This is a genomic window from Paraburkholderia sp. J67, from assembly GCF_905220265.1.
In the GTDB taxonomy this organism is placed as follows: domain Bacteria; phylum Pseudomonadota; class Gammaproteobacteria; order Burkholderiales; family Burkholderiaceae; genus Paraburkholderia.
In genome coordinates this window covers 56,938-99,461 of record NZ_CAJMZK010000034.1, presented here as the reverse complement: position 1 = coordinate 99,461, position 42,524 = coordinate 56,938, and the positions used below count along the sequence as shown (strand labels likewise).

Annotated in this window: 35 protein-coding genes; 18 read left to right on the top strand and 17 right to left on the bottom strand. The window is 60.3% G+C overall.

Going from position 1 to position 42,524, the window contains the following annotated elements; genetic code table 11:
- The first annotated feature begins 846 nt into the window (after window positions 1-846).
- The 3 genes from U5782_RS36450 to U5782_RS36440 are packed head-to-tail and all read left to right on the top strand — an operon-like array spanning window position 847 to window position 3,799.
- A complete protein-coding gene (locus tag U5782_RS36450; protein WP_322048707.1) occupies window positions 847-1,524 on the top strand; it encodes a ParA family protein in 678 nt (225 codons plus the stop codon).
- An 11-nt stretch (window positions 1,525-1,535) separates the two neighbouring features.
- Window positions 1,536-2,654, top strand: a complete 1,119-nt coding sequence (locus tag U5782_RS36445) for a ParB/RepB/Spo0J family partition protein (protein ID WP_322048706.1) — start codon at window positions 1,536-1,538, stop codon at window positions 2,652-2,654.
- Window positions 2,651-3,799: a hypothetical protein gene (locus U5782_RS36440; protein ID WP_322048705.1), complete on the top strand. Its 1,149-nt coding sequence runs from the start codon at window positions 2,651-2,653 to the stop codon at window positions 3,797-3,799. The genes U5782_RS36445 and U5782_RS36440 overlap by 4 nt, the downstream gene beginning before the upstream one ends.
- A 96-nt stretch (window positions 3,800-3,895) precedes the next feature.
- On the opposite strand, the gene U5782_RS36435 is transcribed toward U5782_RS36440, so the two are convergent.
- Together U5782_RS36435 and U5782_RS36430 are read right to left on the bottom strand one after the other, a co-directional pair.
- The gene (locus U5782_RS36435; protein ID WP_322048704.1) at window positions 3,896-5,200 is read right to left on the bottom strand and encodes a replication initiation protein; all 1,305 of its coding nucleotides are present in this window, start codon (window positions 5,198-5,200) and stop codon (window positions 3,896-3,898) included.
- 2,044 nt (window positions 5,201-7,244) lie between these two features.
- Window positions 7,245-7,583, bottom strand: coding sequence for an H-NS family nucleoid-associated regulatory protein (locus U5782_RS36430; RefSeq protein WP_415914471.1), 339 nt, complete (start codon window positions 7,581-7,583; stop codon window positions 7,245-7,247).
- A gap of 382 nt (window positions 7,584-7,965) precedes the next feature.
- Between U5782_RS36430 and U5782_RS36425 the strand changes: the two genes are divergently transcribed.
- Window positions 7,966-8,856, top strand: coding sequence for an H-NS family nucleoid-associated regulatory protein (locus tag U5782_RS36425; RefSeq protein ID WP_322048703.1), 891 nt, complete (start codon window positions 7,966-7,968; stop codon window positions 8,854-8,856).
- A gap of 148 nt (window positions 8,857-9,004) precedes the next feature.
- On the opposite strand, the gene U5782_RS36420 is transcribed toward U5782_RS36425, so the two are convergent.
- Window positions 9,005-9,694 carry a type 1 glutamine amidotransferase domain-containing protein gene (locus U5782_RS36420; RefSeq protein ID WP_322048702.1) on the bottom strand — a complete coding sequence of 230 codons (690 nt, stop codon included), beginning with the start codon at window positions 9,692-9,694 and terminating at the stop codon, window positions 9,005-9,007.
- A 78-nt stretch (window positions 9,695-9,772) separates the two neighbouring features.
- Window positions 9,773-10,417, bottom strand: coding sequence for a TetR/AcrR family transcriptional regulator (locus U5782_RS36415; protein ID WP_322048701.1), 645 nt, complete (start codon window positions 10,415-10,417; stop codon window positions 9,773-9,775).
- Window positions 10,418-10,515: 98 nt separating this feature from the next.
- On the opposite strand from U5782_RS36415, the gene U5782_RS36410 reads away from it, so the two are divergent.
- Entirely contained in the window at window positions 10,516-11,955 is a 1,440-nt protein-coding gene (locus U5782_RS36410) for a coniferyl aldehyde dehydrogenase (RefSeq protein WP_322048700.1), read from the top strand.
- Between the two features lie 185 nt (window positions 11,956-12,140).
- Here U5782_RS36410 and U5782_RS36405 read toward each other — a convergent pair whose 3' ends face one another.
- From U5782_RS36405 to U5782_RS36360, 10 genes are all read right to left on the bottom strand, one after another.
- Entirely contained in the window at window positions 12,141-13,520 is a 1,380-nt protein-coding gene (locus tag U5782_RS36405) for a serine hydrolase (protein WP_322048699.1), read from the bottom strand.
- 107 nt (window positions 13,521-13,627) lie between these two features.
- A complete protein-coding gene (locus tag U5782_RS36400; protein ID WP_322048698.1) occupies window positions 13,628-15,733 on the bottom strand; it encodes a putative bifunctional diguanylate cyclase/phosphodiesterase in 2,106 nt (701 codons plus the stop codon).
- 429 nt (window positions 15,734-16,162) lie between these two features.
- Window positions 16,163-17,260, bottom strand: a complete 1,098-nt coding sequence (locus U5782_RS36395) for a porin (protein WP_322048697.1) — start codon at window positions 17,258-17,260, stop codon at window positions 16,163-16,165.
- A 137-nt stretch (window positions 17,261-17,397) separates the two neighbouring features.
- Complete coding sequence (gene dmpG, locus U5782_RS36390) at window positions 17,398-18,411, bottom strand: 4-hydroxy-2-oxovalerate aldolase (RefSeq protein ID WP_322048696.1); 1,014 nt, start codon at window positions 18,409-18,411, stop codon at window positions 17,398-17,400.
- Window positions 18,412-18,428: 17 nt separating this feature from the next.
- Window positions 18,429-19,379, bottom strand: a complete 951-nt coding sequence (locus tag U5782_RS36385) for an acetaldehyde dehydrogenase (acetylating) (protein ID WP_322048695.1) — start codon at window positions 19,377-19,379, stop codon at window positions 18,429-18,431.
- A gap of 63 nt (window positions 19,380-19,442) precedes the next feature.
- Window positions 19,443-20,300 (bottom strand): alpha/beta fold hydrolase, encoded by an 858-nt coding sequence (locus tag U5782_RS36380; RefSeq protein ID WP_322048694.1) that lies wholly within the window; start codon window positions 20,298-20,300, stop codon window positions 19,443-19,445.
- 72 nt (window positions 20,301-20,372) lie between these two features.
- The gene (dmpE, locus tag U5782_RS36375; protein ID WP_322048693.1) at window positions 20,373-21,161 is read right to left on the bottom strand and encodes a 2-oxopent-4-enoate hydratase; all 789 of its coding nucleotides are present in this window, start codon (window positions 21,159-21,161) and stop codon (window positions 20,373-20,375) included.
- A complete protein-coding gene (locus tag U5782_RS36370) occupies window positions 21,158-22,384 on the bottom strand; it encodes an acyl-CoA dehydrogenase family protein (RefSeq protein WP_322048692.1) in 1,227 nt (408 codons plus the stop codon). Before U5782_RS36370 ends, dmpE begins: the two co-directional genes overlap by 4 nt.
- A 17-nt stretch (window positions 22,385-22,401) precedes the next feature.
- Entirely contained in the window at window positions 22,402-22,938 is a 537-nt protein-coding gene (locus U5782_RS36365; RefSeq protein ID WP_322048691.1) for a flavin reductase family protein, read from the bottom strand.
- 54 nt (window positions 22,939-22,992) lie between these two features.
- Window positions 22,993-23,892 carry a VOC family protein gene (locus tag U5782_RS36360; RefSeq protein ID WP_322048690.1) on the bottom strand — a complete coding sequence of 300 codons (900 nt, stop codon included), beginning with the start codon at window positions 23,890-23,892 and terminating at the stop codon, window positions 22,993-22,995.
- A gap of 299 nt (window positions 23,893-24,191) precedes the next feature.
- Between U5782_RS36360 and U5782_RS36355 the strand changes: the two genes are divergently transcribed.
- Entirely contained in the window at window positions 24,192-25,925 is a 1,734-nt protein-coding gene (locus U5782_RS36355; protein WP_322048689.1) for a sigma 54-interacting transcriptional regulator, read from the top strand.
- Window positions 25,926-26,016: 91 nt separating this feature from the next.
- Here U5782_RS36355 and U5782_RS36350 read toward each other — a convergent pair whose 3' ends face one another.
- On the bottom strand, window positions 26,017-26,967 hold the full coding sequence (locus U5782_RS36350; RefSeq protein ID WP_322048688.1) for an amidohydrolase family protein: 951 nt from the start codon (window positions 26,965-26,967) through the stop codon (window positions 26,017-26,019).
- A gap of 122 nt (window positions 26,968-27,089) precedes the next feature.
- On the opposite strand from U5782_RS36350, the gene U5782_RS36345 reads away from it, so the two are divergent.
- Together U5782_RS36345 and U5782_RS36340 are read left to right on the top strand one after the other, a co-directional pair.
- Window positions 27,090-27,962 carry a LysR substrate-binding domain-containing protein gene (locus U5782_RS36345; protein WP_322048687.1) on the top strand — a complete coding sequence of 291 codons (873 nt, stop codon included), beginning with the start codon at window positions 27,090-27,092 and terminating at the stop codon, window positions 27,960-27,962.
- Between the two features lie 110 nt (window positions 27,963-28,072).
- On the top strand, window positions 28,073-28,729 hold the full coding sequence (locus tag U5782_RS36340; RefSeq protein WP_322048686.1) for a TetR/AcrR family transcriptional regulator: 657 nt from the start codon (window positions 28,073-28,075) through the stop codon (window positions 28,727-28,729).
- On the opposite strand, the gene U5782_RS36335 is transcribed toward U5782_RS36340, so the two are convergent.
- Window positions 28,686-29,777, bottom strand: a complete 1,092-nt coding sequence (locus U5782_RS36335; protein WP_322048709.1) for a LysR family transcriptional regulator — start codon at window positions 29,775-29,777, stop codon at window positions 28,686-28,688. The two genes, U5782_RS36340 and U5782_RS36335, sit on opposite strands and share 44 nt — an antisense overlap.
- A 382-nt stretch (window positions 29,778-30,159) precedes the next feature.
- Between U5782_RS36335 and U5782_RS36330 the strand changes: the two genes are divergently transcribed.
- The 10 genes from U5782_RS36330 (at window position 30,160) to U5782_RS36285 (ending at window position 41,601) form a co-directional block, all read left to right on the top strand.
- Window positions 30,160-31,266: an efflux RND transporter periplasmic adaptor subunit gene (locus tag U5782_RS36330; protein WP_322048685.1), complete on the top strand. Its 1,107-nt coding sequence runs from the start codon at window positions 30,160-30,162 to the stop codon at window positions 31,264-31,266.
- Window positions 31,267-31,277: 11 nt separating this feature from the next.
- Window positions 31,278-34,427, top strand: a complete 3,150-nt coding sequence (locus U5782_RS36325) for an efflux RND transporter permease subunit (protein WP_322048684.1) — start codon at window positions 31,278-31,280, stop codon at window positions 34,425-34,427.
- Window positions 34,424-35,872 (top strand): efflux transporter outer membrane subunit, encoded by a 1,449-nt coding sequence (locus U5782_RS36320; RefSeq protein ID WP_322048683.1) that lies wholly within the window; start codon window positions 34,424-34,426, stop codon window positions 35,870-35,872. Before U5782_RS36325 ends, U5782_RS36320 begins: the two co-directional genes overlap by 4 nt.
- A 63-nt stretch (window positions 35,873-35,935) precedes the next feature.
- The gene (locus tag U5782_RS36315) at window positions 35,936-36,535 is read left to right on the top strand and encodes a TetR/AcrR family transcriptional regulator (RefSeq protein ID WP_322048682.1); all 600 of its coding nucleotides are present in this window, start codon (window positions 35,936-35,938) and stop codon (window positions 36,533-36,535) included.
- 302 nt (window positions 36,536-36,837) lie between these two features.
- Window positions 36,838-37,104 carry a hypothetical protein gene (locus tag U5782_RS36310; protein ID WP_322048681.1) on the top strand — a complete coding sequence of 89 codons (267 nt, stop codon included), beginning with the start codon at window positions 36,838-36,840 and terminating at the stop codon, window positions 37,102-37,104.
- A gap of 513 nt (window positions 37,105-37,617) precedes the next feature.
- The gene (locus U5782_RS36305; RefSeq protein WP_322048680.1) at window positions 37,618-38,187 is read left to right on the top strand and encodes a CsgE family curli-type amyloid fiber assembly protein; all 570 of its coding nucleotides are present in this window, start codon (window positions 37,618-37,620) and stop codon (window positions 38,185-38,187) included.
- A 32-nt stretch (window positions 38,188-38,219) separates the two neighbouring features.
- Window positions 38,220-38,654: a curli assembly protein CsgF gene (locus U5782_RS36300; protein WP_322048679.1), complete on the top strand. Its 435-nt coding sequence runs from the start codon at window positions 38,220-38,222 to the stop codon at window positions 38,652-38,654.
- 20 nt (window positions 38,655-38,674) lie between these two features.
- Window positions 38,675-39,616, top strand: coding sequence for a CsgG/HfaB family protein (locus U5782_RS36295; protein ID WP_322048678.1), 942 nt, complete (start codon window positions 38,675-38,677; stop codon window positions 39,614-39,616).
- 26 nt (window positions 39,617-39,642) lie between these two features.
- The gene (locus tag U5782_RS36290; RefSeq protein ID WP_322048677.1) at window positions 39,643-40,122 is read left to right on the top strand and encodes a hypothetical protein; all 480 of its coding nucleotides are present in this window, start codon (window positions 39,643-39,645) and stop codon (window positions 40,120-40,122) included.
- Between the two features lie 102 nt (window positions 40,123-40,224).
- On the top strand, window positions 40,225-41,601 hold the full coding sequence (locus tag U5782_RS36285; RefSeq protein WP_322048676.1) for a hypothetical protein: 1,377 nt from the start codon (window positions 40,225-40,227) through the stop codon (window positions 41,599-41,601).
- 113 nt (window positions 41,602-41,714) lie between these two features.
- Here the strand turns inward: U5782_RS36285 and U5782_RS36280 are convergent, their stop codons facing one another.
- Window positions 41,715-41,876 (bottom strand): hypothetical protein, encoded by a 162-nt coding sequence (locus U5782_RS36280; protein ID WP_322048675.1) that lies wholly within the window; start codon window positions 41,874-41,876, stop codon window positions 41,715-41,717.
- Between the last annotated feature and the right edge of the window lie 648 nt (window positions 41,877-42,524).

The window sequence follows — 42,524 nt, the reverse complement described above, 5'->3', positions numbered from 1 at the left end:
GTTGCCGGTTGCCGGTGACGACTAACAAGGTGATAGCTCGCGGGCGTACACGAATTATTGTCAGCGTAGAGTAGCCAGATCTCTTTACACGTAACGGGTACTCCGCCCTTCTCCGCCTGTAAGTGGCATGCAGTTTAGTGAAGAATCGCCGCAAGCTCCGGAACGGGCGAGTCCGGTTATAGGGCGCAAATCCGCGTTGCGACGGGTCGGCTCGATTTGCCTCCTGACAAGGTACTGCCCCACTGCCAGCAATCAAGGAGACTCAGCGGCGCGGCCCTGATGCCATGAAAACAGCGCTGTGACTCGCCCAATAAATTGAAGCGCGTTCCCGGAAATTCACGTCGCAATACGAACCCCGATCACGTGCAAGGCTGCTCAATACCGTGTGCACATCCAAAAGTTGTGCACGTGCAAAGTTTTTCCTTCGCCCTTAGCGCTCCAAAGAATTCCCGCACGTCTGTCCTGCCAGGTCAATAAAGCAAGATCCTGACATTCCTCATCACGCGCAATCAAAATGGCCGCGTAGCGGCATGAAGCCTCCGGTCGCTGGGCCACTACAACGTACGCGCGCCACCGGGTTGGCTTGCGCTAGAGATGCAGATTCGTCTGTCGTCATCACCCACAAAAGCATCAAACTGTGCGCACCGGCAAGTTTTCAGCATTGAAATGCGCTATGAGGGGCAAAACAATTCGCAATCATCGAATGTTCTGCTAGGATTCGACCGAATGATCGCGTTGTAGATATCGCGATCCGCTTGAACCCAAGAACTTTGCACGTGCACAGTTTTTCGCGGGCACAAAACTGTGCACGTGCAAAGTTCTTACTGACTACTTTAGGGGCAGCTTATGGCGTCGAAAAAGAATCCAACCCCGGCTGTTATCGTGCTGGTGACAAACCAAAAGGGCGGAAGCGGGAAGACCACAACCGCTATGAGCCTCGCGGCCGCTTTCCACGATGCCGGAAAGCGCGTCCTTCTGGTCGACTACGATCCGCAAAACACGCTGTTGGGTTGGTATGGGCAAGCCGACGAGGCTAGCCCGATCGAAGTCCCCTATCTGAATCTCGCGCAGCCTGGCATCGATATCAGCGACGAATTGGAGCGCCGCCAGTTTGATTTCGACTTTATCGTGATCGATGGCCGTCCAACCCTCGAAATCAGCATGAGCGCACTGCTACTGCTCAGCGATCTTGTGTTGGTGCCTCTTCAAGCGTCGCTGGCTGATCTTCACTCCACGCAGGGCATCGTCAAGGAAATTCGCGTCGCTCAGGACGAGCGCCCCGAGTTGAAGTTCTCCCTCTTACTCACGATGGTGTCGAACAAGCGCCTGCAATTGCAATTCACGAAGGACGCGATCAAGGAACTGGGCTATCCGCTCTGCAAGACGATGATCGCGCGCCGTGAACTGCATACGCACGCCTATGCTTTGGGCCAGACAATCTTCGCCAGTAAATCCGTTGGCTATCGCGCTGCGGCGGACGAAGCGCGCAAGCTTGCTGCCGAAGTTGAGAAACTCGCATCGTAAAGGAGGCGTTGATGGCATCGAACAAACTCAAACAGGCCTTCGGTCGGCAGCGTACGGTCGAAACCGTCAGCGAGCAGACCTCCGGATTGGCGCAGCTTCGGGATACTCCGTCCAAATTCGACCACGCACGCCGCGCTTTGGCTCACGCCTCGGTCGGCCCGGCTCCCGCTCCGGCCATCGAGTCATCGTTGCAAGTATCGGTTGGCGATTTAAGCGCCGCGAGTCCTGAATATCGGGAATGGTGCGGTGTTAATGCTTATCGCCCTGGTACGAACATTGAAATATCGCTGGGAAAGCTCAAGGCATCCCGCTACAACGCGCGACATTTCTATCTTTCCTCGCAACTTCAGGAATTGATCGCGAACATTGCGGAACATAAGCAACAACAGCCCATTCATGTAACCCCGGACTACGACAATCCCGGTTACTACTTCGTCACGGATGGTGGACGTCGCTGGCGCGCTCTGGAAGCACTGAAGAGTCAACACGTGATTGCGCTGGTAGTCGATGTGCCGCTGGGCGTACAGAGCTACAAGTTGTCGTACGACCTCAACGTCACGAAGCAGGATCAGACGCCGTTCGACGACGCGATCAAGTGGAAAGGCATGCTGGCAGACGGGACGTTCAAGAACGCGCGGGAGTTGGGGGAGGTTTTGGGCATCGCCGAGGGGCAGATTTCCAAGACGTTGTCCCTCGCCGAACTTCCCGAAGTCCTGCTTGAACTCATGGTTGCCATCCCCACCGAAGAGATGGGGCTGCGCAAAGCCTATGAGGTGGGTCGCTACTGGGACGTCAGCGGCCACGACGAGGCAGCCACCACGAAGCTGATCCAGAACATTGCGAGCGGTGACTACGCCATCAAACGTGTTCAGGCCGCGATTTCAGGCCTGAAGGCCACGTCGGCGGGGGGCAAGGCAAATTCACGCCCTGTCTTTAATCGTCGCGTGGATTTTCGCCTGCCGAATGGCAAGGATATCGGGAACCTCAAAACCTACGGGGAAGATCGACTCGATCTGCGTGTGTCCGGCCTCCCGATCGATGTTCGCGACAAACTTCAGGAGGCGATCCAGCAAGCGTTGCAGCGCTATGTTGCAGTGAAGCCGGGCGTCGACGAGCCGGAAGCGCAATGAGTTCAAACTCCAGCGTTTCACCTGGTGCCCGCAAACTCGCGCTGGGTCTGGCAACGATTGCTACCGGGGCCTCCATCGCGATTACCTGGCTTGCGGGCCAGGAGCGAGGCGGCACGCTCGCCGAGCAGCTAATCTGGGTGGCCGTAGGACTGTCGCTGCTGTTGGGCGCGCATTTGATCCCGGCGATGGCTCGCGGCGCGCGGCGCGGGACTCGCGTTGTCGCTTTCTTCTTGTGGGCTGCCGCGATGGCGTCGACGGGCTACACGCACGGCACGTTCTTCCTGTCGGCACAGCAGCATGCCGGTGACCTGAGGGCAGGGCAGGTGAGCGTCCCGGGCGCCGCGCCCGCAGACCCGGCTACCAGCGATGCCGTCACGACACTTCTGCGTCAGCAGGCGAGAGTCGAGGGCGCATTGAACCAGTCGACACTGGCCAGGTGTCACGATGATTGCCGCGCGTTGGAGGTGCGTCGCCGAACGCTGCGCAGTCAGCTCGATTCCATCAAAGGGCAACTCGACGAAGCGCGACGCGTTGAGAAAAATTACGATCGAACCGTCGCCGAGCGCGCGCACGCAATGGCTCGTCAGGACTCTCAACGCGACGATCCGGTCTCGACGAAGCTGTCGAACTGGCTGAGCGTACCCACGGCGACGATCAATCTCGCCATCGCGATCTTTTTCGGCTGGCTTCTCGAAAGCATTGCCTGCTTTTCGTGGTACGTCGCCCTGTCGCGACCGAAACGTGATCAGGTCACGGCGGAAAGTCGCGATCCTGAGACGCAACGCGATTCCATCGAAGCAGAACGTCCAGCGCCAACGACCTTCGCCATGATCCGCGACGTGTCCCAACCGGCAGCCAACGACCCGGAAGCATGCGCGAAAGTGTCGGCAGTCGACGCTGCTCACGGCGTGACGCCATCGGCGCCAGCAACCAGCAGCAGCAGCGAAGCGCGAACCGTGTGGACCGAAAAGGAACAGGAAGATCTGCTCAGGGATGCCCTGGAGTCCGGCACTGCAACGAACTCGATTTCGGAGATTGTGAGGCTGCTTGGTTGCAGCGAGGGCAGGGCGCTTACCCTGCGTCGTCAAATCGCCGCGACGAACCCGCAGCTCTTGCTGGCAAATCGCCAGGTCGTGGGTCAATAAAGCGCTTACGGGAAGCCGGCTCGAAGAGGCCGACGCGCGACGCAGTGACGAATGGCCGACACCCTCTCGGCCGATTCATCACGCCCGTCGCAAGAACTACTTCACGCCGGACGCGGCGCTGGTCAGGAGGAAATTCAACAGATCGCGATCCGTTGGCTTTCCCCACACCTGTTCGGCAAGCCAGGTGAAGAATGCCGCTTCGGCAGCTTTCTTCGGCTTCTTGGCGGTCGATAGCTTCAACGGCGCGGCCGGCTGTTGCTCGTTGTAACGGGCGACATAGGCAGTTTGCTCGTCCGCGTCGAGCTCATTGAAATAGCCCTTCGCCTCGCCGGCCCGATATGCCTGCAATTTCGCGAGCAATTGGTCTTCGGCCTGCTCCTGGCGCGTTTCGGTGGCCACCACCTTGCGCGTTGCTGCGCCTTTGGGCTCCTCGATCTGCCAGCCGCCCAACAAGGCCTTCCTGAAGTACGCCCCCACATTCTCAACCGGTTGCGCATTCTTTTTACCTAACCGTTGTTCGGTGTAGGTGAGCGCTTTCTGGATTGCGTCTGCTCCGTGATCGGCAAGCAGCTTGCGCGCTTCGGTGAGCGGAACGTCGAACCTGGTCACCGCACCAAGCAAATCCAGATCGTCTTCCTGAAGCACCTCCGGCTTGGCCTTCCCGCTAATTGTGAACTGCACTTCGGCGATGGTTCGGCCGACCTTGAACTCTTGCAGTTCAACCTCGTGATCGGCAATGCGGTTGATTTCCTCAAGGGCAGGCAGCAACACGCGACTCTTGAAGGTTTTGTACTGCGCATACGAGCCACGCTTCCAGTCCATGCCTAACAGCAGGTCCCGCAGCGTATCGACGCCCAGCCGGGGCGTGCGACCGACCCCTTCGTACCGCACGACGTTCTCCCAGAGGGTGAGCGAGTGACCCCGCTTGAACTCGCGGGCAATACGCATATCGATACTGGCGTAGATCCGCGGGTTCATAAGAATCTCGCGGATGTTCTCGGAAAACTGATATTTCAGGATTGACCCGGACAGCTTGGCGCCGGCCACCAGACCGCTGGCGTTCCATTCGGGTTTGCCGGAAAGATGGTCCCAGTTGACGACGAAGCCGACCAGCGAGTTGATCGTCGCCTTCACATAGTCGCGGTTCTTGGTGTTCAAGCCGACGTCAGAGATGAGGTCCCCGACCGTGTACTCGAACCATACGCGTTCACCTTCCTTGTTCTGCTCGATCGCGTTTTTGATGAGCGCATTGAACATCTTCGCCTGCTGCAACGAAATCGGACCGGCCTGCGGTGCGATATGGACAGCGGGGACAGCCTTCCGGAAAGGCTCCGGTAACTCGGGGATCTGAAACAGGGCGATCTGAGTCGGGTCGGTTTTTGTCTCGTTCTTCTTCGGCACAGTAGCGTCAGGTCGGAAGGGCAATTTAGGGTAACGATACACTGTACCGCGTTCACCTTCAAGCCTGCTTCCACGCGCTCACAGGTACCGTATGGATCGAACCATACGCGTTCACCTAAGGCACCAGAAGCGTTCACCTGAAAAATATCTTATAAAAATCATGCATTTATTTGTGAGTGAGTGCACACACCACAAGCGATATCGAACCATAGACATTCACCCTCAGGTCGAATCTCCCCCAGGAATTGGGTGAATTTGAGCAGGCAGAGAACCATAGCCGTTCACCTAAGCCTCAATTGACCATCGTTTGCGCAAAAACGGCCGGGAGAGAACCATAGGTGTTTACCATTCGCCTCGGCAACGCCTCAAACGAACCATACGCATTCACCTGTTGAACCATAGGCGTTACCCTTTCGCTCATCTCCGGAGCCTTCTTCATCACGTATGTCTATAAATTTATTATTTATAGTCAGTAGCTTGCACGAGATATCGAAGGTAAATTCCAGGTGTATCCACGAGAAACCCGGAACCATAGGCTTTCACCATAAAACGGTCGGGCCGCGCGCCTGGTGCGATGCCAGGCTTGGTAAGAAGGCCCGCCGAACCATAGCGATTCGCCTTTGACCCATGTGCGTTGACGTGTCGAACCATAGTTGTTCCCCATGAAAACCATGTTCGTTAACCTATCGAACCATCAACATTCACCTGACGAACCATAGGCGTTGACCTGTATCCGCTGTAACCCATACCTGGTAAGGGATTCATCTGCGTAAACTATTAAAGGGTGTAAACGTGTTAACTGAAAACACGTAAACTGTCCCCAGTTTCGAGAGAGCTAACACGGCCTGAAAACCATAGACGTTCACCTTGGCCGCTGTTCATCTGGATTCTTCTGTCCCGAACCATAGCCATTCCCCTTTGATCGGGAATGGAAGCGCCGGGGCAACTCAACTGGCGCAGCGATCCACCGACCGCGACCAGACCTTCTGATCCTCTCCGTGCCCACCAGGCTCGCGAAGATCGGTTTCCCCACCGACGAGAAGCGGACCTTCGATCAGCCAACGGCGAATTGCGTCCTGTGGGCGGTCTACACCGACACGAGACTATAGGCGCACATGCCCTTGCCCGTTAGCGGGCCTTGAACCCGGTTCGTGCATCTTCGCCAGATAGACCCGTCCAAGGCAGACGCGCGATCGGCAATGCCGTAGACCGCCGCGCGATACTTGTAGCGTCCTTGATGCATCGCCCCGAAGTGCCAGGCACGTCGGGTGCCGTTCTCATGGTCCAGGGTCCACGATCCCCAGGAGTCTTCCGACTGTCCGCGCTCAACGGTGATGCAGATCTTTTCCAGGCAGATCAAATCCCGCCGTGATCCATCTAAAGGCACCAGGACTGTGCGCTGCCCGGACACCTGGCGGGCGCCCTCCGCAATCTGTCGTATTGAGGAAATAGGGAAGCGGGGAGTTGGGGAGTCCGCGTGATAAGGATAGAAGCCGTTCGCGCAGCTGTCGGCAGACGCGCCCAACACGAATTACCCGGCAGTTGGGCCGGGAGTGTGTACGGCGTTGGGTCGCTCGCGCGACTCAGGCGCAGTAACGCCAGACAACACCCATGCCGGAGCATACGATGATCAAGCTATCGCGCTTTGGTCGGATGGTACTAAGGCGGCATCAGTGGCGATTACCCACGGGTAACCAGCAGGCGGTCAACGCGGAAGCAGCCGCATGAGGTGAGCGGCGAAGAGCACAAGCATGCGCAGGGATTGGGTCCGCGTAGCACATCAACAAGGCATCGCAACGGAAAGAACACGGCAGCAATACAGAACGGGAGAACGGTCGTGCGTGGCCACGGGTTCACACCCACGGTATCGGAAGCGCTGATTCGTCTACTTGCCGACCACGTATCGAACGTGCACGGCTAAACGCGTATCGGCGACCCTCGGTGCCTGAATAGGCAAGCCGTTGCCGACATCGAGAATTGTGCTGCTTGATTTACCTTCTAATACGCCCGCGTTTTGAACCGCGCTTCAAGATTCCGTGGGCAACTACGCGCCAACTTTCGCCAATCTTGTTCCGGCAAACGGATCATTACGCCAGTCGACGCCTGAACGGACCTCCGGCGCTTGCGGGACCGCGTCAATCGCGAAGTGTTCAATCGACTGACCAGCGCTGGTGGCCTGAAGCACCCATTGAGGTGGTGCGCCTTTGCCGTCCCACGTGTTGCCGAAAGCATCCCGAAATCGCACTGAACGCAAGCGGGACTGGTCGGCCGCAATGGAAGCGGCGACATCTTCCGGCTTGATGCCGAATTCGGCCATACGCCTGCGCAGATAGGCCACGATGCTTTCGCGTTTTCTTTCGTCCATACGAATGTACTCGCTCATCAAATGATTAGTGAGCTGGTGTTTGCAAAGTGCGTGTCGCCAGGATAACACGTTGGCCGATGCCCTTTACGTTGTATGCCTACGATAGAGCATAAGTCGGTCGAACTTTGCGCGGTTCATAACAAGAGCAAGTCTGGAATTCTGGTGCTTAGTGGGCTTCAGGTCGTGGCGCCGGCATCCGGCAAACGCGCATCGGATAAAGAAGTTTTGCAAAATATTTCGACGATCGCCATCCGGGCAGACGAGCATCGCTAACGAATACCGGCTTTGGAAAAAAGAATAGTGAATGCATTCGGAGTATTTGCACTCCGGCTTTTAGCATCCGGTACGCGCAGTGTGGCATAGTGCGAGCATTCGATGTCCGTTCACAAAAGGGAAGGCAATGGCGACGCTACAAAACATTCAAGCCAAAATCGCAAAGCTCGAAGCGCAAGCAAAGGCAGTGACGCAAAAACAATCTTCAGGCGCACTCGAAAAGATTCGTAATCTGATGCAAAAGCATGGTGTGAGCATCGCCGATATCGAATCGTTCGTCGCGCACGGAACGCGTGGACGCAAGGTCGGCAGCACTGTCGCGACGAAGTCGCAAGCGGGCGCTGCAAAATACCGCGATCCGAAGTCAGGCGCTACCTGGACGGGGCATGGACGTGCGCCGGCCTGGATTGCGAAAGCGAAGGACCGTAACCGTTTCCTGATTGATGCTGCGACTGCAATCGCAGCTGTTGCGCCCGTCAAGGCTGCTGCAAAAGCCGGTAATTACGTACGCGGCCCGCAGCCGGCAAAATACCAGGACCCGAAGTCGGGTGCCACCTGGAGCGGTCGGGGTCGTGCGCCGGCCTGGATCGCTGGCGCGAAGGATCTGACGAAGTTCCTTATTGGCGAAGCCGGTGCGGCGGCAGAGGCGAAGCCCAAAGCGGCATCGAAGTCGGTGGCGGGCCGTAAAGCGACGTCCGCGAAAGCCGCTTCGTTGAAATCAACGGCTGCCAAGGGCGCCACGAAGACGGCGGCGTCAAAGACGGTCGAAGTCGAAAAGAAAACGACGGTAAAGAAAGTCACGGCGAAAAAAGCAGTCGCCAAAAAAGCGGCGGCGAAGAAGCCCGCTGCCAAGGCTGAGCAAGCCGTGAAGAAGGTTACTGCGACCAAGGGTCCGGCTCCGCGGAAGGTGGCAAAGAAGGCGCCCGCGAAGGCCGCGTTGCCCGTAGTCGCTGATCAGGTCGTCGATACCCAGACCGCAACCGCAGAAGTCGCAGAACAAACCGCTGTGACCGCCTGAGGTCGTTCAAGAGCGCAAACTGATGTCGCGCTTCAAAAGCCCACTGTGCTGATAAGGCCAGTGGGCTTTTTCGTTGGCGCAAGGAAGGCAACACAGCGGGCCGCCCAAAAGGCAGCCCGCTGTGAGCCTCGCCAGCCTCCGTTCGCTTTTAGTTTCCGAGTATGGCGGCGACCTGCGTAGCCGTCGCTTTGGCCGACTGCGGATTTTGCCCTGTCACGAGTCGTCCATCGGTCACGACTTTGGACACAAACGGGATGAGTGCCTTTTCGTAGCGCGCGCCGCGGCGGATCATCTCTTCCTCTGCGTTATACGGCACCTTTTTGGCGACGCCAGCCAGCACCTCCTCAACCCACGAATAACCCGTCAAGCGACGTCCTGCTACGAGGAGGTTGCCGTCCGATAACTTTGTATTGAGCAATCCGCAGTAGCCGTGACAAACCGACGAGACGATCCCGTCACGCTCGTAAATGTCGCGCGTAATCCGCTGCAAGGCGACATCGTTGGGAAAGTCCCACATCACCGCGTGGCCACCGGTGTAGTAGATGGCGTCGAAGTCGGCCGGGTCGATTTCGTCAGGCGCGGCGGTGTGCGCCAGTAACTGCTGGCGAGCGCTGTCCTCTAGCCATTCCTTGACCGATGCATCGGCAAGCGGCCATTTGAGCGAGCGGGGCTCAAGTGGTGACAAACCGCCCTTCGGACTCACGAGCTGCTGCTCGTATCCCTTCTGCGCAAAGATATGCCACGCATGCGTCAGCTCGGACAGCCACAGACCCGTCGGTTCCGACTGATCGGCGTAATGGGCGACATTGCTGACGACAAGGAGTATCCGTCTGGTCATGGTGAGTCATCTCCCGGTATCCACCGCGGGCAGATTCACGGTGCAGACTGCACGATAACTTTCAAGCTAACTCGAGGGTCAAGGTTTTTCTGACGAGGGGCGAGTGACGCCGGCTTCGGTCTGCACGAGCCCGTCGAGCAGGGTTGTCAACGCATCTTCTATTGCGTTGTCGCCAACCTTTTCCGGCACCAGGCGACCGTCAATCGACAGCATCGTCAGCCCGTGCAGATGCGCCCAGCAAGCGGTCGCCTGCCCAAGCGCGGGTCGCGAGCGGATGGTGCCATCGCGCTGGCCCAGCTCGAGGACGCTCACCACGAGCAGAAAAGGCGCCTGCGTGCGCGGATCGGTATGGATGTCGGTGGGTTCACCGGCGTCCGTATTGAACATCAGCCTGTAGAGACTGGGATTGCGTTCTCCGAATCCGAGGTAGGCATACGCCAGCGAGCGCAATTGCGCGGGCACGCTGTTGCTTGCGTCAACCTCGGCATCCAGGACGTCCCGCAAACGGTCGAAGCCAAGCAGCGCGAGTTCATGCAGCAACGAAGCCTTGTCCGGGAAGTGACGGTAGGGCGCGGAATGGCTCACCTCCGCACGCCGGGCGATCTCGCGCAACGTGAATTGCCAGCCGCGCTGCTGCTCCAGCATGAGCAACGCTGTGTCGATGATCGCGCGCCGCAGATCGCCGTGGTGATATTGCCTCTGTTGATCGTCGTCGGTCGGCATCGGAAACTGATTCAATGTTGACAGGGAACACATTATCGAACTATCCTCGATCGCCATCAAGTTGACAGTGTCCACATTGAATCGTCTGGAGAATTTCGATGAATGCGATTGCGGAACCGATCCTTACCCGCCGTCTGGAAGCGTTGCTCGATCAACAGCGAACGGCGTTCCTCAGCCAGCCCGCGCCGGATCTCGCGAAACGCAGGCGGCAACTGGCGCGACTGCGCAGCGCCGTGCTCGCGTATCGCGACGAAATAGAGACGGCGATCAGCGCCGATTTCGGGAACCGTTCACGACACGAAACCGGCATCATGGAACTGGCCGGGATCATCCAGGCGATCGACTATCTGTCGCGCAGGCTGCCGCGTTACATGAAGCGTGAGCGCCGTCACGTGGGCCTGGTCTATCGAACCGGCCAGGCGTACGTGGAATATCAGCCGAAGGGCGTCATCGGCGTCATGGCGCCCTGGAACTATCCTGTCTCCCTGACCATGATTCCGCTCGCGACGGCTATTGCAGCCGGGAACCGGGTGTTGCTGAAGCCGTCGGAACTGACGCCGCGAACCAGCGACGTGATCAGCCGCCTGGTGACCGAGATCTTTGCGGCTGAAGAGGTCGCGGTCGTGCTCGGCGGCCCGGAGATCGGCGCCGAATTCAGTCGCCTTCCTTTTGACCATCTGCTGTTCACCGGCAGCACGCAGGTCGGCAGGAAGGTCATGAAAGCGGCGAGCGATCATCTCGTCCCCTTGACGCTGGAGCTGGGCGGAAAGAGCCCGGTGATCGTCTCCCGAGGTCAGGTCAACGAGCAGACCTTGAACAGCATCGTGTTCGGCAAGCTGTCCAACGGCGGCCAGACCTGCGTGGCGCCCGACTACGCGCTGGTACACGAGGACGACCGCGACCGATTCGTTCAGGCCTGGCTGGAAACGGTGGCCCGCTTTTATCCCGATGGACCGACGAGCGACGATTACACATCAATCGTGAGCGACGGACATCACGCGCGGCTGCTGGCGCTCGTCGACGATGCCAGACAGAAGGGCGCAACGGTGATTGAGGCGGGTTTGAATCCTGAACGGTCAACCACCCGCGTCCGGACGATGCCGCCGACGCTTCTCACCGACGTGAGCGACCAGATGACGGTCATGCAGGAGGAAATTTTCGGGCCGATTCTCCCGGTGCGCACCTATCGCACGATCGATGAAGTCATCGGCTACGTGAACGCCCGGGCGCGCCCGCTCGCGCTGTACTACTTCGGCTCGGATACCAACGAGCGTGACGCCCTGTTGCAGCGGACCACGTCGGGCAATGTCGGCGTGAACAACACGATCCTGCACGTCGCCCAGGACGATCTTCCGTTCGGCGGGATCGGTCCAAGCGGAATGGGCGCCTATCATGGCATCGAGGGATTTCGGGCGATGAGCCACGCTAAAGGCGTGTTTATCCAGGGGCGCTGGAGCCTGGCACGGTTGCTCCACGCACCGTTCGGAAAGCTGGCTGACTTTGCACTCAGGATGACCTTGGGAAGGCCGCGCAAGTAACCCTAAGGCAGACCGGTCAAGTTGGGGTTTTAGGCGCGGCGAGGGTTTCGGGTGGGCAGGTGAGCAAATGCATCGTCGAAAAAACTGCAGTGCGATCCCGAATGTTTGTGCAGGCTACCCACGGTTCACCCGGATGCAATGGGTTAGCAGGGGTAGCCATTGATCGGCTGGACGTGGCGACTGGTTCACGAAGATGGACCCGGGAGAGCGCCAATAACCTGCTTGACGAGCCGGTCCGCGCCATCGATGTCGAAGTGCGGGGTTTGCGCATTGCCGAGTCGCACGATGACCAATTGCTTCGATGGCACGACGATGATGTACTGGCCAAGATTGCCGAGCGCATAAAACGTATCGGCGGGGGCATCGGGCATCAGCGGCATGCCATCCGGGTGCCCGTCGCCAGTGCCGCTGTGGCGATTTGTCCACCAACCCGCGCCATAGTTGGTCGCAAGCGTTGGTGTCGTCGACCAGCGGACCCAGTCCTCAGGCAGGATTCGCTGACCGTTGGGCGTAACACCGTCGTTCAAATACAGCTCGCCAAAGCGTCCCCAGTCGCGGGCTGACGCGAGCATATAGTGCGCGCCGATCGGCGTACCGGTCGCATCCATTTCCATCGTCGCATGCCGCATGCCAAGAGGCGCGAACAACGCGTCGTGGGCAAAGCGTTGCACATCGACCGCATCGCCGCCAACGGCGTCGCGCACCATGCGTGCGACGAGATGAACGCTCGCGCTGCTATAAGCCCAGCGCTGACCCGGCGCGGCGATGACGCGCGCACGTCGCGCGGCCGCGGCCATGTCGCGCGTCTGCACATACATCACCCTGTTCGACGGATCGAATCCACTGCCGGTCTCGTCAATATCAAGGCCACTCGTCATCCGCATGAAGTCCGAGAGCGGGATTGCCTCGTTCGAACCGTTGTCGAGTTGTACGGGGGTATCGACACTCAGCTTGCCTTCGCGGACGAGCACGCCAACGAGGGCGTTCGTGACGGACTTGCTGATTGAGAAACCGAGTATTGGCGTATCGGGACCGTAACCAGGCGCGTATCGCTCCGCGATCAGGCTGCCTTTGTACAAAACGACAACCGCCTTCGTCCGGCGCGGCGCCGTGGAAGGTTCTTCGGCAAACTCATCGTCAAGCGCACGGGACAGCGTGGAGGATGTATCGAGTGCGAGTGGCAGAGAAACCCGAGGAATGGGAGGCAGGAGTTGCGGCGACTCGAGCGAGGCCGCGTCGTCATCGTCGATGATGGTGCAGCCCCACGTCCCGCGATAGACCGCGCGGCTGGTAAACGCGCCCGCGAGGCTCGCGCTGACTTCCCGCTGGGAGCGATCCACCTTATAGCGAATTAGCGGCGCCACCAGGTCGAGGCCCGGGCGCGAAGCGATCGTCTCGGCAAAAATCGTGTCGGGCGCTTGCCCGCTCACAAACGTTTCCGAGCAGAGGTCGTGCGCGGTAGTCCCCGTCGCGACACGAGCCGCATAGTCCGGACGTACCGCCGTGCAGCCACCGAACGACAGTGCGAGCAGAACGGAGAAGAACCATAGACGTTGTCGTTTCATGGCTGGTTCACCACAGGCTGACGGAATTGGCGAGGCGTCAAGTATTCACTAACCTGATGACCGTCGTGCGGATGACGGGCGTCGCCCGGGGGCGCCTGACCGATGGCTCAACCCGCCTGCACCGCCTCCGCGTCGGCCGGCGACGCGGTGAGGACCGTCGACACCGTTTCGATGAACCGGTCGGCCGACACGGGCCGACCCAACAAGAACCCCTGCAAAGTATCGCAACCCAGGCGGGTCAGGAAATTCTGCTGGTCCGACGTTTCCACCCCTTCGGCGACAATGCTCAGGTTGAGTGTCTGGCCCAACGCCACAATCGCCGACACGATCGCGGCATCTTCCGTATCGTTCGCCAGGTCGCGAACGAAGCCACGGTCGATCTTGAGTTCGGTGGCCGGCAGCCGTTTCAGATAAAGCAGGCTCGAATAGCCGGTGCCGAAATCATCGATCGCGATCCTGACGCCCATCTCGTGGAGCTGCAGCAGGATCGCGAGACTCGCCTCGACATCGCGCATCGCGGTCGACTCGGTGATTTCCAGCGTCAGGCAGCGCGGCTCCAGGTCGTGGCGCGCAAGCGTGTCCCGCACCGTCTGGATCAGGTTCGCATGGCTGAACTGGAGCGGCGAAAGGTTAACGGCTATGGTCCAGCTGGTGTGTCCGGCATCGCGCCACTCGCGCATCTGCCGGCACGCCTCGTCCAATACCCACTCGCCGATCGGGACGATGAGCCCGGTCTTTTCCGCTATCGGAATGAACTGGTCCGGCGAAATCAGGCCGCGCACCGGATGTTGCCAGCGAAGCAGAGCTTCGGCCCCGACGACGGGCCCAGCCGGCGCATCGAATTTCGGCTGGTAATGCAGAATCAGTTGCCGCTGCGCGATCGCCGAATGCAGATCCTGCACGAGCTGCAACTGCTCGTGCACATTGGCGTTCATCGGTGTTTCGAAGAAGCAGTAGGTGTCGCGCCCCATCGCCTTGGCGTGATACATCGCGACATCGGCGTTGGTCAACAATTCGTGTTGATGCGCGCCATTGCCGGGATAAATGGCAATGCCGATGCTGGTCGAAACACGCAGCTCATGACCCGCGACCGTGACGGGCTGCTGGATCAAGCCCAGCAGTTTGTCGGCGAGTGTGGCCGCATCCGCGGGGTCGCCGATGCCGGCCAGCAGGACGAATTCGTCGCCGCCGACGCGCGCGATCGTGTCCTCGCCGCGCACATTGGAGCGGATACGCTCGGCCACTTCGGTCAGCAACATATCGCCAATGTGATGGCCGAATGCGTCATTCACCGCCTTGAAGCCGTCCAGGTCGAGGAACATCAGCGCGAACCGGCTGTTGTTGCGATCGGCGGCCTGCATCGCCTGCCCGAGCCGGTCTTTCAGCAGGGCGCGGTTCGGCAGTTTGGTGAGGCTATCGTGCAGCGCCAGATAGGTCAGCTCCTCGTTGGCCTCGGCGAGCGAGCTCGCCAGCACCGACGTGCGCGCCTCCATGCGCAGGTCCAGCACGGAGATGATCAGCGCGATCGCGAGCACGGCCAGCGTGACGATGATGATCACCACGGCCAGCCAGTCGGCGTTCACGCCAGTGCGGGCCGCGCCGCAAATGCTGCCCAGCGGGAATTGCGCCGCGGCCATCCCCGTGTAGTGCATGCCGACGATCGCCGCGCCCATCACCACCGCTGCGCCCGCCCGGAAAAGCCGCACGTGGGCCGACTGTCGGCGCAGGTGAAAGGCGATCCACAATGCTGCCCCCGAGGCGACCACCGCAATGGCCAGCGACAAGTCAAAGAGGCGCGGCTCGTACTGAATCCCGGGCGTCATGCGCATCGCGGCCATGCCGGTGTAGTGCATGCCCGCGATGGCCGGTCCCATGAGTAGCGCCCCGATAGCCAGGCGTGACCACGGCAGCGTCTGCTGGCTGACCAGCCAGAGCGCAAACGCCGACGAAGCGATCGCGATCAGCAGCGACAGAGCGGTGATCGTCGGGTCATAGCCGACCGGCACGGGCAGGCTGAATGCCAGCATACCGATGAAGTGCATCGACCAGATTCCGAGCCCCATCGCACAGGCGCCGCCGGCAAGCCACCAGTGGGCGGCACGCCCTTGTGCCGTGGAGATGCGCCCGGCCATGTCGAGCGCGGTGTACGAAGCCAGTATGGCAACCAGGAACGAGCACAGAACGAGTGACAGATTGTAGGTGCTGGTCAGCATCGACTATTCCTTGTTTGGTTCCTCCGATTGCCCCTGATGTTGATGGACCGGCGGACTTACGAGTCTGGAAGGGCGACTATTGGATTAGCCGCAGAATTAGCTATCGTGATAACGGCATCATTGCGCATAACTTGATGCCTGGAGAAGGCAGAACGGCAAGTCGCCGATCAATCAGGGCGCGTGAAGTTATCGCCCCGGTCTGCCGTTATCACGTAAAGGGAATCCACCTCCCGTTTCGCCCGAGCTTGTGCGCTGACCGTCCGCAGCCGGGCAGTCGAAACGTTTTCGCAACTCGATTCCGCCACGCAGTACAACGCCGCGTTAGTGGAGGAAAGCGCCGCCGCCGGTAGCGTTGCCGATCAGGCCGACCGGCTGCACCGGGTCGTGCGGCATTTCTCGCTGGAAGAGAGTCAGGCTCCGGTCGGGCGATCAGAACATATGGCGAATGCCGACGTTGCCTCCCACGGTGGTGCCGCGCGTGCCGTAGAGCGCGCTATTCGCGGACGCGCCGTCGACGTCGAGCCCCGTCGTCATCGCGCCGTGATTGTTGACCACGCCGACCTGCGCGTAGAGCGTGGTTCGGCGCGAGAGCAGATAGCTCGCACCGACGGCCGCGAGAATCGAATGATTGCCGGTATCGTGGCGATCGCTTGTCAGCCACGCGCCGCCGTTCACATCGAGTTGCGGTAGCACGAAGTAGTCGAGGCCACCGCCATAGACGTTGTTGCTGAAACCGCCGGCGACCTTGTAGCTCGCGAACGAAGCCTTTGCGGTGAGCGAGCCGATCTTGTACGACGCGCCCAGAGTGCGGCCTGTGAACGGCACGGTGGTAGGCAGCGGCGTGGTCACCGTACCTGAACCGTTGCCGTCGTAAAAAGCGCCCTCAACGGCCAGCGTGCCGTTGTCGTAGCGCAGGCTGAGCGAATACTGGCGGCCAGCCTGAAAATTCCCGGCTTCTCCCCCCAATGCGATCATCGCCCGCCCCTGAAAGCCAGCGAGAACCGGCGATGTCCAACTGAGCGCGTTGGCATTGAAAACTCCGGTACCCACCACATTGTCCAGATACGTCACGAGGCTGCTGCCGAATTGCGAGCAGCCGCGCGGATCGAGATCGTAGAGGGCGAGAAAGAAGGGGGAATACTGAAGACCCGCTTTCACTTCGCCGAAACTACCGTGCAGCGCCAGCCAGGCCTGACGTCCAAACAGATTGCCGTTGGAATTGTTGTAGCCGCCGTTGGCAATGTTCACGCCATTTTCCAGCTTGAATTCGGCGACGAGGCCGCCGCCCAGATCCTCTTTGCCGGTCAATCCGAACATCGAGGGCGACAGGCCACTGTCGGTGAGCGAAACTCGCGTACCGTCATTTGCGCCGCTGGCGCTGTCGCGCGTGCGGCTTGTCACGAGCACGCTGGCATCGACGATGCCGTAGAGCGTGACACTGCTCTGCGCATGGGCGAGACCTGCGGCACAAAAGAGCGCGCAACCACCCACGGCGGCGCGCACTGAACGATATCCTGCATGCAGCATATTTTCGTCTCCTGGCCGGGTGCACGAACGTTGGCGTTTCAGACACCCGGCTAAAAATCTCCAGATAGTTTTATATTTCGGACTGCGATGAATTTGAGTAGTCGAATCTCCTCGCTAATCTCTGTTGACGGTGTGAATTAGCGCTTGAGCAGGTCGAGCGCGACGTCGACGATCATGTCTTCCTGACCGCCCACCATGCGGCGGCGGCCCAGTTCGACCAGCACATCCACGGTACGCAGGCCATACTTGTGCGCCGCCGCCTCGCTGTGCCTCAGGAAGCTCGAATAAACACCCGCATAGCCCAGCGCGAGCGTTTCGCGGTCGACGCGCACCGGCCGGTCCTGAAGCGGGCGCACGAGGTCGTCGGCGGCATCCATCAGCGCATAGAGATCGCAGCCGTGGGTCCAGCCCATCCGCTCGGCCGCCGCAACGAATACCTCCAGCGGCGCATTGCCGGCGCCTGCGCCCATGCCCGCGAGGCTGGCATCGATGCGGTCGCAACCTTCCTCGACAGCGGCGATGCTATTGGCGACACCAAGGCTCAGATTGTGGTGCGCGTGCATGCCCGTCTGCGTTGCCGGATCGAGCACGTCCTTGAAGGCGCGAAAGCGCTCGCGCACGTCGCTCATCGTGAGCGCGCCGCCCGAATCGACCACATAGCAGCAGGTCGCGCCGTTTTTTTCCATCAGTTTGGCCTGCTCCGCCAGTTTCTGCGGCGTGGTCATGTGGCTCATCATCAGGAAGCCGACCGCTTCCATGCCGAGCGTGCGCGCGTAGTCGATGTGTTGCAGGGCGATGTCGGCTTCGGTGCAATGCGTCGCGACTCGCACGATGCGCGCACCGGCCTCGTAGGCGGCCTTGAGATCATGCATGGTGCCGATACCGGGGATCAGCAGCGTCGCGATCTTCGCGCGGCGAACCACGCTCGCGACGGCTTCGATCCATTCGACGTCCGAGTGAGCGCCGAAACCGTAGTTGAAGCTGCCGCCCTGCAAGCCGTCGCCGTGGGCCACTTCGATGGAGTCCACGCCTGCGGCATCGAGCGCGGCGGCGATATTCCTCGCCTGTTCGACGGTGTATTGATGGCGGATGGCGTGGCTGCCATCGCGCAGCGTCACATCGGAGAGATAGAGTGGGGTCTCGCGTTTCATGCTTGTGCCTTTCGTCGTCATTCGCCTGCTGCGACGCCGGCTAGCGTTGCGGCCAGCCGGTCTGCCGTCGCGAGCGCGGCGCTCGTCATGATGTCCAGATTGCCCGCATAAGCGGGAAGGTAGTGTGCAGCCCCTTCGACTTCGAGAAACACCGAGGTCTTCAAGCCGCTGACCTTTCCCACACCGGGTATGCGTAGCGGCGTGCTGGCTGGAATGCGGTCGAACTGCACCTTCTGTTTCAGCCGATAACCCGGCACATAGCGCTGCACGTCGGTGGTCATCGCCTCGATCGAATTCGCAATCGCGGCTTCGTCCGCGGCGTCGCTCAGGCAGTACACCGTGTCGCGCATCAGAAGCGGGGGATCGGCGGGGTTAAGGATGATGATGGCCTTGCCTTTGTGCGCGCCGCCCACGGCTTCCAGCGCGCGCGAGGTCGTTTCCGTGAACTCGTCGATATTGGCGCGCGTGCCCGGGCCCGCGCTCTTGCTGGAGATGCTGGCGACGATTTCCGCGTAATGGACCGTCGCGACGCGCGATACGGCCGCCACGATGGGGATCGTGGCCTGACCGCCGCACGTGACCATGTTGACGTTGCGCGCCTCCAGATGCGCCGCGCCATTGACCACCGGCACGCAGTAAGGGCCAATGGCCGCGGGCGTGAGATCGATCATGCGAAGGTCGGGCTTCAGTGCGCGCAGCCTCGCGTCGTTGTGGACATGCGCGCCCGCGCTGGTGGCGTCGAAGACGATGTCGATATCGGCAAAGACCGGATGCCGCACGAGGCCATCCACGCCGTCGCTGATCGCGACCACACCCAGACGCTCTGCGCGCGCGAGCCCGTACGAAGTGGGATCGATGCCGACCATCGCGGCGACTTCAATATGCTTGCCGTGCCGCAGGATCTTGATCATCAGGTCGCTGCCGATGTTGCCTGAGCCGATGATCGCGGCTTTGATTCGTGTAGTCATACTAATTAACTCCTTGAGTGATGCGGACGCGCCTGCGCGCATCCGCACGTCATGCCATGCGTGCTATTGCGCGAGGAAATCCAGAACGAGACGGTTGAACTTATCCGCATGCTCCCACTGCGCCCAGTGACCGCAGCGGCTGAACACATGCAGCTCGGCGTTCTGCAAGCCCCACAACAGACGCAGGCCACTGTCGAGCGGCACGAAGCGATCGTCGCGTCCCCAGGTGACGAGCGTGGGCGCCTTGATCTCCTTGAGGCGACCGCTCAGGTCAGGCAGCCAGTCGGGATTGGCTTCGACGCTTTTCACGAAGTTCGCCAGATGCTCCTGATGCTCCATCATGCTGTCGTAGCGCTGGCGCACGAGCTCGTCGGTCAGCGCGGACGGATCGAACACGAACACGTTGAGCATCCTGCGCAGGTTCTCCATCGTCGGCGCCTTGTAGAGGCCGTAGAGCAGCTTGATGCCTTCGAGCGGCATGGGCTGGAACAGGCTGGGTCCCACGCCGCCGCCGCCCATGATGATCAGCTTGCTCAGGCGCTCTGGCGCGGCCAGCGCAAAGGCGAGCGCGTTGGCGCCGCCCATCGAGTTGCCGATCACATGCGCGCGGTCGATATCGAGCACGTCGAGCAGGCCCTTCAATGAAGTGGCGTTGAGCACGGCGCGCGAGCCCTTGTCGCAAACGATCGGGTCGCTCTTGTTCCAGCCGGGGCAGTCCGGCAGGATCACGCGATAGCCCGCGTCGACAAACGCATCGACGTTGCGATGGAAATTACTCCAGCCCGATGCGCCCGCGCCCGAACCGTGCAACATGACAACGGCGTCGCCTTTGCCCGCATCGTTGTAGTGAATACGCAGCTTCAGGCCGCCTTCATCGATTTGCGCGAATCGGCTGGTATTCGCTTCGGTCCATGCGGTCATGGTGTGTCTCCTGATCAAGGTTGAATTGCGTTGTGTGTCTGTGCTTGCGACGGCAAACGGGTATCTGACGCCTCAGCCAAAGCGGATCGAGCAGCCGCCCAGGCCGCCGATCGTCGCGCGCAGGTTGTCGCCCGGCACAACCGGCACCATGGCGCCGAGCGCGCCCGAAAGAATCACCGAACCGGCTTCGAGCGCCGAACCGAGGCGGCCCAGTGTGTTGGCCAGCCACGCCACGGCGACCACGGGCGAGCCCATCGTCGCCGCGCCGGCACCCGTGGCCACAACCGCGCCGTTCTTTTCGAGCACCATGCCGCAGGTGCGCAGGTCCAGCGCGCGGGGATCGACAAGACGATCGCCGAGTACGAAGAGGCCGCATGAGGCGTTGTCGGCCACGGTGTCCTGAATGCGGATCTTCCAGTCGCGGATACGCGAGTCGACGATCTCGAAGCAGGCCATGACGCCTTCCGTTGCGGCGATCACGTCAGCGGCGCTCACGCCGGGGCCGCGCAGTTCGCGCTTGAGCACGAAGGCGATTTCGGCTTCCGCCTTGGGCTGGATCAGCTCGCTCGTGTCGATCGACGCGCCGTCGTCGCGAATCATGCCGTCGAGCAACTGGCCGAAATCGGGCTGATTCACGCCGAGCATCGACATCACTGCGTCGCTCGTCACGCCGATCTTCTTGCCGACGACGCGCTCGCCGCGCTCGATGCGATGCGAGACGAAGCGCTGCTGCACGCGATAGGCATCCTCGATCGTCATCTGCGCGTGCGTTTGCGTGAGCGGCTCGATAGCCTGGCGCATGTGCCAGGCGGTGTAGAGGCGATCGCCCAGCGCGTCGAGTGTGGTGGCGTCGAGCGTCATGCGCCTGCTCCCGCGCACGCGGCGGCTTCCTCGGGCAGGTTGTAGATGAACGGCGGCACGCCCTGGCCGAGCAGATAGCCGCCCAGCACGCCCGCGTTATCGTCCTCGTTCTGCGTGATGTGGTTCGCGGCCACGAGCATCGTGCGCATCCACAGTTGAACGGGATTGTTCAACCAGATGGCGCGCGCGCTAAGCTTCTTCCAGAGCATCGTCGAGGCGTCGAGACAGTCCTTGCCGCAGCGCTGGATTTCAAGGAAGTGAAACACGCGGTCGTGAAGCGGCACGAGTTCGCCCCGTTCCACATGCGCCTGGGCTTCGGCGAAAACCTGCGCGAGCCGCGCCTGGGCAGAGCGCACGAGCAGCATGGCGTTGCCGAGCTTGTCCTTCACATAGGGATTCTGCGCGGCTGCGCCAGCCGGCCCGACGATGTTCTGGCGCGGCGCCATCTGTTCGATATACAGGTCGATCATGCCGCGCGCGTAGCCCACGATCACCGACGACACAGCCGAATAGAACACCTGATTGAATGGATGCAGATACGAGGTGCCGCGTTCTGACTTCTGGTAGTCGACGATGCTGTGCGAGCGATAGTCGGGGATGAAGGCTTCGCCCTTGATGCGCACGCTCTTGCTGCCCGTGCCAGCGAGACCCACGACGTGCCAGTCGTCGATGATTTCGTAATCGCTACGCGACACCAGGAACGAACGGTAGTCGCGCCGATTGCCTTCGTCGTCGAGCCAGAATGCGCCGAGAATCGCGCCGCCTTGTGCGTGATCGCAGCCGCTCGAAGTCTTCCACTCGCCGCTGAGCATCCAGCCGCCGTCCACTTGCCGACACTTGCCGAAGGGGGCATACGACGACGCCACCAGCACCGTGTTGTCGTCTGCCCACATGTCACGGGCGGCGCGCTCGTCGAACAGACCGAACTCCCATTGATGTACGCCGAGGATCATCATGTTCCAGGCGCTCGACGGGCAGCCACGGCCCAACTCCATCAACACCTTTGAAAATACGCTCGGGCTCATTTCCCAGCCACCCCATCGACGCGGCTGGAGAATCTTGAAGAAGCCCGCTTGCTTGAAGGCCTCGATGGTTTCTTTCGGCACGCTGCGCGCTTTTTCGACGTCGGCGGCGGTGGCGCGCAAGGCGGGAATCATGGCGCGTGCGCGCTCCACCAGCTCGGTGACGGTGGGTTCCTGAAGGGTATCGGTGAGGGCGTTCATGTGTCGTCTCCTGGTGTCTAGTTGATGCTGCTGAAATGTCCGAAGTGGCCTTGTGCATAGACGAGCGGCGCGTTTTCCGTCTCGTTCATGGCGATGCGATCGACTTCGCAGATCAGGATCGAATGGCTATGCGCCGCGACGATCTCGACCACGCGACAGGCGAAGCTCGTGAGCGCGCTGGCGAGCATGGGAGGCGACCCCTGCCAGGCGCCCTGGGTGAAACGCTGCGCGGCGCTCACGTCCGGCAGCATGCCCGCGAAGCACATGGCGATCGACGAGTCCTCCGCTGCGAGGACGTTCACGCACAGGGTGCGGGTGCGTTCGAAGGCAGCGTGAGCGAAGACCTTGCGGTTGACGCAGGCGAGCAGGCGCGGCGGTTCCGCGCTAAGCGATGTGACGGCGGTGGCCGTCAGGCCGACTGGCACACCGTCCAGCTCGGAGGTGAGTACGCAGACCCCGCCGGCAAGACGGCGCATACCGGCCCTGAAGGCATCGGGTGTCGCGGATGTGCTGCACACCACGGATGGAGGGCAGGCTTGGGTATCTAGCTGCATGATTAGTAATCCAGATCGAATGAAAGACGCACTTTCCAGACAGGCAGGACAAAATTAGTGCGCAGCAGGGTGCGGCCGGTGCCCCCAGTCGCTCAACTGGCTGTAGTTCTTGACCTCCCAGGCGTTATCGTCGATGACGACGCCGCCGTAGCCATACTCCAGCCCGAACCCAGACGGGGTTTCGACGTAGAACGAGAACATGCGGTCGTTCGGGTGATGGCCAAGGCCCGCGTGAATGCGCAAGCCCGCCTTGACGCAGCGATCGTAGGCCATGCCCACGTCATCCATGTCCTGCACCTGCACCAGCACGTGATGCAGGCGCTTGGGAAACGGCATGGCCATCGTCGCGAGCGAGTGATGGCGGCCCGTGCGGGTATGGAAGAAGGTGGCGTCGACTGTCGCGCCTGGGACCGTATGCGAATCGCGAATCGTGTCGCTGACGCGAAGGCCCAGCACATTGCGGTAGAAGTCCAGCGATTGCGCGTAGTTGCGTGCGACCGGCAGGATATGCCCCATACCCAGGCGGCCTGTTTCGAAGCCCGCGCCCTTGAGTAGCGGCGAATGGAACGGCGTGGAGATAGGCGCGTGAGTCGGCCCGAAATAGAACTCATGGGTAAAGCCATTGGGATCGTCGCAGAGATACACGCACTCGACCTGGCGGCTTTCGACCAGGGCGCGCTCACCCTCGCGCACCACGATGCCTCGTGCGGTGAGGTTGTCGACGTACGCATCGAGATCGCCGCGCGTGTCGAATTGCCAGCCAGCGGCGGCGATATCGTCGTCATGCCCTTCTACGAGCAGGATGCGCTGCACGTGTTCGTCCATGCGCAGGCCGAGCATGCCCGGCGCCCGGCGGCCTGGCATGAGTCCGAGAATACCGGCCGCAAAGTCCTCCCATCGCGCGAGATCGCTCACGTTGAACACGACGTACCCGAGACTTGAAAGCTCCGACATGATGTCTCCTGTTGATTGATTTTTTTGCGCCGGTGCGAGAGCATCGCGGCGCGCATCCCCTAATGCAACGGTCGTGCCAGCTTGATGATGTTGCGTTGCGCGCGAGCTACTTTGCAAAGCAGAACGCCGCGCCGTCGTGCGTTCGCTGAAAATCGCGCATGACAGGCGGCGCGACGCAGCAATTTTTGAGCGTAGACGTCGCGCTTGAAAATTCGCAGCGAGTGTCAAAAAATAGACAGCGACTGAAAAATTCTGGCGGGATTGCGTGCCCGACCACGAGCAAGAATTCGGAGACGATAGTGACCAACGCATACGACAGTCTGGTTTTCCCGGACATCGCACCGATTCGGGAGAAGCTACGCTTCCGGCCTGAACGCGCCGAAATCACGCTTGGCGAGCAGCGCATGGTCCTCATGCAAACGGCGTCGCTCAGCGATTTGCGTAGCGAGTTGATTGCGTCGCTCGGCAGCCAAACCGCGCGCACGTTGCTCACGCGCATCGGCTTTTCGACGGGCACGCGCGACGCACAGCTTGCATTGCAAATGCACTCGGTCGAGGAAAGCATCTTCGATTTGCTGGCGCGCGGCGGGCAGTTGCATGCCTTGCAGGGCGTAGCGCTGGTCGAGATGATCAGTTCGGATGTCGACGTTGCGAAGGGCCGCTGCTCGCTGGAGTTTTTCTGGAAGCACTCGTTCGAAGACGAGCATCACGCGGTCGCGCAGGAATTGCAGTCAGCGCCGGTCTGCTGGCTGGAGACCGGCTATGCGAGCGGCTATCTGAGCGCCTGCATGGGCAAGCTCATTATCGTGCGCGAGGTTGAATGCCGGGCAACCGGCTTCGAAGCTTGCCGGGTCATCGCACGTCCCGCGAGCGAATGGAACGATGCCGAAGCGGATCTGCAATTCCTTAAGGCGCCTGTCATTCCTGAAACACCCACTGCCACGCGCGCACAAGCCGGCCGCCAGAAAAGCGCGCTCGAAGCGTTTGAGCAGTCGAAGCGCCGCTCGGATATCGTTGGCCTGTCGCCTGCCTATCAGACCGCAGTGGGCAAGATCAACCGCGTCGCACAAACCGGCGCGACGGTTCTATTACTGGGTGAAAGCGGGGTCGGCAAAAGCACATTCGCGCGTCTGCTGCATGAGCAGAGCCATCGCAGTGCGGGTCCTTTCGTTGCCATCAACTGCGCGACGATTCCCGAAACCTTGATGGAGTCCGAACTGTTTGGCGTAGAGCGCGGTGCCTTTACGGGAGCGGATACCGCGCGTGCCGGGCGCTTCGAGCTTGCTGAAAACGGCACGCTGTTTCTCGATGAGGTGGCCACGTTGCCCCTCGTCGCGCAAAGCAAGCTGCTGCGCGTGCTGGAGACGGGGCAATTCGAGCGGCTCGGCAGCGGCGTCGCACGGCAGGCCAATGTGCGCATTGTCGCGGCGACCAACGAGGACCTGTGGGAAGCGGTTCGCGCGGGGCATTTCCGCGAAGACCTGTTCTTCCGTTTGCATGTCTTTCCGATCGAGATTCCACCTTTACGTCAGCGCAAGGAAGACTTGCCGGTTCTGATCGAGCATTTCATGATTCGCTTTGCGAACGCATACGGCCGCGACGTGCAGGGCCTGACACCCGAGGCAATGGCTATGCTGCTCGGCTATTCCTGGCCAGGCAATATCCGGGAACTGTCGAATGTCGTGGAGCGCGCCGTCATTCTCGCCGAAGACGGACGTGCGCTCGATGCCGTGCATGTGGTGCTTATGAAGGAACTGAAACGATCTTCGGCGACGCCGGTGCAAGAGGGTTTCCGCGCGCCGCCACAAGAAGGCAACGCAACGCCGCTTTCGTCGCGTTCGCTCGACGAGGTGGTGACCGAATGGATGAAGGAGCGCGGACTCACGCTCGATCAAATGGAAAACACGATGGTCGAAGCAGCCATCGCGCAAGCGCAGGGGAATATGTCGCGTGCCGCGGCGCTGCTCGGCATTTCACGCGGGCAACTGCTTTATCGACGCAAGCGGAGCGGCACCGGCGCTGAAACGAACTGAGCCGGCTTGCGCAGGAGACGCATCGCGAGGCCGCGGTGCGTCACTACTGCGTACGCGACGCTACCGTTGCGGTTGCGTCGCGTGCCAGCGCTTATTGATCGAGCGCGGCGAGGCGAGGGAAAAGCGCAAGTGCGTTGTTGCGATTGATCGCATTATGCTGGCTGGCATTCAGCACCGCGCTCTCATCCTGCTTCGCTGTGAATGCTCCGCTGACATGTGCAGGTGCGTAAGGGAAGTCACTGCCGAACAGCACGCGGTCGGTACTCACGAACGCAGCGAGGCTCGGGAGCGCCGACGGCGACGACAACGCGGTATCGAAGTAGAACGTCCGCATCAGGTCGAGAATGCCGGCGGCGCTCGGCGCATCGGTGCGTGCAATCGCCGAAACTTCCGCGATCCGGAAGGCGGCGTAGGGCAGGAAGCCGCCTGCGTGCGAGAGGATGATGCGCACATTCGGGTAGCGCGAGATCACGCCGTTGAGCACGAGTTGCACCGCGGTACGCGTCGTATCGAACGGATAGTCGAGCATCGGGCCGGGGATCCCCGTCATCTGCGCGAGGGGCGGCATCGCGGGATGGATGAATACGACTGCATGGCGACGGTCCAGTTCGGCCCATACCGGTTCGAATGCCGGGTCGCCAAGATAGGCGCCATCGTAGTTGCTCAGGAGTACGACGCCATCGGCGTTCAGCGCGTCGTACGCGTGGGCGATTTCTGCCAGCGAACCATCGACGTCGGGTAGCGGCAACGTCGCGAAGTTGCCGAATCGCGCCGGGTGGCGCGCCACGACGCCAGCGGTAAATTCATTGACCTTGCGCGCGATGTCGCGCTTTGCCTGACCGCTCCAGCCTTTCACGCCCGGCGCGGTCAGCGAAAGTACGCCGGTTGCGATCTGCTGCGAATCCATAAAGGCGAGCGCGCTCTCGACGCTCCAGGCAGGGCATTTCCAGCCGGATGGATCGCCACCATGCGCGGGCAGTGCGTCGGCCCAGAATGGGGGGACGATGTGCTGATGGACATCGATGCGATTGCGTTGGGACATGGTTCGACTCCAGGAGTGATGCGCGTGCGCGCGGTGTGTGCTGTTCAGTATGTGTTCGGTTGATTTTTCGGTCCAATAGGTTAAATTGCAGGATTAATCGTTTCAGGTGATTAATCGACATCATGGATCTTCGCCATTTACGCTACTTCCTCGCTGTTGCCGAAGAGGGGCACTTTGGCCGCGCGGCGCAACGGCTCCACATCGTGCAGCCCGCGCTGAGTGCGCAGATTCGTGCGCTTGAAGATGAGTTGGGAGCAACACTGTTCGAGCGCAGCACGCGCAAGGTGGCGCTCACTGACGCTGGCCGTCTGCTGGTCGTCGAGGCGCAACGTACGCTAGAGCAGGCCGCGCGCGCGAAGAGTCTGGTGCAGCGTGCGGCCCGCGGCGAGACCGGTGTGGTGCGCATCGGTTTCGTCGGGAATGCGTTGGCCTCAGGGCGCTTGTCCAATGATCTCGCCGCGTTCCACGCGGCGTGGCCAGATGTTGTGCTGGAACTGCACGAGATGGCCCCGGCTGCGCAACAGGAAGCGATTCTCGAAGGCCGCCTCGATATTGGCTATTGCCCGGCATTCGGTGCGGCCTTCGATGCCAGGCTGGCCGTGCGAACGGTTGGACGCTGGTCGTGGGAAGTCGCGATGAGCGAGCGTCATCCGCTGGCAAAGCGGCGCTCGGTGAGCTTCGCCGCGATTGCGGACGAGCCGTTTATTGTCTACGCGGCCGATGGCGGCGACGATGCTCAACGGGCGATCCTGCGGCAGATGCTCGGTAAGGAGCCGCGTATCGCGTACACCATGAGCAGCACGCTTTCCGCGCTGGCGTTGACGGCGGCGGGCCTTGGGCTTGCGATCGCGCCCGAACCGGTGAGCCGCATCGCGGTGCCGAACGTGGTCTATCGGAAGCTGGGAAGTCGCAGTCCGAAATCGGAGCTGGTAGTGATCAATCGAATCGAGGGAGCGTGGGGCGCGATCCAACGATATCTGGAGATGCTTCGCTAACGAACTGGTGGCGTTGTTGAGTCGGCTTACACCCGCTTTGCTGCAAAACGTCGGGAAATGACCGCTTGATATACTGGCAGGCAGTGGAAACCGAACGATCAAAAAGAGAGATGGCCGATACCAGCAAGAACCCGAGACGACCTGCAACGAAGCGTACGCGCGGACGCCCGGCGGGTAGCGCGCTGACGGGTTTTGACTCGCTGCTGCGCGGCGCACGCCAGACCTTTGCGACGCAGGGCTACGAGGGAACGAGCGTGCGCGAGATCGCGCGGCTGGCTGGCGTCGATCCCGCATTGATGTCGCATCACTTCGGTTCCAAAGAGGGTTTGTGGACGGCGGTTGTCGAGCAATTGTCGGTGCAACTGGAGCCGTTGATCGAGTCCACCCAGCAGCTACAAAAATTGCGCGTGTCGCCGCGCGAGCGCATCAAACAGGCGTTGATCCTCTTCATCGATCATCTGTTCGAGGATCGGTATATCGGCATGTTCTTCTCGACTGCAACGACCGAACAGGGGGAGCGGCTGAATGTGCTGATCGAGAAATTGATGCGGCCATATCGTGACGCGTTCGTACCGTTGCTGATCGACGCGATGGAGGCCGGCAAGCTCAAGGCTCATGATCCCGACATCATGCATTACATGATGGTGAATGCGATCAGCAGTGCGGTCTCTTACAGCCACGTGCTGTCGAAATTCTCGCCGCTGGCGGAGAATCCGGACGAGTTCAAGCAATCTGTGCTGGAGATTGCGATCGGAATTTTCCGCTAACCATTGCGTGTTGGCCGTCCGAAAATCGCCTTGGCGTAACACGTAAGGCCGGCTTCTCGTGCGACGATGGTGCCAGGCACTTTAGCGCGACCGAACTGGCTTTCCCATTCATGTTTTGCGCGGACTCCACGAGAAAGTCGATGAAGGTTCGCACCTTCGCAGGCAGGTGTTCCCGGCTTGGATAGACGACGCTGATGGAAACCGGCTGCGTTGCGTAGTCGGGCAGCACCACATTCAAGGCGCCTTGCGCAATGGCCTCCTGTGCGATTGCCCGGGGAACAAGGCCCATTCCCGCCCCCACCCTGATCATCTGCACGAGGGCGTCGAGGTTGTCGACGAGCATGGCGGGTTTCTGTTCGAGTTCAAAGCGTCCCTCGGGGCCGTCGAGCAATGGTGCGTCCGTCGCGGCGTGCCGCGCCGCCATCGCAATGTAGGTGTGACTGGCCAACTGCCGGGGATGCGTTGGCGTGCCGCAACGATCCAGATACGCAGGCGATGCACAGGCGACCAGGCGATCGTCCCATAGCCGCCGCGCAATCGCGCTGGTCGAAGCGAGCGTGGCCGTATCCACGAGCGCGACGTCATATCCGTCATTGATCAGATCAAAAGGTTGATCGACCAGATCGAGCGCGATGCGCACGCGTGGATAGAGACAGTTGTACTGGTGCAGGTAAGTCGCCAGATGACGATACGAAAAGAATGAAGGCGCAACGATCCGCAGATTGCCAGCCGGCTGCTGCGCGAGACTTGCGAGCGAACGCTCGCATTCGTCCAGGTCATTGACGATCTTGAGCACACGCTCGAAATAGGCCTGACCGACCTCAGTGAGCGACAGACAGCGCGTGCCGCGAGAAAACAGCTGCGCGCCGAGTTGCGTTTCCAGCGCCTTGACATGACGGCCCAGTACCACACTGGAGACGGCCAGCTTCATCGCCGCGCCCGCGACACTGCCCGAACGCACGACTTCCAGGAAGGTGCGTATCGATTCGAGTTGATCCACCAGAATCTCCAACCGTAGTGAACGATCGCACCGGCATCGGTCCGACATTATATTCAACGAGTGTTGAATATGTGGATTCTGGACGATCGGCGCGCAACTGTCAACATCTGGCTGCCAAGGCACGGCATTGCCTCTTAAAAGGGTGCGTGAACGACTGCGTTTTACGATCGAGCCAGTTGACATCGTCACAAGTCACCCCCTATCATGCGCACAATTCAACACGCGTTGAATATTTGTTTGGGTGATCTGCCCTGAGCGCTGTGAGTGCTTTGGGTGTCGAACAATGACTGAAAAATGCATAGGCCAGAGAGTCGAACAGGCGCACGGAGTCGATAAATTTAATATGGATAGCGAAATTAATCAGGGCCGAAGTGCAGCCCGGAAGGATCGGATCGCGATAGCAACGCGTACCGTGTTGATAGCCGGTTCTGTGGCTAGTGTGCTTGCGCTTACCGGTTGCGAGAAAAAGCAGGAAGCGGTAGCAACGGTGCCCGAGGTGGGTGTCGTGACGCTGGCCGCGCAGCCGGTTACGCTCAAGGCGCAGTTGCCGGGTCGTACCAACCCCTGTCGTGTGGCCGAAGTTCGCCCGCAGGTGAACGGCGTCATCAAGAAGCGGCTCTTTACGGAAGGCACGGACGTCCAGCAGGGACAGCAGCTTTATCAGATCGACGACGCGCCGTATCGAGCGGCGTACGACAAGGCTCAAGCCGTGTTGATGTCGGCGAAGAACCTGGCCGAGCGTGACGAGAAACTCGTGGCCGATAACGCGGTCAGCCGTCAGCAGTACGACGACGCGGTGTCCGCGTACCGGCAGGCGCAGGCCGATGTGGAAACCGCCAAGGTCAATCTGGATTACACACGCGTCTATGCGCCGATTTCAGGCCGCATTGGGCGATCGTCGATTACGGAGGGCGCGCTGGTGACGAGCGGTCAGGCGCAGGCTCTCGCCGTGATTACACAACTCGATCCCATCTACGTCGACGTCACGCAGTCCTCGACCGAGATGCTGCGTTTGCGCGGTGAACTCAAGCGCGGCCAGTTGCAAACAACCCGTACCGGCGACGCTAGCGTGAATCTCGCGCTGGAAGACGGAACAGTCTATGCCCGCCCGGGCGCGCTGAAATTCTCCGAAGTCACCGTCGATGAAGGCACGGGTTCCGTCACGGTGCGCGCGGAATTCCCGAACCCCGAACATGACCTGTTGCCCGGCATGTTCGTGCATGCGTCGCTTGACGAAGGCACGCGCAGTGGCGCGATCCTCGTGCCGCAGCAGGGCGTGTCACGCGATACGACCGGTCACGCTGTGGCGTGGGTGGTGAATGCCGATAACACCGTGCAGCAGAGGCCCATCGTGGTGGACCGCACGATCGGCAACACCTGGCTCGTGAATCAAGGGCTTCAGGCGGGCGATCGCGTCGTGACCGAAGGCGTGCAACGCATCCAGCCCGGCATGAAGGTCGTTGCGAAGCCGGCATCGAATGTGCACGTCGATCTGAGTCTGAATCCGTCTCCCGCCGCGCAGGCTAACGGTAGCTAAGCGGAGCGGACATGTCCCAGTTTTTTATCAAACGCCCTGTTTTTGCGTGGGTTGTCGCCATCATCATCATGCTGGCGGGCTACCTGTCGATACGCGCGCTGCCGATCAATCAGTATCCGAATATCGCCGCGCCGGCTGTGTCGATCACGGTGACCTATCCCGGCGCCTCTGCGCAGACGGTGCAGGATACCGTGGTGCAGCCGATCGAACAGCAACTCAACGGTCTCGACGGTCTGCGCTATATGTCTTCGGAGAGTGACGCCGATGGCAGCATGACGATCATCGCGACCTTCGATCAGGGCACGAACCCCGACATTGCCCAGGTGCAGGTGCAAAACAAGCTGTCGCTCGCCACGCCGCTGCTGCCGCAGGAAGTGCAGCAGCAGGGTATCCGCGTTGTGAAGTATCAGATCAACTTCATGATGGTCGCGGCGCTGGTTTCGGAAGACGGCAAGATGTCGAGCGGCGACCTCGGCAATTACCTCGCCTCCAATTTGCAGGATCCGATCCTGCGTACCAAGGGGGTGGGTGATTATCTGCTGATGGGCTCGCAGTACGCGATGCGTATCTGGCTCGACCCGGCGAAGCTCGATAGCTATTCGCTCACGCCGCAGGATGTCACGAGCGCGATCCAGTCGCAGAACGTTCAGGTTTCGTCGGGGCAACTGGGTGGACTGCCCGCGCGCGGCGGAGTGCAATTGAACGCTACGGTGATCGGCAAGGTGCGCCTGCGAACGGCCGACGAATTCCGCAATATTCTCGTTAAGGTGAACGCGGATGGTTCCCAGGTTCGCCTGGGTGATGTCGCGACGGTGAGCCTTGGCCCGGAAAACTACTCCATTTCCAGCCTGTATAACGGCAAGCCATCGGCGGGTATCGCACTGCGCCTCGCGACGGGCGCGAATCTGCTGGAGACGGTGCAGGCGGTCAAGAATCTGCTCAAGGAAAAGGAGCCGCTGTTGCCGCCGGGTGTGAAGATCGTGATTCCGTATGACACGTCGCCCGTCGTTCATGCATCGATCCATGAAGTGGTCAAGACGCTGCTCGAAGGCATCGTGCTGGTGTTCCTGGTGATGTATCTGTTCCTCCAGAATATCCGCGCGACGCTGATTCCCACACTGGCCGTGCCCGTGGTGCTATTAGGTACGTTCGGGGTGCTCGCCGCGTGTGGCTTCACGATCAATACGCTGACGATGTTCGGCATGGTGCTCGCAATCGGCCTGCTGGTCGACGATGCGATCGTGGTGGTCGAAAACGTCGAGCGCGTCATGGCCGAAGAAGGCCTGAGCCCGAAGGAAGCCACTAAAAAATCGATGGGGCAGATCCAGGGCGCGCTGGTTGGCATTGCGTTGGTGCTCTCGGCCGTGTTCCTGCCGATGGCGTTTTTTGGCGGCTCGACGGGCGTGATCTATCGCCAGTTCTCGATCACGATCGTCTCGGCGATGGCGCTCTCCGTGCTGGTGGCGCTGGTCTTCACACCGGCCTTGTGCGCGACGATCCTCAAACCGGTTAGCGCAGATCACCACGAGAAGAAGGGCTTTTTCGGCTGGTTCAACCGTACGTTCGACCGCGGCGCTGCGCGCTATGAAGGCGTGGTGGCGTCGATTCTCGGCAAGAAGGGGCGTTATCTCCTGATCTATGCGGTGATCGTGGTGAGCATGGGTGCGCTGTTCGCGCGTATCCCCACGGCTTTCCTGCCGGATGAGGATCAGGGCGTGATGTTCGTGCAGGTGCAGATGCCGGGTAATGCTTCGGCGGAGCGCACGGAGGATGTGCTGACGCAGGTGCGTAACTATCTGCTGAAGGACGAGTCGGGCGTGGTCGATGGCGTCTTTACCGTGAATGGCTTTAACTTCGCGGGCCGCGGCCAGAATTCGGCGCTTGCTTTTGTGAGCCTCAAACCATCGGACGAACGTAAGGGCTCGGGTACAAGCGTGTTCGAACTGGCGCAGCGTTCGTACGGCGCGTTCTCGAAGATCCAGGATGGCATGGTGATTCCCATCGTGCCGCCGGCTGTGCTCGAACTCGGTAACGCGCAAGGTTTCGACATCTACCTGCAGGACAACACGGGTGAGGGTCATGCTGCCTTGATGGCGGTTCGCGACCAGTTCCTGCGCCTCGCGCACGAGGACCCGCTGCTGATGAACGTGCGTCCGAACGGCATGAACGACGAGCCGCAATTTCACGTCGATATCGACGATGAGAAGGCGCGCGCGCTCAACGTGAGCATCGCGGACATCAACGACACGATGACTGCCGCGTGGGGCTCGCAATACGTGAACGATTTCGTCGATCGCGGGCGTGTCAAGAAGGTCTACGTGCAGGGCAATCCGGCTTCGCGTATGAGCCCGGAGGATCTGAACCGCTGGTATGTGCGTAATGGCCAGAACCAGATGGTGCCGTTCTCGGCGGTGGCGAGCAGCCATTGGGAATTCGGCTCGCCGAAGCTCGAACGCTACAACGGCATTTCGGCGGTCGAATTGCAGGGCCAGCCGGCAGCCGGACATAGCTCGGGCGAGGCGATGGCGCAGGTGCAGAAGATCGCCGCGCAGTTGCCGAAGGGCTACACCGTGGCCGTGACCGGGCTTTCGTATGAAGAGCAGATGTCGGGCTCACAGGCGCCAGCGCTTTATGTGCTGTCGCTCCTGATCGTGTTCCTCTGCCTTGCTGCGCTGTACGAGAGTTGGTCCGTGCCGTTGTCGGTTCTGCTGGTCGTCCCGCTGGGCGTGATCGGCGCGGTCGCGGCGACCTATGCGCGTGGCCTGACCAACGATGTGTTTTTCCAGGTGGGCTTGCTGACCACGGTGGGACTATCCGCGAAGAACGCGATTCTGATTGTCGAGTTCGCAAAGGATCTGTACGAACGCGAAGGGATGCCGCTCGCGCAGGCCGCCGTGCACGCCGCACGTATGCGCTTGCGTCCGATCATCATGACCTCGATGGCGTTCGTGCTGGGCGTGTTGCCGCTGGCGATCTCGCACGGTGCGGGATCGGGTAGTCAGCATTCGGTTGGCACCGGCGTGGTGGGCGGCATGTTGACCGCAACTTTCCTCGCGATTTTCTTCGTGCCCATGTTCTACGTGATGGTCACGGGTTTCTTTGCGCGTCGCAAGAAGGCGCAGACTGAAACCAGCGAGATGGATGAAGAGGTGGATGCATGAAGTCCTTGAAACTTGCAATTTTGCCCGCGTTCCTGCTGGCGGCTGGCTGTACCATGATTCCGACGTACCAGCGTCCGGACCCGGCTGTTGCCTCGCGCTACGAGACGTCGACGCAGGTAGAGGCAAAGGGTCCAGTGGCCGCGGACATCGACTGGCGCGATTACTACACCGACGCGCGGCTGCAAAAGCTGATCGGTATGGCGCTGGACAATAATCGCGATCTGCGTGTGGCGATACTCAATATCGAATCGGCACGGGCTCAATACCGTATCCAGCGCGCAGATCTGCTGCCGTCGCTTTCGGCGAGCGCAAGCGGCACGATCGAGCGCCTGCCCGCCGACGTTTCGACAACGGGACAGGCGGGCGTGACGCACAGCTATAACGTGGGCGGCGTGGCGTCGTACGAACTGGATCTGTTTGGTCGCGTGCGCAGCTTGTCGGAGCAGGCGCTCCAGAGTTACCTGGCCACAGCGGAAACGCGCAAGGCCACGCAGATCAGTTTGATCGCCGAAGTCGCGAACAGCTGGCTGACGCTGCAAGCCGATCAGGACTTGAAAGCGCTGACGGCGAACACGCTCATCAGTCAGCAGGCGTCTCTAAAGATCACGCAATCGGGTTTCCGTAACGGCACCGCCTCATTGCTCGAACTGCGCCAGGCGCAGACCACCGTGCATACTGCGGAAGTCAATCTCGCGCAGTATGACCGTCAGGTCCGCCAGGATGTCAACGCGTTGACGTTGCTGGTCGGCGCTCCGCTCAGCGCCGATCTCATCGCGCCCGAAACGCTCGCTGCGATCAAGCTGGATGAAGATTTGCCTGCCGGGCTGCCGTCCGATTTGCTGATGCGCCGTCCCGACGTCATGTCGGCCGAACATCAGTTGCTCGCGCAGAACGCGAATATCGGCGCAGCGCGAGCGGCGTTTTTCCCGCGCATTTCCCTGACGGCGAGCGGCGGGACCGCCAGTGCGTCACTGAGCAATCTGTTCGACCCTGGCAGCGCGGCGTGGTCATTCGGCCCGTCGATTACGGTGCCGATTTTCGATTACGGCCGCAATAGCGCGAATCTCAAGGCCGCGAAGGTCAATCGCGATATCGCGGTGGCGACCTATCAGAAGTCGATACAGACGGCTTTTCGCGAGGTCTCCGACGCACTGGACGGACGCGCGACCTGGGCACAGGAGGAAAGCGCCCAGCGCGAACTGGTTGTGGCGAGTCAGTCGGCCTACGATCTGTCCAGCGAACGCTATCGGCAAGGCGTGGATGCTTACGTGGACGTGCTCGTCAATCAACGCTCGCTCTACGATGCACAGCAGAATCTCGTCAAGATCCAGCTTTCGCGCATGAACAACACGGTCGATCTCTATCGGGCGTTGGGTGGAGGATGGACTGAGCCGGTTGTGAAGGCCGCCGATGCGCATGCGGCTGCACAAGCGAGCATCGATTAGCGTAGTTGCAGAAGGGGCTGCCGCGTGTGACGCGCGCCAGCTCCCTGTATTGAGGAAATAATAGTGAAGCGAACCCGCGAGCACGCGCTCGGCACGCGAACTGCGCTGCTCGAAGCCGCCGAATGCGTGTTCTATGAGCGGGGATTTACAGGCGCGACGCTCGATGAAATCGCCCGTCGAGCAGGTGTGACTCGGGGGGCGTTGTACGGGCACTTCGAGAACAAGCTTGCGATCCTCAATGCCCTATTTGCCGATGCCGCGCGTCCGCTCGACCCGTTCGCGGTGAAACTCACCGACTGCGAGGCTCATTCATTCGAACAATTTATCGAAGAAATCAGGCGTTGCTGGCGGGATGTGACGAATACGCCGCGAGCCGGGCGTTTGTACGCTTTGCTACTCAATCTATTCACGAATTCGCCGGATGCCGAACCGCTCCTCAAGCGATTCAAGGAGGCCGTCCGGAACTCCGAATGGTCGATCGAGGAATGGTTGCGCCGTGCGATATGCGATGGGTCCCTGCCGGAAACTTTTAATTCGGAGAAAGCGGCACGTGTGATTCACGCGACGTTGAATGGCTTGTTAAGACGCCGCCTGCTGGATCTGGACGAAAAGCCTCTACCCGATGCCGAGGTCGGAGCAATCGTGCGGGCCCTGGTGAAGTAGGGGGGGCTTTGCCCGCGCTCTGCCGCTAACGGAACCGACTTGTGGTTTATCCCTACATTGTCATCGCAATCGGGTGTTCAAGCGTTAAGGGAAGTGAAGGTAAGGCATCGTGCCTTGCTTCTCTCTACAAACTGGGTTTCAGCAATATGAAAAAAATCGTCCTTACTGCCATGGCTTCCGTCGCGATGCTTGCGGCCATCGCGCCCGCGTACGCGTACGATCACCATCATCACCCCGTGTGCCATAAGGTGCGCGTGCATCATCATTGGGAAAAGCGTTGTCATTAAGCCGGGCTTGACCTCGTGGCCGTGAAGATTCACGGCCACATTCGCCTCAAGATCATCGACACATTGCCTGTCGAGCCGAACGGCGATTCTGCTGTTATCCCGCCCGCGCCACGATTCACCATCGAATTTCAGGGCGCTGCAAATTTCGTTGTGCGTGCATCCGTCAGCGGACAATCATCGAACACTCACCCATCTTCGCTGCAGATAAAAGGGCAGCGCATCAGCGACTCTCAAGCGTTGATCTTCAAACTTTTGATCCATCATTTAATTAATGACGATTGAAAGGACGCGCAGAACGTAGTTGCCCAAGACACAACGCTGCACCCACATATCAATGATCCAAGGCAGATCCTCGTAACGTTCACTGGCCTCTGTGAAACGTTTGCGCGATCAAATTGCTATTCGCCAATTCAAATCCTTACTTTTTGAAATGAATAAAAATAAAAATGAAAGGTTTTGATTGATCGGAAGCGAAATGCGTTCTCAGTAATCTCGTGTAACGGCTGCGAGTTACGTAGCACGGGGTTTTACGTCGAATCGAATGAACTCAATCGGCTGTTCTGATCGCGCCGATTTTCAGAAAATGCGTTGATAAATCAATCCTCTAAGCAATTTCCAATGATCGGAGCCAGTGTGCTGAAGCCCGCTGGCACGACACATGCTTTATTACCTTGAGTTCGAAAAAATGACAGGCCCGCGCGGTCAGTACGCGGCAAGCCAGGTTGGGAATTCACTACGGGGAACGCAATGGAATTCTGTACGAGCCAGCGTCTTTGCTCGGCTGCGTGGTTGTGTATGTCGCTGGTCGCGACTTCTCACGCCTATGCCCAGGATACGGACCTTGCTCCGTCCGCTCCCCCTGTAGTGGGCCGCTTGATCGCACCGCCTTCCACGCTGTTGAACTCGCAGAGCACGATCGCGGCGCCACGTGCGCCTTCGATTGCGGGTGGTACCGCATTGAAACCGTCCGCTGCTGCGAGGCTCGCCCCAGGCAAGGATCATGGCGCAAAGGCGGCCACGCGCAAGCCACTCCCCGACGACCAGTTTGGCGGCACGGTCACCACCGATGCGGTGACGCTCGCGGGTCGGGACTTCTTTACCTGGTTTGCGCGCACCTGGGGCGATATTCCGTTGAGCGAGCGCTATGTCGTTGCCATTCACGAGCGGCCGTCGGGGCGATACGGCAGCCTGATCTGGGTCGAGTACCAGCAAAAGCGCGTTTTCCAGACCTTCCTGCCGATCGCGCGGGCCAATGTCAGGCCAGTCGCGGAAAGTGCCGCTAACCTGGCCTTCCAGACGGTGATTCAGGGCGACTTATCCAATCTGCTGTTTCAGGATAAGGATATGGCGAAGGACGAGATCTAAAAATCAATCAATGACAAAAAGGTGAAGCCAGAATGAACCACACGCTATTCAGGTCGGCAGTGCTGATTGCGCTCGCGGCGGCAATGCCCTGTGCGCAGGCGACCACACTTGTCTATCAACCGGTCAACCCGAATTTCGGTGGCGACGCGGCCAACGGGGTCAATCTGCTGAACGAAGCCAACGCCCAGAACAAGTACACCGCGCCTTCACAATCGTCGAGTTCGTCGACGTCCGAGTCGTCGCTGGATCAGTTCAATCAGGAATTGCAGCAAGCGATATTGTCGCGCGTCGCCAGTTCGGTGACGAATTCGATCGTCGGCACGGATGGCACGCTCAAGCCCGGGACGATCAGCACGGGGAATTTTACGATTGTCGTCAGCGCGATCAGCGGCGGCAATTTGCAGATCACGACAACCGACAATACGACCGGCGCGTCATCGACGTTCATCATCAGTAACGGACAATAAATCATAAGAAAGAATAAATCGTGAAAAACACCACACATTACATAGCAATGCTAAACAAAAATGGGGTTCGTGCTGCACTGGGTGCGATGCTGTTGCTTTCACTGGTCGGGTGCGTGACGCGCCCCATGCCGGCCGCGAGCAACGCAACGCTGACGCCGCCTACCAGGATCACGCGGGACCTGACACACCTGCCGCCACCGAAAGGAAAAATCGTTGCAGCCGTCTATGGATTTCGCGATCTGACCGGCCAATACAAGGCAACGCCTGACAGTTCATTCTCGTCGCAGGTTACGCAAGGCGGTGCATCGCTCCTCCTCAAGGCGATGCGCGACTCCGGATGGTTTACGCCGGTCGAGCGCGAAAACCTGCAGGACGTGCTGACTGAGCGAAAGATCATGCGCGCGACCGACCACGCGGATGAAAAGCGGGCGCAGGACGATGCGATGGCCGCGCTCATGCCGGCGAACATCCTGCTCGAAGGCGGCATCGTGGGTTACGACACGAACGTGCGTACCGGCGGTGCGGGCGTCGCCTACCTCGGGATCAGCGCTTCGACCCAGTACCGTGTCGATCAGGTCACGGTCAATTTGCGCGCGATCGATATCCGGTCAGGCCAGGTGCTCAACAGCATTTCAACGACCAAGACGATCTATTCCTACGAAGTGGATACGGGCGTCTACCGTTTTATCGGCTATCAGGACTTGTTGCAGGCCGAGGTGGGTTTGACGCGTAACGAACCGGTGCAGATCTGCGTCAACGAAGCCATCGAGTCAGCCCTCACGCATCTGATTGTCCAGGGGATCGCGAATCAGACGTGGGCCCTGAAAAACGACAAGGACTGGTATGACCCGACGGTCCAGCGCTATCTTCAGGAGGACCGCCAGTACGCGCAGGACATGGAGGATGCCAATACCACGTATGACCCAAAGAAGGTCGACCGTTCGGCCACGACCAGCCAGTGATGCAATGACATATCGGAGTGCGAATCATGAAGCGACATCAACGATGGCGAGGGCGTCTGGTGCGCGGCGCGCTTGGGGTTCTGTTTGCAGTCGGTGCGGTGCAGGGAGCGATGGCGGACATGGGCGCAAGCGTCCCCACAAGCGATCTGGGGCCGCCAGATGCGGCCTTCGACTACAGCGGCAATGTCGTGACGCTGCGCCAGGCCGGCAATAGCAATGCGGCAACACTCGATCAATCCGGCGCGGCTAATTCGATCGCGGCGAAGCAGATCGGGCTGGGCAATACGTTGAAAGCGTCACAGAGCGGCAGCCAGAATTCGCTGGCGGTACTGCAAAACGGCAGGGGCGATTCGGTTCAAGCGACTCAGACCGGCACATCGTTGTCGGCTCGCGTGACGCAGAACGGCAATAACGATTCGGTGACGCTCGCTCAGGCAGGCGCGAAGTCCGCGATTCAGGTGATCCAGACGGGTAACGGAGCGCGGGCCACGCTGGTCTCGCACTAAGCGAATCCCTGGAAATTAACGGGTACCAAGAGGCATTTTTAACCGGTGGGTTTCGATACAAACCCGCCTCATTTCGGCGTTGCTTAATCTCAGGAGAGGACAATGAAGTTCGCCAAATCTGCTGTTGCAGTCGCTGTACTCACGCTCGCGTCAGCTGCGGCCCATGCCGATTCGTCGGGTATCACCGATAACGTGACCCAGAACGGAAGCTACAACTCGGCCAGCATCAACCAGACGAACACGAACGGCGACGCCGTTGCCATCAGCCAGTCGTCTGCTTCGGACGGCACCCAATACAACTTCAAGGCTTCGGTGACGACCAATAACGGCACGGACGACCGGACCAGCATCACGCAGGCGTCGGGGTGGGCGGAGCCTTACTCGAGTGTGACCGTGTTGCAGAACGGCACCTCGCACGAAACGAACACCATTACCCAGAGCGCTTCTCTTGGCGGTGACTGGTCGGCGAATATCACCCAGTCGGCGGATGCGAGCACGGGCAACGCGCAATACGACACCAATGTCATCAACCAGTCCGGCTACATCAACAGCGCGTCGATTACGCAACAGGGTGGCGGCTGGAACAACGTGACCATTAACCAGGGGGTCTCCGCGTTTGGTTCGAGCAATAGCGCGACGGTTGCGCAGACGGATACGTATGCGAACACGGTGGGCATCGCGCAGACGGGTTCCGGCGGCACGGCCAAAGTGCAGACGACGGGCGATGGTGGCAACAATACGGCTATCGCCCAGACTGGCGGTGCGACCAACGCAGGCGTAGTGCAGACCGCGGAGGCGGGAGATACCGTTGGCATCACGCAGAACGGCACGGCGAAGGCAACCGTCAATTCATCCTATGGCGCGGCCAATACCACGACGATCTCGCAGCAGGGCGGCGTGACCGGCAATACCGCTTCGGTCGTCCAGTTTGCGGCGCTTGCCAACACGGCGGCGATCACGCAGACGGCGGACGGCAACAGCGCATCGGTCAATCAAACGGCTGTTTATGATGACCACGCGGCCATCAACCAGACGGCTGCGGCGAACACGGCATCGATCACGCAGGAATTCGGTTACGGCGATACGGCGAACATTGGCCAGTCCGCAGCTGGCAACCATGCATCGATCCTGCAATTCGGGTCGGTTGGTTCCACGGCGGCGATCGAGCAGGATTCGGTGGGGAACAACGCGGGCGTGATTCAGAACGCGTCGGCCTCGTCGGTCTCTGTGTTGCAGAATGGCGGGATCGGCAACTTCGTCAGCGCGTCGCAGAATGGTGCGAATGACGTGCTGAGCCTCGCGCAAACCGGCGACGAAAACAGCATCCTCGCGACGCAGGTCTACGGATCGGGCAACGACGGCTACGTGACGCAGATCGGCGCGGGCAATAGCGTGACGCTCGCGCAGCAAGGCAATGGCAATTATGCAAACATTCACCAGACCGGCTCCAACAACAGCGCGATTGTGAATCAGCATTAATCTTTCTTGATGCAAACGGCGGGCCGGAATGGAAGCAGTCCGGCTCGCCTTCTCTTCTCCAGTGAAATCGGAAAGCGGATTCGTGCCGTGAGGCGCTTGTCAAATGCTTCCAGTCAGCTCGGCAGTGTGCTCTCGTGCCGCTCGGCGACCAGCCGCGCGAGCCGTCTTTCTCCGATCGCTCCGCTCCACGCGTTGACCCAACGTGTCGCCATCAGGCGTTCGTCGGAGCCGCTTGCCTTCGCCAGGCGTCCTACGGCTTGGTGCAACCGAGTCATGGCGTACATCCTGCGTCTTGCTTCGGCCTCTATCGATAAACTCACGATTCCTGTCTCTCTGAATGCATATTGAAATGATCAGACGAATATCGCATATCGCGCGCGATCAGGTAGCCTGACCATGCAAATAACCTCAGACTCCAGGGGACTAATCCTTGACAAATCAACGGGCAGTGAATTTGTGTGGATATCACTGCCTTGGCGAAATTTCAGTCATGCATTTCTTCACGGGAAGAAAAACATGACCAGGCACTCGTCGATCTGACGTGCGAAGGCCTCGTTCGATGACCAGAGGAGCGCAGCAAAAAACGGCATCGACCTTAAGGATCTGCTCGAGGACGTGAAATAGCGTGGCGTATAGGAGATGCGCATTGAATGCGACTTTCTTCGCGCTCCGCAATCGCGGCGAAGGTGAACGTTTATGGGTCGAGTTCGCATGTCCGATTTGGCGACGGGCGTGGTCTCCTCCCAAATGGGGATGCTTCTGTGGTTGCGAGCGCCCAGCGGATAAAGCGAGGGGCTTCGCGAATCGGGCATTTGAATACATGCCTTAGACGTTGCGCAATTTCCAGCCTGACCTGTGGCGCATCAAGCTTGTTAGCGTCAGTTGCCTGGGCGTATGAATGTAGCCCACGAGGAACATTTTTT

Bases quoted from the DNA above. Each gene is read 5' to 3' on its own strand.
- U5782_RS36365 (WP_322048691.1), bottom strand. From the start codon at position 22,938: ATGCAGCTAGATACCCAAGCCTGCCCTCCATCCGTGGTGTGCAGCACA.
- U5782_RS36350 (WP_322048688.1), bottom strand. From the start codon at position 26,967: ATGTCCCAACGCAATCGCATCGATGTCCATCAGCACATCGTCCCCCCA.
- U5782_RS36440 (WP_322048705.1), top strand. From the start codon at position 2,651: ATGAGTTCAAACTCCAGCGTTTCACCTGGTGCCCGCAAACTCGCGCTG.
- U5782_RS36395 (WP_322048697.1), bottom strand. From the start codon at position 17,260: ATGCTGCATGCAGGATATCGTTCAGTGCGCGCCGCCGTGGGTGGTTGC.
- U5782_RS36425 (WP_322048703.1), top strand. From the start codon at position 7,966: ATGGCGACGCTACAAAACATTCAAGCCAAAATCGCAAAGCTCGAAGCG.
- U5782_RS36420 (WP_322048702.1), bottom strand. From the start codon at position 9,694: ATGACCAGACGGATACTCCTTGTCGTCAGCAATGTCGCCCATTACGCC.
- U5782_RS36290 (WP_322048677.1), top strand. From the start codon at position 39,643: ATGAAGCGACATCAACGATGGCGAGGGCGTCTGGTGCGCGGCGCGCTT.
- U5782_RS36300 (WP_322048679.1), top strand. From the start codon at position 38,220: ATGAACCACACGCTATTCAGGTCGGCAGTGCTGATTGCGCTCGCGGCG.
- U5782_RS36370 (WP_322048692.1), bottom strand. From the start codon at position 22,384: ATGAACGCCCTCACCGATACCCTTCAGGAACCCACCGTCACCGAGCTG.
- U5782_RS36385 (WP_322048695.1), bottom strand. From the start codon at position 19,379: ATGACTACACGAATCAAAGCCGCGATCATCGGCTCAGGCAACATCGGC.
- U5782_RS36345 (WP_322048687.1), top strand. From the start codon at position 27,090: ATGGATCTTCGCCATTTACGCTACTTCCTCGCTGTTGCCGAAGAGGGG.
- U5782_RS36450 (WP_322048707.1), top strand. From the start codon at position 847: ATGGCGTCGAAAAAGAATCCAACCCCGGCTGTTATCGTGCTGGTGACA.
- U5782_RS36430 (WP_415914471.1), bottom strand. From the start codon at position 7,583: ATGAGCGAGTACATTCGTATGGACGAAAGAAAACGCGAAAGCATCGTG.
- dmpG (WP_322048696.1), bottom strand. From the start codon at position 18,411: ATGAAACGCGAGACCCCACTCTATCTCTCCGATGTGACGCTGCGCGAT.
- U5782_RS36360 (WP_322048690.1), bottom strand. From the start codon at position 23,892: ATGTCGGAGCTTTCAAGTCTCGGGTACGTCGTGTTCAACGTGAGCGAT.
- U5782_RS36320 (WP_322048683.1), top strand. From the start codon at position 34,424: ATGAAGTCCTTGAAACTTGCAATTTTGCCCGCGTTCCTGCTGGCGGCT.
- U5782_RS36280 (WP_322048675.1), bottom strand. From the start codon at position 41,876: ATGACTCGGTTGCACCAAGCCGTAGGACGCCTGGCGAAGGCAAGCGGC.
- U5782_RS36340 (WP_322048686.1), top strand. From the start codon at position 28,073: ATGGCCGATACCAGCAAGAACCCGAGACGACCTGCAACGAAGCGTACG.
- U5782_RS36380 (WP_322048694.1), bottom strand. From the start codon at position 20,300: ATGACCGCATGGACCGAAGCGAATACCAGCCGATTCGCGCAAATCGAT.
- U5782_RS36305 (WP_322048680.1), top strand. From the start codon at position 37,618: ATGTCGCTGGTCGCGACTTCTCACGCCTATGCCCAGGATACGGACCTT.
- U5782_RS36410 (WP_322048700.1), top strand. From the start codon at position 10,516: ATGAATGCGATTGCGGAACCGATCCTTACCCGCCGTCTGGAAGCGTTG.
- U5782_RS36400 (WP_322048698.1), bottom strand. From the start codon at position 15,733: ATGCTGACCAGCACCTACAATCTGTCACTCGTTCTGTGCTCGTTCCTG.
- U5782_RS36335 (WP_322048709.1), bottom strand. From the start codon at position 29,777: ATGTCGGACCGATGCCGGTGCGATCGTTCACTACGGTTGGAGATTCTG.
- U5782_RS36415 (WP_322048701.1), bottom strand. From the start codon at position 10,417: ATGCCGACCGACGACGATCAACAGAGGCAATATCACCACGGCGATCTG.
- dmpE (WP_322048693.1), bottom strand. From the start codon at position 21,161: ATGACGCTCGACGCCACCACACTCGACGCGCTGGGCGATCGCCTCTAC.
- U5782_RS36325 (WP_322048684.1), top strand. From the start codon at position 31,278: ATGTCCCAGTTTTTTATCAAACGCCCTGTTTTTGCGTGGGTTGTCGCC.
- U5782_RS36405 (WP_322048699.1), bottom strand. From the start codon at position 13,520: ATGAAACGACAACGTCTATGGTTCTTCTCCGTTCTGCTCGCACTGTCG.
- U5782_RS36445 (WP_322048706.1), top strand. From the start codon at position 1,536: ATGGCATCGAACAAACTCAAACAGGCCTTCGGTCGGCAGCGTACGGTC.
- U5782_RS36285 (WP_322048676.1), top strand. From the start codon at position 40,225: ATGAAGTTCGCCAAATCTGCTGTTGCAGTCGCTGTACTCACGCTCGCG.